The sequence below is a fragment of the Cytobacillus dafuensis genome, from assembly GCF_007995155.1.
Taxonomy (GTDB): domain Bacteria; phylum Bacillota; class Bacilli; order Bacillales; family Cytobacillaceae; genus Cytobacillus; species Cytobacillus dafuensis.
The window spans coordinates 1,439,148-1,496,818 of sequence record NZ_CP042593.1 but is presented as its reverse complement, the minus strand read 5'-3'; the positions used below and the strand labels follow the sequence as shown (position 1 = coordinate 1,496,818).

15 protein-coding genes (2 of these 15 cut by a window edge) are annotated in these 57,671 nt (G+C 37.5%); 4 read left to right on the top strand and 11 right to left on the bottom strand.

The window, feature by feature from the left end:
* The 9 genes in view from FSZ17_RS07100 to fabG are tightly spaced (at most 49 nt apart) and all read right to left on the bottom strand, a layout consistent with a single transcriptional unit that may run on beyond the window.
* Positions 1 to 13,850: the 5' portion of a non-ribosomal peptide synthase/polyketide synthase gene (locus tag FSZ17_RS07100; protein WP_146846414.1), read on the bottom strand. The gene continues 8,293 nt to the left of window position 1, outside the view; 13,850 of the gene's 22,143 nt are visible here — the first part of the coding sequence; the start codon lies at positions 13,848 to 13,850; its stop codon lies off the left edge, out of view.
* 24 nt (positions 13,851 to 13,874) lie between these two features.
* The gene (locus tag FSZ17_RS07095) at positions 13,875 to 28,493 is read right to left on the bottom strand and encodes a non-ribosomal peptide synthetase (protein ID WP_185150677.1); all 14,619 of its coding nucleotides are present in this window, start codon (positions 28,491 to 28,493) and stop codon (positions 13,875 to 13,877) included.
* Between the two features lie 10 nt (positions 28,494 to 28,503).
* On the bottom strand, positions 28,504 to 39,270 hold the full coding sequence (locus tag FSZ17_RS07090; RefSeq protein ID WP_146846410.1) for a non-ribosomal peptide synthetase: 10,767 nt from the start codon (positions 39,268 to 39,270) through the stop codon (positions 28,504 to 28,506).
* Positions 39,271 to 39,276: 6 nt separating this feature from the next.
* Positions 39,277 to 45,819, bottom strand: a complete 6,543-nt coding sequence (locus tag FSZ17_RS07085; protein WP_057776644.1) for a non-ribosomal peptide synthetase — start codon at positions 45,817 to 45,819, stop codon at positions 39,277 to 39,279.
* Between the two features lie 49 nt (positions 45,820 to 45,868).
* On the bottom strand, positions 45,869 to 46,315 hold the full coding sequence (fabZ, locus tag FSZ17_RS07080) for a 3-hydroxyacyl-ACP dehydratase FabZ (RefSeq protein ID WP_057776645.1): 447 nt from the start codon (positions 46,313 to 46,315) through the stop codon (positions 45,869 to 45,871).
* A 38-nt stretch (positions 46,316 to 46,353) separates the two neighbouring features.
* Positions 46,354 to 47,544: a beta-ketoacyl-[acyl-carrier-protein] synthase family protein gene (locus FSZ17_RS07075; RefSeq protein ID WP_057776646.1), complete on the bottom strand. Its 1,191-nt coding sequence runs from the start codon at positions 47,542 to 47,544 to the stop codon at positions 46,354 to 46,356.
* Positions 47,537 to 48,760, bottom strand: a complete 1,224-nt coding sequence (locus tag FSZ17_RS07070; protein WP_057776647.1) for a beta-ketoacyl-[acyl-carrier-protein] synthase family protein — start codon at positions 48,758 to 48,760, stop codon at positions 47,537 to 47,539. The genes FSZ17_RS07075 and FSZ17_RS07070 overlap by 8 nt, the downstream gene beginning before the upstream one ends.
* Positions 48,757 to 49,032, bottom strand: a complete 276-nt coding sequence (locus tag FSZ17_RS07065; protein ID WP_057776648.1) for an acyl carrier protein — start codon at positions 49,030 to 49,032, stop codon at positions 48,757 to 48,759. The genes FSZ17_RS07070 and FSZ17_RS07065 overlap by 4 nt, the downstream gene beginning before the upstream one ends.
* A 33-nt stretch (positions 49,033 to 49,065) precedes the next feature.
* The gene (gene fabG, locus FSZ17_RS07060) at positions 49,066 to 49,809 is read right to left on the bottom strand and encodes a 3-oxoacyl-ACP reductase FabG (protein WP_057776649.1); all 744 of its coding nucleotides are present in this window, start codon (positions 49,807 to 49,809) and stop codon (positions 49,066 to 49,068) included.
* Between the two features lie 616 nt (positions 49,810 to 50,425).
* On the opposite strand from fabG, the gene FSZ17_RS07055 reads away from it, so the two are divergent.
* The 4 genes from FSZ17_RS07055 to FSZ17_RS07040 all read left to right on the top strand — a co-directional run bounded on the left by FSZ17_RS07055 (position 50,426) and on the right by FSZ17_RS07040 (position 53,341).
* Positions 50,426 to 51,688: a helix-turn-helix transcriptional regulator gene (locus tag FSZ17_RS07055; protein ID WP_057776650.1), complete on the top strand. Its 1,263-nt coding sequence runs from the start codon at positions 50,426 to 50,428 to the stop codon at positions 51,686 to 51,688.
* Between the two features lie 11 nt (positions 51,689 to 51,699).
* Positions 51,700 to 52,110, top strand: coding sequence for a hypothetical protein (locus tag FSZ17_RS07050; RefSeq protein WP_146846408.1), 411 nt, complete (start codon positions 51,700 to 51,702; stop codon positions 52,108 to 52,110).
* Between the two features lie 310 nt (positions 52,111 to 52,420).
* Positions 52,421 to 52,699, top strand: a complete 279-nt coding sequence (locus tag FSZ17_RS07045; RefSeq protein WP_057776651.1) for an autorepressor SdpR family transcription factor — start codon at positions 52,421 to 52,423, stop codon at positions 52,697 to 52,699.
* Positions 52,700 to 53,341: a DUF1648 domain-containing protein gene (locus FSZ17_RS07040; RefSeq protein ID WP_057776652.1), complete on the top strand. Its 642-nt coding sequence runs from the start codon at positions 52,700 to 52,702 to the stop codon at positions 53,339 to 53,341. It begins immediately after the preceding gene.
* A gap of 1,215 nt (positions 53,342 to 54,556) precedes the next feature.
* Here FSZ17_RS07040 and FSZ17_RS07035 read toward each other — a convergent pair.
* Entirely contained in the window at positions 54,557 to 56,314 is a 1,758-nt protein-coding gene (locus FSZ17_RS07035) for a hypothetical protein (protein ID WP_057776653.1), read from the bottom strand.
* A gap of 106 nt (positions 56,315 to 56,420) precedes the next feature.
* Positions 56,421 to 57,671 carry the 3' portion of a DUF2326 domain-containing protein gene (locus FSZ17_RS07030; protein WP_057776654.1) on the bottom strand. The gene runs 528 nt beyond the window's last position, so the window shows 1,251 of its 1,779 coding nt (coding positions 529-1,779); the start codon falls outside the window, past its right edge — the gene reads right to left on this strand; its stop codon occupies positions 56,421 to 56,423.

Here is a 57,671-nt window from a genome sequence, read left to right as displayed (position 1 = left end):
TGATATACATTATTAGTCTGTTTTTCAAGATGTTCCGATAATTCTCGAATGGTTGGAACCTCAAATATCTTACTTAGAGACAATTCCTTCCCTAGCGTTTTCTTCACCTTCCCAACAAGCATAATCGCTTTTAAAGAGTGACCTCCTAGGGCAAAAAAGTTATCATCAACCCCAATATTCTTTATTCCCAATACCTCGCGCCAAATGGTTTCCATTTGCTTTTCCGTTTCAGTTTCTGGATATATATATACATCTATAAGGTTCTTAGGCTTTGGCAAAACCTTTCGGTCAAGTTTCCCATTGGCTGTTAAAGGTAACTGCTCAAGCTCTATCATGTGAGTTGGCACCATATATCCGGGTAATTTTCTTGCTAGCTCTACTTTTAGTTCTTTGAAAGAGGCGGCCTTTTTCACATCGTTCCACACTACATAAGCACAGAGATACGCGTCCCCTAAAGAATCTGTATGAAGCGTTACTGCCGCTTCACGTATCGTATCAAACTCTTCGATACATGCCTCGACTTCCTGGAGCTCTATCCTATATCCTCGCATTTTCACTTGTTGGTCGATACGTCCTGCATATTCAATCTGGCCATCCGGTAACCAGCGTGCCAGGTCACCCGTTTTATACATGATTTCTCCTGACACAAATGAGTCTTCCACAAACTTACTTGCTGTAAGCTCTGGACGGTTTAGGTATCCTCGTGATACCCCACTTCCAGCAATACACAATTCTCCTAGAACCCCAATTGGCTGAAGACGATTATGTGGTCCTACGATATAACAACGTGTATTACGGATTGGTTGACCGATCGTAACCTCATGGTCGGACGTTACATTCCTGATACTGGAATATACGGTGGTTTCTGTTGGTCCATATGCATTGTAGACTGTTAGATTTGTGTAAGCTTGTAGACTTTGTAATAGAGTAGATGGCAGGGCTTCTCCACCCACGATCATTACCTTGACTGTCTCTAAGCACTCTTCCCCCTCCGGATACATCAAAAGACCTTTTATTCTTGATGGTGTAGCCTGAATAGCTGTAACTTCGTTGTCCATTATTAAGCTGCTTAATAAGGCTGGGTCCTGTTGTTCTTCTTCACTTGCCATAATGACACATGCGCCTTTTGCCAATGGGAGAAAGGTTTCTGTGACAAAAATATCAAACGATACCGTTGTTAATGCCAACACTTTATCTCCAGAAGCCATTTTCACACATTCTGACATTCCTTCGATAAAATTGTGCACCGAACGGTGCTCTACCATAACTCCCTTTGGCTTTCCAGTGGAACCAGACGTATAGATGATATACGCTAACTCCGTAGCCAGCACATCTACTTCCAGATTAGAACCATCTTCATTTTGGTCAGCTAAATCTGATAATAAGCAAAGCTTTTCGTCAAATGATGACAAACGGCCTTCAAGAACATCCGTCATAATATATTTGGTGTTACTGTCGTGAACCATGTAGGCAATACGGTCTTCAGGGTAATCTGGATCAATGGGTACATACGCAGCCCCCGTTTTTAATACTGCGAGTAGAGAGATGATAAGATCCTCTGAACGTTTGACCATAACCCCGATTCGGTCGCCTTTTTCTACGTTCATGTTTCGAAGGGCACGGGCCATTCGATTTGCCCGTTCATTGATTTCTTGATAAGTGAATTCCTTATCTTTTGAAACAACCGCAATTTCAATAGGTGTGAGAGTTGTCTGTTCTTCAATCACTTGATGAACGGTACGTTCCCTCCCAAAATGATGAATAGGGTTAAATTCAAATATTGTTGATCGTTCCGAAGTTGGTAGCATTTCTATAGAAGAAAGTTTTCTTTCTAAATTTTTTATTAAATTCTGCAGTAATACTTGAAAATGTTGATTGATACCTTTTACTTCCAACGCATTATACATTTCCGCATTATAGCGGAATAAGGTCTGAATCTGTTTTCCAGGAACTACAATGGCATTAAAATCATAGCTGGTTTGTTCAAATACACCTTCATTTTTAATGCGTAAGCCCGCCTGTTCTCCAATTTCAGACATTGCTTCATCATCGAAAGGATAATTTTCTACTATGAAAAGGTGGTCAATCAGTCCTTGTCCCAGTTTACTTTCTGCTTGAATTTCAGCCAGTGATAAAAAGCTATGCTCTTGGGAAGAAACTGCCCATGACTGACCTTCCTTCACCAAATCCACAAACGTTTTATCTTTTGCAGCCTGGAAACGAACTGGGATTGTGTTAATAAACAGACCTACGGTCTTTTCAATTCCCTTCACTGCTGGTGGTCTTCCTGAAACAACTGTTCCAAATATCACATCCTCTTGTTGACTATAACGCGATAACAACACTCCCCATGCAGCCTGTAAAACTGTACTTATCGTACTGTTCAAATGCCGAGCTACTTGTTCAACCTGTTTTGTTAACGTTGTAGACAGGGTATAGCTCATTTCTTCCTGTTTGTAAGTCGAGGCAACGGTCATTTGTTTTTTTGGCAGACTAGCCTGCTCGACATACCCTGCTACCTTCTCTCTCCAATATTCCTTCGCCACTTCTCGGTCTTGATTGGTCAGCCATTCGATGTATCTTCCATATGATTCCACTGGGCCAAGCTCCGCTCGACGCCCCTCTTTCCTCGCTGCATAGAGGGTCAAGAATTCTTGAAGAAGGATGCCTAAGCACCACCCATCCATCAAGATATGGTGATGGCTCCAAATCAACACAAATTCTTCTTTGTCGGTTTCAAGTACCGTTAGACGCATCAATGGACCCTTTTTCAAATCAAAGCCTGCCTCTTTATCGGCTTCTTTCCTTGCCTCAATGGCTGCCTGCCTCTCATCCGGTGTGATATCTAAAAGTGAAAACTCCTTCACGTCTAACGGTAGTTCCTTTACTACAATCTGTAGAGGATGTTCCCCTTCAGTTGTGAATACCGTTCGGAGAATATCATGTCGGACCGCCAGGTCCTGAAAACTCTGCCATAAATACTCCCTTTCGAGCTTGCCATTAACCACAAAACTCAATTGTTCAAAGTATGCAGGCGAATTCGGATTCATTAGACTTTCAAATAATATCCCTTCCTGCATTGGGCTTAGAGGGCGAATTTCCTCAATCGATTCCGCTGAGTGAACCTGTTGAATATCCTTCCATACCTCAAGTGGAAGAGTGGACAACCCAACGTCTGAAGGTGTCTTCACACTCTGTTCCTGTGCGATACAAAAATCCACAAGCTGATTGAGGTTTCTTTTAAACCCTTCTGCGAACGTTTCTATGGTCGACTTCTTGAATTCAAAACGATTGAAGCTCACCCTAAATTGAAGGCTTCCTTCTAGAGTCATCCCATTCATTTCCAATGTATGAACCCGATGATTAGCCATACCAAGCGAAGTACCACTTGATATGTCCGACATTGTGATTGCTTGCTTGTCATTTTGTAAACCTTCGCCAAAATCACCTAGATAATTAAACCCAATCTCTGGATGATAGGTTTGTAATTTCTCATGGAGTGAACTTAGATAGGCTAAGAGTCCAAAGCCAATTCCTTTATTCGGAATCCGACGCAGCTGTTCTTTGATAGCCTGCAGCTTTTCCCCCACCTCAATTGAACCTGAAGATGTTAGGGCGACAGGGAACATGGACGTAAACCACCCTACTGTACGAGAAATATCGATGCCTTCACCAATAAATTCTCGACCATGTCCTTCGAGATCCACAACTAAATTCTCAACACCTGTCCATTCTTGGACGGCGCCATGAAGGGCAGTTAACAGGAGATCGTTGATCTCCGTCCGAAATGCTCTGTTTGCTTCTTTTACTAATCTGGCTGTTTCCTCTCTTGTGAACTGAATGATCACATGATCTTCATCCGCAATCCGATTTTCTGATGCATCTCCGTCCTTTGGCAATGGAGTGACTGGAATACTCATGACATCCTTCCAATAGGCTAGCTCCTTCTTTATTGCGCGACTTTGTACATACTGTGTTAACTCACTTGACCACTTTTGGAAGGAGTCCGTTTTCATCGGTAATTGGATGGGTTCATACCTCTTAGCCTGTTGATATCCCTCCCAAAGATCTTCTAACAGGATGCGCCAAGATACACCGTCGACCGCAAGGTGATGGATCGCAACGAAAAAGTAATCACTTTTTTTCGTCTGAAATAATCCCCCAATTACAAGTGGACCTTCAGCGAGATTCAACCTAGTCTGAAGACGTGTACACTCTTCCTCTATCCTTGAAGCTAATGAATCACCGATATCACTTATTTGGATGGTTTCCCAATGATACAAATTCCCTTCCGTAGTGGAACGGTTCCATTGGAGAATTCGCCCATCTTCTTCACGATAAGTCATCCGCAACGCATCATGATGGTGTAAAAGAGACTCGAATGAGGATTGAAGTGCCACTGGATCTAAGTCCTCCGGACTTTCTAATAGAACTGCTTGGTTCCAATGATGGGCTTCTTCAAATCTCTGGTCAAAAAACCATCGCTGGATAGGCGATAAGCAGACTTCTCCTGTCACTTCTTCTTGACTGATCTGCCCGCCTGTCACTTGTAGAACATAAGGGGCTAGCTCGGCGACCGTCGGATATCGGAAAAGGTCTTTTAACTCCAGCTTCCACCCTTTCTCATGAAGGCGAGCCGCCACTTGTATACCCTTGATAGAATCTCCTCCAAGATCAAAGAAATGATCGTGGCGTCCAACCTTTCCAGCTTTAAGAACTTCTTTCCATACAAGTGCGAGCCGCTGTTCAGCTTCTCCTTGAGGGGCTTCATACCCGACTCCCAAGTGAATCAAACCTTTTGGTTCAGGCAGTGCCCTTTTATCTACCTTTCCATTAGGAGTCAAAGGTAGTTGATCTAACAGAACATAAGAAGCGGGAATCATATAATCTGGAAGAGTACGAGACAAATGGTTCCGAATCGCAGAGATCGTTACATCCTCTCGACTCACTAAATAACCACATAAATACGCCATTCCATCCGAATCTTTATGTGCAAGAACAACAGCATCTTCAACTCCTTCCATCTGAAGAAGCTGAGCTTCGATTTCACCAAGCTCAATCCGATGTCCCCGAATTTTCACCTGATCATCTATACGTCCTAAATATTCGATGCTGCCGTCAGGCAGCCAACGAGCTAGATCCCCAGATCGGTATAGTCGAGAACCTGCTTCATGCGGATGTTCGATAAACTTTTCCGCTGTTAGCTCAGGTTGGTTTAAGTACCCTCGTGCCAATCCCTCTCCAGCTATGCAAAGCTCTCCGGGTACTCCAATCGGTTGTAGTTCATGATTCTTCCCTAGAATGTAAACTTGGGTATTGGCAATCGGTCTACCAATCGGTAGATTCGTAGATTGATGATCAATCGCACCACTTGTCGCAACTACCGTATTTTCTGTAGGCCCATAATTATTAATGAGCCGGAATCGAACGGGTTGATACGTTTTTAGCTTGTCCCCACCTGTCAACAATACACGTAAAGACTGGTTGTCCAAGGCTAAAAACGGTTCACACAGTGGAGTCGGTAAGAAACTGATAGTAATTTGATTTTGTTCAAAGAACTTGTTGAGTTCGTGTATGTCTGTACGCAATTCCTCTGGCACAATATAGAGTGCAGCTCCCTTTAGTAGAGGAGGTAATATTTCCCACACAGATGCATCAAATCCAAATCCTGCAATTTTTGTACTTCGATCCCATTCCGTCAATTCAAACTGATCGTTATGCCACTGACATAAATTGGAGAGTGAGCGATGCTCAATCATTACCCCTTTGGGGTGGCCAGTTGTCCCAGATGTATAAATGACATAGGCCAATCCATTTGGCTCGCAGGAGGTTGGAAGGTTTTCGACAGACTCTCTTTCCCAGCTTCGCTCCTCAAGAATTACTTTTTCTCGTTCCCCATTGACCTTATCGGTTAAATGATGATGAGTGATGACGATCTCCGCTTGACTGTCCTCAATCATATATTGGATTCTTTCCGATGGATAATTTGGATCAATCGGCACATATGCTCCACCAGCCTTTAATACTGCTAGTACAGCTAAAATCATCTCCACAGAAGGTTCCACGAGAATAGCCACTATCTGCTCGGAACTAAGCCCTTTTGCCTGAAGATGACGTGCAAGCTGATTGGCTTCTTGATTCAGCCTTTCATAGGACCATTTCGTTTCTCGATACACCACAGCGGTGTTCCCTGGTTTTTTTTTCGATTGCTCCTCAAACATTTCAACAACAGTTCGATCAAGCTCAAATTCGGCATTCGTATCATTAAAATTTAACTGCATCGTTCTTTCATGGGATGGAAGCGTTAGGTCTGCAAGATGTCTCTCAGGACAATTTATCACTTCCTCAAGTAAATGTAGGAAATGACTTGCCATTCGTTCAATCATCTCTCTTCCAAAATGAGATGACCGGTATTCCCAACGCATTAAGGTATCCTCTTGTACATCAAGAATTTCTACAGTTATATCAAATTTAGCTGTACCATGTCGGAGTTCATAAGAATTAGCACTAATGTTCCCAAATGATAGAACAGACTGATCTATATTTTGATGTACCAAAACGGTATCAAACAAAGGATGTCGGCTAGGGTCCCTCAGAATTCCTAGTTTATCTATGAGATCCTCAAACGGATAATCTTGATGTTCGAGCGCTGAGAGCGTCTGTTTTTTCACTTCCTGTAAAAAAGTATCAAAACGCTTTGTACCTTCAGGTTGATTACGCATCGGCAACATATTGACGAAAACACCAATGGTATTTTGAATTTCTTCACGGGATCTCCCTGCTACTGGAGAACCGATTACAATATCTTCTTGTCCGCTATATTTAGAAAGCAATATATTGTACACAGCTAGAAAAATCATATATATACTACTCTCTGTCTTTTTAGCTATTTCATTTACTTTCCTCATAAGCGATGGTTGAATTTTGCATGATAGTTGTGACCCTATATAATTTGGGACGACCTTTCTTTGTTGATTTGGTACTAATTCTAAAACGGGAATGTTGTCTTTAAATACATTCATCCAAAATTCTTGTTGCTTTAGGTAGAAGTCAGAGTTTAGTTGTTCTTGTTGCCATACTGTATAATCTTTGTATTGAATCCGGTTGTTAGAAAGCTCATTCCCGTTATAAAAGGCCATTATTTCTTCTGCTAGGATCTGGATTGATGTTCCATCAGATAGAATATGATGCATATCAAATAATAGAAGCTGATGGTCATGACTTATTGTTATGAGTGCTGTTCGAAATAATGGACCCTGTGTTAGATCAAACGGACGTATAAACGATTTAATGATATCTGACAGTACATCTTTTGATGCATCCACACATTCTACTCTTACATTCACAGATTCATGAATGAGTTGAATTGGGTTTCCATCTGCCATTCCAAACGTAGTACGTAAGATTTCATGTCGGTCTGTCACTTTTTCAAGTGCCTTCTGTAATTTCATTACATCGATATAACCATGAATAGTCCAAGCACTTGGCATATTGTAGCTTGTCCCAATTTCCGGAAATTGACTAAGGACAAATAATCTTCTTTGTGATGAAGAAAGTGGATAAGTATCACGTCTACCTACTGGTTCCAATTCCATGTATACATTACTTGTCTGATTGTCTAACCGTTTTGAGAATTCTCGAATAGTTGGATTTTCAAAAATTGTACTAAGTGACAATTCCTTTTTTAGAACTCTCTTCACTTTCGCAATAAGCATTGTTGCTTTTAAAGAGTGACCTCCTAGGGCAAAAAAGTTATCATCAACCCCAATATTCTTTATTCCCAATACCTCGCGCCAAATGGTTTCCATTTGCTTTTCCGTTTCAGTTTCTGGATATATATATACATCTATAAGGTTCTTAGGCTTTGGCAAAACCTTTCGGTCAAGTTTCCCATTGGCTGTTAAAGGTAACTGCTCAAGCTCTATCATGTGAGTTGGCACCATATATCCGGGTAATTTTCTTGCTAGCTCCACTTTTAGTTCTTTGAAAGAGGCGGCCTTTTTCACATCGTTCCACACTACATAAGCACAGAGATACGCGTCCCCTAAAGAATCTGTATGAAGCGTTACTGCCGCTTCACGTATCGTATCAAACTCTTCGATACATGCCTCGACTTCCTGGAGCTCTATTCTATATCCTCGCATTTTCACTTGTTGGTCGATACGTCCTGCATATTCAATCTGGCCATCCGGTAACCAGCGTGCCAGGTCACCCGTTTTATACATGATTTCTCCTGACACAAATGGGTCTTCCACAAACTTACTTGCTGTAAGCTCTGGACGGTTTAGGTATCCTCGTGATACCCCACTTCCGGCAATACACAATTCTCCTAGAACCCCAATTGGCTGAAAACGATTATGTGGTCCTACGATATAACAACGTGTATTACGGATTGGTTGACCGATCGTAACCTCATGGTCGGACGTTACATTCCTGATACTGGAATATACGGTGGTTTCTGTTGGTCCATATGCATTGTAGACTGTTAGATTCGTGTAAGCTTGTAGACTTTGTAATAGAGTAGGTGGTAGAGCTTCTCCACCCACGATCATTACCTTGACTGTCTCTAAGCACTCTTCTCCCTCTGGATACATCAAAAGCCCTTTTATTCTTGATGGTGTAGCCTGAATGGTTGTAACCTCGTTGTCCATTATTAGGCTGCTTAATAAGGCTGGGTCCTGTTGTTCTTCCTCACTTGCCATAATGACACATGCGCCTTTTGCCAATGGGAGAAAGGTTTCTGTGACAAAAATATCAAACGATACCGTTGTTAATGCCAACACTTTATCTCCAGAAGCCATTTTCACACATTCTGACATTCCTTCGATAAAATTGTGCACCGAACGGTGCTCTACCATAACTCCCTTTGGCTTTCCAGTGGAACCAGACGTATAGATGATATACGCTAACTCCGTAGCCAGCACATCTACTTCCAGATTGGAACCATCTTCACTTTGGTCAGCTAAGTCTGATAATAAGCAAAGCTTTTCGTCAAATGATGACAAACGGCCTTCACGAACATCCGTCATAATATATTTGGTGTTACTGTCGTGAACCATGTAGGCAATACGATCTTCAGGGTAATCTGGATCGATTGGTACATACGCAGCCCCCGTTTTTAATACAGCGAGTAGAGCGATGATAAGATCCTCTGAACGTTTGACCATAACCCCGATTCGGTCGCCTTTTTCTACGTTCATGTTTTGAAGGGCACGGGCCATTCGATTTGCACGTTCATTGATTTCTTGATAGGTGTATTCCCTCCCACTTGAAATAACCGCGATTTGTGCAGGGGTATGTGTAACTTGTTCTTCAAATCGTTGGTGAACGGTACGTTCGACTCCCGCTACTGTCTTTGGATTTAAATCATGAAGAAGGGTATATCGTTCAGCCTCTGAGATCATTTCAATAGAAGACAATGGCTGATCAGTATCCTTTACGATTTCTTCCAAAATATTGACAAAGTGTGAAGACATTATCTTCATTTCATCTTTTGAAAATAACGCTGTGCTATATTGAAACCAAGCGGAGAGTCCCATCTCATTCTCCGAAACTTCTAAAGTCAGGTCTACTTTTGCGGAGCGATCCTCTAAAGAATAAGAAGTGATGTCCACGTTCTCCAATTCTAGCTTCGCTGTACCTGCATCATGCATAATAAACATGTGGTCGAAGACCGGGTTACGACTCAAGTCTCTTGTGATGGACACCTTCTCCACCAACTGCTCAAACGGATATGATTGATGCTCAAAGGCTAGGAGCGCACGCTCCCTTACTTTTTGTAATAAAGAGCGAATGCTTTCTTCCTCACTTAGACTGTTTCTCATTGGAATCGTATTTACAAACATTCCAACCATATTCTGAAGGTCTGCATGTGGTCGGCTAGCTACTGGAGATCCCACAATAATATCTTCTTGTCCCGAATACCTCGAAAGAAGAAGCTGATAAGCAGATAACAATACCATATACAAGGTTGTCCCTGTTTTGGTTGCTAGTTCAGAAAGCTGTTGTGCCAATGATGTTGGAACATGAAAATCTACCCGATCCCCTTCGAAGCTTTGAAACTTTGGTCGTTCTCTTCTTGAAATATCTAACACTGGGAGCTCTCCTGACATTTCCTTCAACCAGAACGTTTCAGCTTCCAAGAATTCTTTTGTCTTCATTCGCTCTGTTTGCCAGGCTGCCACATCTTTGTATTGAAGGCGTAGCGGCGGTAGAACTTCTCCTTTATACAACAAACTAATTTCCTTCAACATGGTCTTCAATGAGGCCTCGTCCGAAATACTATGATGCATATCCAAAATCAACACATGACATTCTGGCCCTGTCTTGACAAGACCTGCCCGCAATAGAGGGGCATTAGATAGATTGAAAGGACGCGAAAAGCGATTCACGCTCTGAGAAGCCTTCGGTTCCTTTTCTTCCCATTGCTCTAATGAAAAAGGGACATGCGGATGAACCCGCTGAATAAATCCTTCCTCAGTAGTTTCAAAAGAAGTTCGTAACGCTTCATGTCTATTGATCACCTGTTGAATTGCCTGTTCAAGCCTCTTTGGATCGACAGGACCCTCTAATTGAACCGCACCCGTAATGTTATAATTGTTTCCTATGTTTTCAAGCTGATTTAAAATCAACAATCGTTTTTGTGCTGATGATGCAGGATAATATTCCTGTTCTTCCACTTTCTGAATCTCATGGAACACCCTTTTTTCCGATGGATTTAGTTTTTCTATTTCTTGACACATAAGTTGGATGGTTGGTTTCTCAAATACCATTTTTAATGGAAGTTCTATATCCAAGTTCTTATGAATCATATTGACCAATTGAGTTGCACGAAGAGAATGTCCCCCTAATTCAAAAAAATGATCGTGGATTCCAACTCGTTCAACTCCGAGAACCTCTTTCCATATTTTCGCCAATTCACCCTCTAAGCTCGTTTGTGGTTCTACATACGCGAAGTTACTGCTTACCTCTGGCTTAGGTAATGCCTTCCGGTCAATTTTTCCATTTCCTGTTAGTGGAAGGGATGCCAGAAAGACAAAGTGAGCAGGAATCATATAATCCGGTAGAAAGCTAGATAAATATGTTCTTAAGACAGTGGACGAAAGTTCCCTATCAGATACCACATATGCACATAAGTAAGTCATATCTGTATGATCCTTGAAGCTAACAACCACTGCCTCTTTAATATTCGGATGGACCAATAATTGATTTTCAATTTCTCCAAGTTCAATTCTATGCCCGCGAACTTTAACTTGATGATCTATTCGACCAAGGTATTCCATTTCCCCATTATTAAGTTTGCGAACAATATCCCCAGAACGATAAATGATTTCAGAATGATTATATGGATTTAGCATAAATCGTTCTTTAGTTAATGCTTCCTTATTAATATATCCTCTAGTAACACCTTCTCCTCCTATGTATAATTCACCAATTGTGCCTGTTGGAACGAGCTGTTGATGTTCGTTCATTATATACGCATTTAATGAAGGTAGTGGTTTACCAATGTTACTTGTATTTTCCTCTATTTCATGTTTAGTAATTTCTTTATATGTAACATGGACCGTTGTTTCGGTAATTCCATACATATTAATTAAATGAATATTTGGAAATTTCAACTTCCATGGATATAACATTGCTGGCTTAAGTGCTTCTCCACCAAAAATAACATATCTTAAATTTAAGTTGGTTACACCATTGAAACTGACTTCCTCAATAAGATGAGAAAATGCTGAGGGTGTTTGGTTTAGCACTGTCACATTTTCTGATTGGAGCAGGGATAAAAATTTCTTCGGATTTTGGGCTATATCTTTTGGTACGATCACACACGTTCCTCCGTATAAAAGCGCCCCATACATTTCCCAAACCGAAAAATCAAAGCTGAAGGAATGGAAAATAGTCCATATATCCTTATCACTAAATTGGTATGGCATTTTTTCATTTAGGATTAAGGATGTAACATTTTTATGCTCAACCATAACTCCTTTTGGTTTTCCAGTTGTTCCTGAAGTATATATAATATAAGCTAGACTATTTGCTTCTCCCCTGTAATAGACTTCAGAACTTACCGATGTTGTACTTTCATAAATTCCATTGTCTATTTTGATTACTTGTCCAGTAAAATCACTAGGCGATGCCCAATCACTTGGTGATATAAGGAATCTAGCAGAGCAATCCTGTAGAATATACTGAATCCTCTCAACCGGTGAAGCAGGATCTACCGGAACATACGCACAGCCAGATTTTAAAATAGCTAACATCGCAACTAGTGTTTCAAGGCTTTTATTGGCAATCAATACAATTGATTCCTGCCGTCTTACACCTTTTTTCCTTAAATACTCAGCTATTGTACTCGCTCTTGAATTAAGCTCATCGTATGTTAAATACTCACTACCAAAAACAGCTGCTTTTTTATCTGGATTCTTACTAACCTGTAGTTCAAATAATTCATGAATTGTTTTGTCAGTAGGATAGCTACTATTAATATTATTTTTTAACTGTTCTGACTTTTCATCCTCGGTTAATACTTCATACTTGAATAGGTCTTTATTCGGATTTTGAACGATATCAATTGCAAGTTTTTGAAAATGTCGGAAAATCTGTTCTATATATTGCCGATTGTATATTTCGCTATTATATATAATGTTTAGGGTTGTTTTTTCACCTGGTACAATATTCATATGAAAATCGTAATTTGTCTGTTCAAATATCTTCATTTCACTGATAGATAAACCTGTATATTGTCCAGCCAACAATAATTGTTTATCTAATGGATAGTTTTCAAAGGCAATGACATGATCTAATAAATCATTTTTCAATTCACTTTTAGATAACACTTCATATAAAGGATAGTAATGAAACTTATTCTCTTCTTGTATATCCTCATGAACCTGGAGTAATAAGTCTTTAAAAGTTTGGCCTGCTTCCCCCTTTATACGGACGGGGACTGTATTAATAAATAAACCTATAGCTTGTTCAATGCCACTTAATTGAGGCGGGCGCCCGGAAACTACAGTTCCGAACACCACATCATCTGTATTATTGTACTTTTGCAGCAAAAGTCCCCAAATTGACCTTAGAACTGCATTAAACGTTACATTATAAGACTTTGCTAATGCACTGAGAGATTCTGTTAGGGACTCATTAAATGTTTCAATAAATGAAGAATGAAGGAATTTTTTTCCATCCGCTTTTCTTTTAAAGACGGGTATAAAACCCGCCTTTTGATCATAGCCCTCTAAAGCACGTTCCCAATGAAGCGAAGCTTGCTCAAAATTTTGCTTTTTTAACCAAACAATATAATCACTATATGAAAAGCTATTTGGCAAATCTATAGGCTTGTTGTTTAGTAGCCCTGCATATATTTCTAACCACTCATTAAGCGCTACACCTAGACCCCATCCATCCAGAACAATGTGATGAAAACTTACTATAACTGCATAACTAGTTTCCGTTTGTTTAAATACTTTTACTCGAATCAAAGAATCTTTATCGAGTATAAATCCCCTTGCTAAATCTTTTTCCTTGTACTCTTCTATTATTCTATCTATCTTCTTTTCATCGTAGGCAGATAGATCCTCAAATTGAAATGCAGCTTTTCTCTCTTTTAAAACAACTTGAAGAGGTTTTTTCAATTTTGAATATCGAATAATAGTCCTGAAAGCATCATGTCTATTTACTAGTCTTTGAAAACTAGTTTCAAAGTAAGGTATATTCAGGTTACCTTCTAGCTTAAATTCTACTTGTTCCAGGTAAGCCTTTGACTCATTATCAATGATATGGTTAAATACCATCCCTTCCTGAAGAGGAGTTAACTCATATACATTTTGAATATTAATTTTTTCCTTCATTATGATCCCCTTCCACTGATAACATTATCCAATAGATTCTGGAAACTTCTTTTTATTCATTGATAAAATCGCATTAACCTGCTTTACATTTTCTTGAATGTTCGGATCCTCTAACATCTCACTATGCTTTCCATATCCTTGAAATTCTTTATATTCGCCTTTTGTAGCAATTCCCCACCCTAAGCTTGTGGTATCTCTAGAACGGACTGCAAAGATATCTGCATAAATAGATCCTTCGTTTACCGTATCATTTAGATAGATTCGATAATTCTTAATCCTTTTATTCACCGCTTGACGAAATGCTGGTACACTTAAGTATTCACGGTACTTTTCTTGAACAGCAATGAGTTGTTCTTCTGTCTCTCTTATAATCTGTTCATTGGTAACTGACCCAATGGCTTCATTTCGTTCTGCATCCATGATAATTAGCTTAGCTACCATATCTCCATTTACTTCTAAAGCCTTGACAACTTCGAATGCAAGATTTCCTCCTGCAGAATATCCAAGTAACGTATATGGCCCTTCCGGTTGAATTTCTTTAATGATTGTTACGTATTGTGCAATTCGGTTATCTGCTTCAATGAAGTCAAAACCATATACAGCCCGTTCATTTAGATATTGAGCTAAGCCTTTATATTCAAAACCAAATCCAGCGACAGGAGGGAAACAGAAAATTGGATCTTCCCCATCTTGTAATTTGATCACTGGACTATCGCCCACTAACCCTTTTAATTGTAAATTTTCTATCTGATTTGACAAACTCTCTAGAGTTGTATATTGGAATATCCAATGCAAAGGTACCTCTATTCCTATTGTTTTAAGAATATGTGTAGCTAACGAAGCCGCCTTAAGCGATTGTCCTCCTAATTCGAAAAAGTCGTCTTGAAGCCCAATTTTCTCAATTCCTAATATTGATTTCCAAATATCCGCCAAAACTTTTTCCATACTACTTTTTGGAGCATCATACTCCTTGTGGTAATAAAGCTCTTTGGGATTTGGCAATGACTTTCGATCAATTTTCCCATTACTACTTAGTGGCCATTTTTCTAACCAAATGTAATGCGCTGGAAGCATATAGATCGGCAAAGATGCTAATAAGTGCTGCCGAAGTTCACTGTCTTGTATGCTCTTGTCTCCAAGTAGATAAGCTACTATTCCACTATTTTCTTCTCCATCCTTAATTACAGTAGCTAATGCTTCCTTTACTCCATGATGTGTAGTAAGTTGTGCTTCCACTTCCCCAAGCTCAATTCGGTAGCCTCTTACCTTCACTTGATAATCCTTTCTTCCAAGAAACTCCATGTTTCCATCTGAAATCATTCGACCGAGATCTCCTGTACGATACATCCGAGCCGTTTCTTCCTTTTGGAAAGGATCTTTCATAAAGGATGCATTTGTTTTTTCATCATCTCCAATATAGCCACGTGCCACTCCTATTCCACCAATGTATAGTTCTCCTGTTACACCCTTTGGTACAGGGCACTGATTGGCATCAAGGATATAAAAGGTATTATTGCCAATTGGCTTTCCATATGGGATACTTTTTTGTCCATCATGCACTGTTTCAATTGGGTAATAATTAGACCAAACTGTCCCTTCGGTTGCCCCTCCTAGTCCAATCATCTTAGCATTTGGCAAGTATACCTCAGCTCGTTTCTTTAGATTTACTGGAATCCAGTCCCCACTTAAGAAGATGAGACGTAAATCCTCCTGTAAGTACGAGATCTCACTTTCATCTAGACTTCGAATAACATGGTTCAGAGTGGTAGGCACAGAATCCCAAAACGTGATTCTCTCCTTCCTTAGCATTTCCTGTAAACGAAGCGGGTTCTGTACATCCTCTTTTTGAGCGATTACGACTGTCCCTCCAGCTGCTAGTATTCCGAACAAGTCATAGACAGAAAGGTCGAAGCACATCGACGTCAACCACAAAAGTCGATCTTTAGGTCCTACCCGATAGGTCGAGTTCACCCAATGAATCAAGTTTACAGCTGATTTATGTTCAATCATGACTCCTTTAGGCTTTCCAGTCGATCCGGAAGTGTAGATGATATACGCCAGATTTGACGAATCCTTAGAATTAGTTGGTTTGGTGACATGGCTATTGATTGCTTCCTCCAATTTGATAACCTTTGTCCCGGGAAGCAGATATTCTTCTTGTTGTCTAGATTCTCCATCCAGTACAACATGGGTAATATGTGACTGTTCCTGGATATAACGAATACGCTCCTTAGGATAATCCGGTTCCATTGGAACATAGGCAGCTCCTGTCTTTAATATTCCAAGCAATCCTGCCACGGCTTCCGCATGTCTCCCAGCTATAATGCCTACATGGTCACCTGGCTGTATACCTACCTGTACAAGGCATGAAGCCACTGCGTTTGCCTGTTTCGACAGTTCCCGATAAGTAATACAACGTTCTCCATATATAAGAGCTGTTTCAAATGGACTCTTAATAGCTTGTTCCTCCACCATTTGATCTAGTGTCCGTTCGATTGGAAATGTCATGTCAGTCGCATTGAAATCTACTAATATTTCCTTTTCCTCTTCTTTCGACAAATATTTAATGTCTTGGATTAAGAAATTAGGATGTTCAGTGACACTCTTCAAAATAGCAATAAGATGTTTAGCCATTTTTTGGATGGTTCCAGATGTAAACAATTGGGTACTGTATTCCCACTCAAACATTAAATTCTTTCCATCATCAATGACCTCTAACGTAATATCAAATTTTGAAGTAGGGTTAGCTACAGTTATAGGGCTCAGCAGTGAATTTTCTGAAGCAGCTGTTTCTGCATGTCTTAGAACAAATACGGTATCAAAAATCGCATTTCTGCTGACATCTCGTTTAATATTTAACTTCTCTACTAACTTCTCAAAGGGATATTCTTGATTTTCAAAAGCATCTAAGATTACCTCTTTTGCATCTTGAAGAAATTCTGAAAATGAATATGTCCCTTTTGGATTAACTCTTAACGCAAGAGTATTAGCAAACATTCCAATTAATCCTTGAACTTCCTCTTGTATTCTTCCCGAAATCGGCGATCCAATAATAATATCCTCTTGTTGTGAATACTTTGATAACAAAACAGAGTATGCTGAAAGTAACAACATATATATAGACGTATTAGTTGCTAACGCTAAATCCTTTACTCTGCTATATAAAGCTTCATCAATTGAAACTCTAAATCTATCTCCGATAAATTCGTTTATTGCTGGCCTTGTAAAATCAGTTGGTAATTCAAGGGTTGGTAATTCATCATCGAACTGGTTCAGCCAGTATGCCTCCTGTATGGCCAATCTATCAGACTCAAGTTCTCTTTTTTGCCAAACTGCATAGTCTTTGTATTGAATGGGGAGTGAAGCGAGACCCTCTCCATAGTATAGTTTTATGAAATCATTCATTAATATATCTATAGACACGCCATCACTAATAATATGGTGCATATCCACCATTAAAATATCTGTTCCTTCTTCTAAGCGTAATAGATTGACTCTCATCAGAGGTGAAGAATATAAGTCAAAAGGCTTTACAAACTTTTGCATTTCTTCATTTAGATTCACTGCTTTCATGTAATAAATTTTGACCTCTATATCAGCTTCATCTGCAATTATTTGTAGAAGTTCCCCAGCCTTCAGTTCAAATGATGTTCTTAATGATTCATGTCTCTCAACAAGACACTTTAGCACTTCTTTCAGTTTTTTCTCATCTATCCTTTCATTACTTGTAAAGATAGCCGGAATGTTGTAACTGATGTTCGATTTATCAAATTGGTTAATAATAAAAAGACGTTCCTGTGCTGAAGAGGCAGGATAATGAGTCATCTCATCTGCAAGTGTTATCCTATTATGTTTTTTACTATCTATTGTCTTGAGAAAAGAGGCCATTTCAGCAATTGTCGGGTTTTCAAAAACTGCTCTGATAGGAAAATCAAGATTAAATTCTTTACTTACCTTCGCAGCCAAACTTGCCGCTTTTAAAGAATGACCACCCTTGTAAAAGAAGTTATGATCAACTCCAATTACTTTTGAATCTAATACCTCTTTCCAGATTCTTAACAAGCGTTCTTCAGTTTGATTTCTTGGCTTTTCACTCTTTATTGATTCAATAGAAATACTCTTCTCAACTAACGCATTGCGGTCAACTTTTCCGTTTCTTGTAAGTGGAAGCTGATCAATCTGCATAAAAAATGCTGGGATCATATATTCTGGTAGTCTTTTAGCTAATTCAACACGGACTTTCTTTTCCTTTATCTTTTCACTGCTCACCGAGTAAGCACATAGATAAGCCATTCCATCCGAATCTTTATGCGCAAGAACAACAGCGTCTTCAACTTCTTTTAGTTTAAGTAGCTGAGCCTCGATTTCTCCAACCTCAATGCGATGTCCCCGAATTTTCACCTGATCGTCTATACGGCCTAAATATTCGATGCTGCCGTCAGGCAGCCAACGAGCTAGATCCCCAGATCGGTATAGTCGAGAACCTGCTTCATGCGGATGTTCGATAAACTTTTCCGCTGTTAGCTCAGGTTGGTTTAAGTACCCTCGTGCCAATCCATCTCCAGCTATGCAAAGCTCTCCGGGTACTCCAATCGGTTGTAGTTCATGATTCTTCCCTAGAATGTAAACTTGGGTATTGGCAATCGGTCTACCAATCGGTAGATTCGTAGATTGATGATCAATCGCACCACTTGTCGCAACTACTGTATTTTCTGTAGGCCCATAATTATTAATGAGCTGGAATCGAACAGGTTGATACGTTTTTAGCCTGTCCCCTCCTGTCAACAATATACGTAAAGACTGGTTGTCCAAGGCTAGAAACGGTTCACACAGTGGAGTCGGTAAGAAACTGATAGTAATTTGATTTTGTTCAAAGAACTTGTTAAGTTCGTGTATGTCTGTACGAAATTCCTCCGGCACAACATAGAGTGCAGCTCCCTTTAGTAAAGGAGGGAATATTTCCCACACAGATGCATCAAATCCAAATCCTGCAATTTTTGTACTTCGATCCAATTCCGTCAATTCAAACTGATCGTTATGCCACTGACATAAATTGGAGAGTGAGCGATGCTCAATCATTACCCCTTTGGGGTGGCCAGTTGTCCCAGATGTATAAATGACATAGGCCAATCCATTTGGCTCGCAGGAGGTTGGAAGGTTTTCGACAGACTCCCTTACCCAGCTTCGCTCCTCAAGAATTACTTTCTCTCGTTCCCCATTGACCTTATCGGATAAATGATGATGAGTGATGACGATCTCCGCTTGACTGTCCTTAATCATATATTGGATTCTTTCCGATGGATAATTTGGATCAATCGGCACATATGCTCCACCAGCCTTTAATACTGCTAGTACAGCTAAAATCATCTCCACAGAAGGTTCCGCGAGAATAGCCACTATCTGCTCGGAACTAAGACCTTTTGCCTGAAGATGACGCGCAAGCTGATTGGCTTCTTGATTTAGCCTTTCATAAGTCCATTTCATTTCACTTGCCACCACTGCTACATTAAACGGTGCCCTATCTACTTGTTCTTCGAACAACTTTACGAAAGTTTGTTCCAAATTATAGTCCTTTTCAGTGTCGTTAAAGGATTGTAAGCAGGACTGTTCATAAGCTGAAGTAAGTTGTACCTCCGAAATATTGGTTTCTGGAGATTCAATTACTTGCTCTATTACTCTCACAAAATGTCCCTTCAGATAATTTATTAAGGCTGTCTCATAAACTTCTGGATTATATCGAAACGCGTAATGTATCTGTTCTCCCGGAACGACAATAACATTAAAATCAAAGCTTGTTTGTTCAAATACGCCTTCATTTTTAATACGTAAGTCCGCCCGTGCTCCTTTTTCAGACATCGCCTCTTCATCAAAAGGATAATTTTCTACCACAAAGATATGATCAATCAGTCCTTGTCCAAGTTCACTTTCTGCTTGTATTTCAGCTAGTGATAAAAAGCTATGTTCTTGGGAAGAAACTACCCATGACTGACCTTCCTTCACCAAGTCCACGAATGTTTTATCTTTTGCAGCTTGGAAACGAACTGGGATTGTGTTAATAAATAGACCTACGGTCTTTTCAATTCCCTTCACTGCTGGTGGTCTTCCTGAAACAACTGTTCCAAATATCACATCCTCTTGTTGACAATAACGCGATAACAACACTCCCCATGCAGCCTGTAAAACTGTACTTATCGTACTATTCAAATGCCGAGCTACTTGTTCAACCTGTTTTGATAACGTTGTAGACATGGTATAACTCAATTCTTCCTGTTTGTAAGTCGAGGCAGAGGTCATTTGTTTTTTTGGAAGACTAGCCTGCTCGACATACCCCGCTACCTTCTCTCTCCAATATTCCTTTGCCTCTTCTCGGTCCTGATTGGTCAGCCATTCAATATATCTTCCATATGATTCCACTGGGCCAAGCTCCGCTCGACGCCCCTCTTTCCTCGCTGCATAGAGGGTCAAGAATTCTTGAAGAAGGATGCCTAAGCACCATCCATCCATCAAGATATGGTGATGGCTCCAAATCAACACAAATTCTTCTTTGTCGGTTTCAAGTACCGTTAGACGCATCAATGGACCCTTTTTCAGATCAAAACCTTTCTCTTTATCAGCTTCTTTCCTTGCCTCAATGGCTGCCTGCCTCTCATCCGGTGTGATATCTAAAAGTGAAAACTCCTTCACGTCTAACAGTAGTTCCTTTACTACAATCTGTAGAGGATGTTCCCCTTCAGTTGTGAATACCGTTCGGAGAATATCATGTCGGACCGCCAGGTCCTGAAAACTCTGCCATAAATACTCCCTTTCGAGTTTGCCATTAACCACAAAACTCAATTGTTCAAAGTATGCAGGCGAATTCGGATTCATTAAACTCTCAAATAATATCCCTTCCTGCATTGGGCTTAGAGGGCGAATTTCCTCAATCGATTCCGCTGAGTGAACCTTTTGAATATCCTTCCATACCTCAATTGGAAGAGTGGACAACCCAACGTCTGAAGGTGTCTTCACACTCTGTTCCTGTGCGATACAATAATCCACAAGCTGATTGAGGTTTCTTTTAAACCCTTCTGCGAACGTTTCAATGGTCGACTTCTTGAATTCAAAACGATTGAAGCTCACCCTAAATTGAAGGCTTCCTTCTAGAGTCATCCCATTGATTTCCAATGTATGAACCCGATGATTAGCCATACCAAGCGAAGTACCACTTGATATGTCCGACATTGTCATTGCTTGCTTGTCATTTTGTAAACCTTCGCCAAAATCACCTAGATAATTAAACCCAATCTCTGGATGATAGGTTTGTAATTTCTCATCAAGAGAACTTAGATAGGCTAAAAGTCCATAGCCAATTCCTTTATTCGGAATCCGACGCAGCTGTTCTTTGATAGCCTGTAGCTTTCCCCCTATCTCGATTGAACCTGAAGATGTTAGGGCGACAGGGAACATGGACGTAAACCACCCTACTGTACGAGAAATATCGATGCCTTCACCAATAAATTCTCGACCATGTCCTTCGAGATCCACTACTAGATTCTCATCACCTGTCCATTCTTGGACGGCTCCATGAAGGGCAGTTAACAGGAGATCGTTGATCTCCGTCCGATATGCTCTGTTTGCTTCTTTTACTAATCTGGCTGTATCCTCTCTTGTGAACTGAATGATCACTTGATCTTCATCCGCAATCCGATTTTCTGATGCATTTCCGTCCTTTGGCAATGGAGTGACTGGAATACTCACGACATCCTTCCAATAGGCTAGCTCCTTCTTAATTGCTCGACCTTGTGCATACTGTGTTAACTCACTTGACCACTTTTGGAAGGAGTCCGTTTTCATCGGTAATTGGATCGGTTCAGACCTCTTAGCCTGTTGATATCCTTCCCAAAGATCTTCTAACAGGATGCGCCAAGATACACCGTCGACCGCAAGGTGATGGATCGCAACGAAAAAGTAATCATTTTTTTTCGTCTGAAATAATCCCCCAGCTACAAGTGGACCTTCAGCGAGATTCAACCTAGACTGAAGACGTGTACACTCTTTCTCTATCTTTGAAGCCAATGAATCACCGATATCACTTATTTGGATGGTTTCCCAATGATACAGATTCTCTTCCGTAGTGATTCGGTTCCATTGGAGAATTTGCCCTTCTTCTTCACGATATGTCATCCGCAACGCATCATGATGGTGTAAGAGAGACTCAAATGAGGATTGAAGTGCCACTGGATCTAAGTCCTCCGGACTTTCTAATAGAACTGCTTGGTTCCAATGATGGGCTTCTTCAAATCTCTGGTCAAAAAACCATCGCTGGATAGGCGATAAGCTGACTTCTCCTGTCACCTCATCTTGACTGATCTGCCCGCCTGTCACTTGTTGAACATAAGGGGCTAGCTCGGCGACAGTCGGATATCGGAAAAGGTCTTTTAATTGGAGCTTCCATCCTTTCTCGTGAAGGCGAGCCGCCACTTGTATACCCTTGATAGAATCTCCTCCAAGATCAAAGAAATGATCGTGGCGTCCAACCTTTCCAGCTTTAAGCACTTCCTTCCATACACGTGCGAGCCGCTGTTCAGCTTCTCCCTGAGGGGCTTCATACTCGACTCCCAAGTGAATCAAACCTTCTGGTTCAGGCAATGCCCTTTTATCTACCTTTCCATTAGGAGTCAAAGGTAGTTGATCTAATAGAACATATGAGGCAGGAATCATATAATCTGGAAGAGTACGAGACAAATGGTTTCGAATCGCAGAGATCGTTACATCCTCTCGACTCACTAAATAACCACATAAATACGCCGTTCCATCCGCATCATTTCTTGTTAGAACGACAGCATCTTCAACTCCTTCCATCTGAAGAAGCTGGGCTTCGATTTCTCCAAGCTCAATCCGATGTCCCCGAATTTTCACCTGATCATCTATACGTCCTAAATATTCGATACTGCCGTCAGGCAGCCAACGAGCTAGATCTCCTGATCGGTATAGTCGAGAACCTGCTTCATTCTGATGTACGATAAACTTTTCCGCTGTTAGTTCAGGCTGGTTTAAATACCCTCGTGCCAATCCATCTCCAGCTATGCAAAGCTCTCCAGGTACTCCAAAAGGTGTCAAATTCCCCCACTTGTCTAAGATATATATTGCCAAAGTAGGAATCGGCTGACCTATTGGACTTGTCTCCCCTTGAATATCTTGCCAGGTGATTTCTTTATATGTTACATGGACAGTCGTTTCTGTTATTCCATACATATTAATGAGACGGACATCAGGATACTTTTTATACCATCCCTTCAATACCGATGGGCTTAAGGCTTCTCCTCCAAAAATAATGTATCTTAACGACAAATTAACAGATGAACTCTGTTCTTGTTTTATAAGTGAACTAAATGCAGATGGAGTTTGATTTAAAATTGTAACTTTTTCTTTTTCTAATACATGTAAAAATAACTCAGGATTCTGAGCAGTTTCTTTAGAAACTATTACACTAGTTCCTCCGTACAATAACGCCCCAAATATCTCCCAAACAGAAAAATCAAAGCTATAGGAATGGAATACGGTCCATACGTCATTTTCATCAAAATCAAACAAAAAGCTATCATTCTTAAGAAGGCGTACTACGTTTCGATGCTCAATCATTACTCCTTTTGGTTTACCTGTAGTACCTGACGTATAAATGATATAAGCTAGGTTCTCAGCTTTAGCCTCTATAGGCAAATTCGGTGTAGGTCTATCCATTTCGAGATTCACCTTATCTACACGAACCAATTCTCCTTTAAAGGCTAATCCCTTAGGAAGTTCTGCTTCCGATAAGATGATCTGTGCTTCGCAATCATCTATAATGAATTGAATACGTTCCTTCGGATAAGAGGGATCTATTGGAACATACGCTCCTCCTGCCTTTAAAACTGCCAATATACTAATAATCATATTTGGTGAACGATCCATTAAAATGATGGCAAGCTTCTCAGGACCAATTCCTGTCTTTTTTAATTTGCTGCCTAACTGATTGACGCAATTGTTTAATTCTCTATATGTCATAAAGTGTCCAGCAAACGAAATTGCTCTATTTTCAGGGAAATTCTCTACTTGTTTTTCAAAAATAGTATGGATGGTTTCATGCTTAGGATAATCGGTATCCATTTTATTGAATTGTTGTTTGATTTGCTCTTGTTCCTCAATAGTCACTACATCAAATTGACTGATGGGACTATCGGGCTGTTCAACTACCTTTTTAAGGATCTCTATAAAATGAGTACTAATTTGGTTTATCATCTCCTCTGAGAACAGAGACGTTTTATACTCCCAACTAAATGAAATGCCTTTAGTTTCTTCTACAGTTTCTAATGTTAAATCGAATTTTGACGTTTGTTGTGGCAATTCAAAAGATGTAACGATTGTATTGTCTAAAATGAATTGTGTCTGCTCCATGTTTTGGTGAACCAAAACTACATCAAATAATGGGTGATGGCTTGTATCTCTACGAAGTTCAAGTTTTTCAATTAAATCCTCAAATGGATAGTCTTGATGTTCCAATGCATCCAATGTTTTCTTTTTCACATCCTGTAAAAAGGAACGGAAACTTTTTGCTCCAGAAGGATAATTCCTCATTGGTAACATGTTCACAAAGACACCAATAATAGCTTGAATTTCTTCACGTGATCTACCTGACACTGGTGAGCCAATTACAATATCTTCTTGTCCACTATATTTGGAAAGTAAAATATTATATGCAGCCATTAAAATCATGTACACGCTGCTTTCGGTTTCTTGCACCAAATTCTTTAACTTTTTAACCAGTTCGGGATCGAATTTACCTGATAGGCGGTTCCCTTCAAAGCTTTGGATTGCTGGCCTCTTTCCTTTAAGAGGTAAATCCAATGGTACTGGTTCATTTTTGAATTGATTTAACCAATAATTCTGTTGTTTTAAATATAAATCTGCATTTTTTTCACTTTGTTGCCATACTGCAAAATCTTTATATTGAATAGAAAGCGGTTCGAACTCTTGTCCTTTATACCTTGATAAAACTTCTTTCACTAGTATATTCATTGAAATCCCGTCTGATAAAATATGATGTATGTCAAAGAGAAGTAAATGACGATTTTCGTTGAGAGTTACTAATGATACACGGAACAATGGTCCCTCATTCAAATTGAATGGTTGAACAAAATTTGAAGCAATTTGAGATATCGCTTCTCCTATGGCATTGACTTGTTCAACTTCAACTTCAATCGTATCTTTTATAATCTGAACAGGCTTTCCATCATGTATATCAAAAACAGTCCTTAGTGTCTCATGACGACGTACAACTTGATGAATCGAAGCCCTGAGTTGTTTGATATCAATTGCTCCATCAATTATGAGAGCATTCGGCATGTTGTAGCTCGTTCCAATTTCCTCAAATTGATTAAGCACGAATAATCGTTGCTGTGATGAAGAAAGCGGATAGCTAGAACTGATAACAGCCTGCTGGATATCTTCCTTTTTCTGTTCGATCGTCTCTAGTTCTAGCTTCTCAGCCAGCTTGCGAATCGTAGAATTCTCAAAGAACTCACTTAACGGAATTGTTTTCCCAATAATCTTTTTTAATCTTGCTACTAACATCGTAGCTTTTAATGAATGCCCACCTAAATCAAAGAAATCATCGTGTACCCCTATATCTTTAATACCTAAAATTTCTTTCCAAATCTCTGCTATCAGTTGCTCTGTACCAGCTTGAGGAGTTTCATAACGATTGTTTAATAATACCTTTGGTTCTGGAAGTGATTTACGATCTAATTTTCCATTAGGGGTAAGAGGCATCTTAGACAAAGTTACAATGTGTGCTGGTACCATGTATCCTGGTACATTTGTTCCAAGAAACTCTTTAAGCTCACTCTGTATGACGGAAGAGTCCTTTATCCAATCACGTTTTAGAACAACATACGCACAGAGATAACCCTCATTTGAAACATCTTTTCGAAGGGTAACAACGGCTTCACTTACTTTTACATGTTCTAATAGAAAAGCTTCAATCTCTTGGAGCTCAATTCTGTATCCCCTAACCTTAACTTGATGATCCAGTCTGCCTAAATACTCAATTTGGCCATTGGATAGCCATCGAGCCAAGTCTCCTGTACGATACATTTTTGTACCTTTGTTAAATGGATTATTAACAAACTTTTCATTCGTTAAATCATGTCGATTTAAATACCCTCTTGCTAATCCATCACCCGCAATACAAAGCTCTCCAATAACACCTACTGGCATTAGTCGATTGTATGCATCAACAATATAAAGCTGAACATTATCTATAGGTTTACCGATTGGAACTCGACCATCAATGCACTTTGTACTACAGTCATAATAAGAAACATCAACGGTTGCCTCAGTCGGTCCATATAAGTTAATTAATTTTGTATCGTTTGCTGTGAAAAGCAACTCATTGAATTTGTGAACTTGATTCAATAACAATGCTTCGCCGCTGGCAAAGAAATATTTCACTAAGGAAAGTTGTTTAACTGTCTCTTTTTTGTCCTCGACATACTTCAGAAATACCTGAAGCATGGATGGAACGAAATGTAGGATTGTCACATCGTTTTGATATATGGTATTCACTAAAACCTCAGGATCCTTTTCACCCCCTGGAGCAAGTAGACATAGGGACGAACCGGTAATTGTCCACCAAAATAACTCCCAAACAGATACATCAAAAGTAAAAGGGGTCTTTTGTAAAATCACGTCATCCTCAGTAATCGGATATTCTCTTTGCATCCAATAGAGACGGTTCATTACTGAATTATGTTGGACCATGACTCCTTTTGGCTTTCCAGTTGACCCGGAAGTGTAAATAACATAGATTAAATCCTCAGGCGAATTACGGGAATCAATATTTTTAACATCACCCGTATATAAGTTTTGATTATCTAAAAGTAGAGTGGTCCCTTCAAATCCCGAGTTTAATGGCTTAATATCCGACTTTGTTAATAAATAGCGAGTATTTGTATCTTCTAACAAATAGCTAGTCCGCTCGTTTGGAAAGGAAGGATCTATCGGCAAATAGGCACCACCAGCTTTAAGAATTCCGTATATCCCTATCACCATCTCAAGGGATCGATTAAGTCTGATACCTACGGTTTCTCCCGCTCTTAATCCGTTTTCCTGCAGTACGGATGCCAATTGATTCGATTTTTCATTTAATTGCTTATATGTAAGATACTCATTTCCAAACCTCAATGCGATCTTGTCGGGAATACGTGTAGCCTGCTCCTGTAAAATTTCATGAATCATAATATCTTTTCTCAATTTAACATTGTTGCCCGTACTAAATTCCAAGATTTTTTGTTTTTCTGACTTAGTAAGTATTTCAATATCATTGATTGCTACCCCTGGGAAATCAGTCACTTGCTTCAACAGATTATGGAAATGAACTGAAATATTTTTCATCAATTCCTGTTCATAAACAGTAGCATTAAAGCTGAGTCTTACATTATAATGTTCTCCTGGAATGACTAATAATTGAAAATCATAGTTTGTATGCTCAATGATGTCCATCTTACTTACCGATAATTTATGCTCTCTTTCATCATGAAGGTTAGTATTAAGAGGATAATTTTCAAACATCACCAAATGATTGAGAAGCTCTTTTCCAAGGTCACTCTGAGCTTGAATATCTGCTAATGGTACAAAGGAGTGCTCCTGTGAAGCAAGAGCATCCTTTTGTACCTTTACTAGTAATTCTTCAAAGGTAGATTCTTTGGAAACTGTAATTCTCACAGGTGCCGTCTGTATAAATAAACCAATCATTTGCTCAACACCCGGAATTTCTGATGGTCTGCCTGATAATACAGAACCAAAAACGACATCCTTAGTTTTGTTGTATTTTGTTAACAATATCCCCCATACTACTTGGATGTAACTATTAAGTGTAACTTTTAGCTGTCTTGCATGCGACTCCATTTTGGCTAGCAGGTTATCGTCTAAGGGAATGTCAATCCATTTTAAATCGTAATCATCATCAGCATGGCTCTCCGTTTTCTTCGGTAATGAGGCTTGTACCTCATAGCCGCTTAAATAGCTCTTCCAGTATTTTAGAGATTCTTTCCTATCACGTTTTTCCAACCAGTTAATATAATTACTGTAAGGCTGTATGGGTGGTAAATTAGCCGGGTCACGAGTCATCATTCCTTCATATATGGACATGAATTCTTCCCACAAAAGTCCTAATGACCAGCCATCCAGCAAGATATGATGAAAGCTCCAAATCACAGTAAAAGAAGAAGTTCCTGTTTCAAATACTGCAATTCTCATTAGTAAATCTTTATCCAGCTCAAATAATCGCTTTTTATCTTCCTCTAAATAACTAGTTAAAGCCTGCTCCTGTTCTTCTGGATTTAGTTGATGAATATTTTCATAGTGAATGTTGGCTTGTCTTTGATTTAATACAACCTGAAGAGGTCGGGGGACCTCTTCGTGAATAAAGATTGAACGCAAAATATCATGGCGGGCAATCAAGCGGTTAAAGCTTTCCTCAAACACTCGAATATCAATACTTTTCTTAATCTCTAGACGAACCTGCTCAAAGTAAGCTTTGCTTTTCTTTGAATACAAAGCGTAAAATAGCATACCCTCCTGCATCGGGGACAAAGGGTAGATCTTTTTGATTTCTGGCGCTGCCATCATAACCCTCCTAGGATTTGAATTTTGCTGCAATCAGGTCTTGTAAATTTTCTAGTTCATCAAATGTTAAATTATGATTATCACCGTAGTCTGAAGGAGTATATTCACTTTCTTTCTTCATCGTACATAGATGAATTAAATCAATCAGATGTGACTTGAACAACCTTGCCAATCTTTCCATTGTCTTGTTGGAAAAATGTAATTTGTTATATTCAAACTGAAACTGTAATGCTCCATTTACTACTTTCCCAAGGATTTCAATATCATGTGGTCGAACTGATTCAGGGTTAATCGATTCTCCTATAGGTAATGAGGATAGAGTAAAAGGCTTCTTCAATTCGTTTCCATATTCCCCCAGAAAGTTAAAACTAATTTGTGGCTCCGACTTTGCTGCAAACTGAATTTGTTCTCCAAAAGGTGATAAATATTTTAATATCCCAAAACCTATACCTTTATTAGGAATTCCTCTCATCATCTCTTTTACTTGTTTGATTAGATGACTTTTTTCCTCTGAAAATGTGACATCTAATAAAACAGGAAAGATTGAAGTAAACCAACCGATTGTACGAGAAATGTTGATGTTACTCGTTATTGCTTCTCTTCCGTGTCCTTCAAGATTAACTAGGAACTTACTATTTCCAGTCCAGGATTTTAGGCTTAATGCCAGTGCAGTTAGTAAAATATCATTTTTCTCTGTATGAAATGCATGGTGAACATCATTTAGTAAACTGATGGTTTCTTCCTTAGAAAATTCAACAGATACAATACGGCTATGCTTAGAAAGATTAGTTGTTTCAGTAAATTCTTTCTCAATCTTCGGAATATTATGTTTAAAAATACCCTCCCAATACTCGATTTCTTTTAACAAACTAGTATCTTTAGAGTATGAAGAAAGGAATGCAGACCAAGATTGATAGGATGCTGTTTTCTTAGGCATACATAAATCCTTCGTTTGAATCATATTTTGGTAGCCGCTTATAAAATCTTCTATTAATATCCTCCATGAGACACCGTCAATTACTAGATGATGTACGATGAATAACAAAAAGTCACCTTCACTGGTCTTGAATAATCCTAAAGACACGAGTGGTCCATTTTGTAAGTTCAACCCTTTGTATAGACTGTTAGCTTTTTTGCTGATCTCGTACTGGTAATCCTTTAGATTTGTATAATCATAAATGTCAAAATGGAATAGTTCTTCATCCATAAAGGTGGTTCCTCGATTCACCTGTGTAATGGAATTGCCATGCAGATACGACATCCGTAGAGCATCATGATGCTCCACTAGCTTTCTCATCACAGCTCTTACTGTAGGTTCATCAAATTTACCTTTATGGTGCAACATAATTGCTTGATTCCAATAATGCTCCATCGACAGTTTTTCAAAAAACCATTTTTGAATCGGAGTTAACTGTACCTCTCCTTCTATCGCTCCTTGAAATTCTTCATTTATTACCTTTTGGATGAAGGGAGCGATACTCTCAATCGTTGGATATTTAAAAAGATCCTTTACCTCCATTTTTAGTTGTATTGAATGAAGTCTAGCAGATATCTGGAGGGCTTTAATGGAGTCTCCTCCCAAATCAAAGAAGCTCTCATTCATCCCTAGGTTTGGTACTCCAAGAACTTCCTTGAAAATCTCTACCATTATCTCCTCCATCTCATTACGCGGCAAAGTAACATCATTTCTTTTGTCATAATCTGGATTAGGTAAAGATTGTGTGTCAACCTTTCCATTAACAGTTAATGGGAGCTCGTTTAATTCTATGAAAAAGGACGGAATCATATAAGACGGCAGTCTCTTTTTTAACTCATCTCTTAGTTCACTAGGCTCTATTTGGTCCTCAGCAACATAATATGCACATAGACACTTTTGTTTATTGATATCCTCATTAACTTTTACAACTCCATTCCTCACAGAAGAATGTTTTAGTAAAGCAGCTTCAATTTCCTTAAGCTCGATTCGATAACCCCTAATTTTTACCTGATTGTCTATTCTTCCGATATATTCTATATTTCCATCTGGTAGCCATCTTCCAATATCACCAGTATGATAAATTCGATCCTCACCGAATGGATTTTGAGTAAACTTCTTACTTGTTAGCTCTTGTTTGTTTAGATATCCTCTTGCGACCCCAGCACCTCCAACACATATTTCACCTGCTACTCCGATTGGTTGTAAATTGTTAAAGGAATCCACTATAAATACACTTGAATTGCTTATCGGCCTACCGATAGGTATATTCCTAGTGAAATCATTATGAATCGGATAGTACGTAGAAAACGTAGTGTTTTCAGTAGGTCCATATGCATTTATAACATTCAGCTTTTTATTCTTACGGGCAAGAGAGATATGCTTTGGTGATAAAGCTTCTCCACCTACTATTAAGTACCTTAAAGGAGCAAACATATCATCATTATGCTCGGCATATTGATTAAATAATGAAGATGTAAGCCACATAATTGTAATGTTGTTTTGTTTTATATAGTCTGAGAGACGATTAATCTCAAACAACAATCTTCGTTCACATAAATGTACCGTCAGACCATTTAATAAAGCTCCCCAAATTTCAAAAGTTGTAGCATCAAAACTACTTGCACCAGTTAATAGAATTTGATCTGTCTCTTCAAACCCAACATAATTTGGATGTAATACTAAACTATTGACATTTCGATGGGTTACCATAACTCCTTTAGGATTTCCAGTCGTCCCAGAGGTGTACATAATATAAGCAAGGTTACTAGGCGAATTAGAAACTTCAAGATTTTCACCAGACCAATCAAAAAACGGAAAGGTGTCTACACTAATGAACTCTCCTTGGAAATCTAGGTTCTCCTCGTACGATTTATCCACAATAATAAATCGGGTCTTGCTATCTTCAAGCAAATACTTCAATCGATCTGCTGGATACTCTAAATTTAAAGGAAGGTAAGAAGCCCCTGCCTTTAATACTCCTAAGATTGAAACAATCATGTCTTCAGTCTGTTCCATCAATATTCCGATTGATTCATCTTCCTGAACACCTTTATCCTTAAGAAAATGCGCTAATCTATTCGCTTTATCATTTAGTTCCTTGTATGTCATTGGTTGTCCTTGGGATATAACTGCTATTTTGTCTGGTTGCGTATTAACCTGTATTTCAAAAGCTTCCTGAATAGTAAGCTCGGGATAAAAATGTGATGCAGGACCTTTTGAGAGCTGCAGAATTTCCTTTTCTTCATCCTCTGAAAGGATTTCTAAATCACAAATTTGTCGGTTATGTTCTTTGCATACGGCCTTCACAATATTAATAAAGCTTTTCGAGAATCGGATAATCGTATCCTCATTAAACAAATCAGTACAATACTGAAGGTTAAGCTGAATAACTCCTTCTTCTTCTACTGCCTCCAGCATCAAGTCAAATTTTGAAGTAGATTCCTTCACTTGATAAGGACTAAAAACCTGATTAGTAAGAACCATCTTAGACAATGAACTGTTTTGAAGAGCAAAAACCACATCAAATAGTGGATTTCTTCCTATGTCCCTCTCTAATTTTAGTTTTCCAATTAATTCCTCAAACGGATAATCCTGATTTGTAAAAGATTCTAAAGTTATCTTTTTCACTTCATGTAAGAAATCTCTAAAACTCTTTTTACCTGTAGCGCACATCCTTAGTGGAAGCATATTAACAAACATACCAACTAAGTTATGGACATCTGGATGATTCCTTCCAGAAACAGGTGTGCCAACTACAATATCTTCCTGACCTGTATATCGTGATAATGTTACTTGGAAGCATGAAAGCAAAATCATGTATAGAGTAGCATCCGTTTCATTTACAAGCTGATTCAATTGTCGAGTGAATTCTTGATCAATATTGAAATGATACCTACTACCTTTAAAGCTTTTTACCTTTGGTCTTTGATAATCAAGAGGCAACTCTAAGAGCGGAGCATCCTTCTCAAACTTCTCAAGCCAGAACATTTCTTGATCTTTTAATCTTTGCTTATTTAGCTGTGTTTTTTGCCAGACAGCAAAATCCTTATATTGAAGATCTAGCTTGTCTAAACGCCTACCTTGGTAAAGCTGAAGAAGCTCAGCCTCTATAATTTCTAGCGATAATCCATCCGATATAATATGATGCATGTCTAGAATGACAAAATGCTTATTTTTATCTACTACTTCAACCACAGTCATTCTTATTAAAGGTGGGGTAGTCAGGTTAAACGCCTGGATTGATGCCTCAATAAAAACATCAAGATTTTCTTGATTCGCTTTTAAAACTGTTATCTCACTATAAACCTGCTCATGGATTCTTTGAACTGGCTCTCCATGCTGTATTTCAAATGAGGTTCTAAGAATCTCGTGTCGATCAATTAGAGTAGTAAAGGCTTTTTGAAGCATAAATATATTAAATTCTCCAGTGACCTCTAAAACCGTAGGCATATTATAGCTAACGCTTACGCCTTCCATCTCATTTAGTAAGAACAGTCGTTTTTGAGCTGATGTCATAGGATAGGTATCTGCTTTTTTTGATGGAACTATTGGAACATAATCAACCTTTTTTTGCTTTTCAATCATCTGCGACATTCCATACACCGTTGGATGTAAGAACAGATCTTTTATTGTCATTTCAATGTTATATAGCTTATTAATTTCATTAATCAGCTTAATTGCTTTTAAAGATTGTCCACCAAGAGAAAAGAAATGATCATGAACACCAACTTTCTGGACTCCAAGTACTTTACTCCATAGTTTTGTTAATTGCTTTTCCCACTGTGTTTGTGGTTCTACATAACTATCGTTTCTATGTTCTGGCTTAGGCATTGATTTTCGATCCAATTTCCCATTGGCTGTTAATGGGAGCTGTTCGAGCACCATAAAATGAGTTGGTACCATGTATCCTGGGAGTCTCTTTGCCAATTCTACTTTAAGATCTTTAAAAGAAATGGTCTTTTCCGGATCGTTCCATACAACATATCCACAGAGATACGTGTCCCCTAAAGAATCTCTATGAAGTGCAACTGCTGCTTCACGAATCGTGTTACATTCTTCCATACATACTTCAATTTCTTGAAGCTCTATTCTGTAACCTCGCATTTTCACTTGTTGGTCGATACGTCCTGCATATTCAATCTGGCCATCCGGTAACCAGCGTGCCAGGTCACCCGTTTTATACATGGTTTCACCAGTCATAAATGGGTCTTCCACAAACTTACTTGCCGTAAGCTCTGGACGGTTTAAGTATCCTCGCGATACCCCGCTTCCGGCAATACACAATTCTCCTAGAACCCCAATTGGCTGAAAACGGTTATGTGGTCCTACGATATAACAACGCGTATTACGGATTGGTTGACCAATCGTAACCTCATGATCAGACGTTACATTTTTAATCGTGGACCAGACGGAAGTTTCTGATGGTCCATATGCATTGTAGATTGTTAGATTCGTGTAAGCTTGTAGACTTTGTAATAGAGTAGGTGGCAGGGCTTCTCCACCCACGATCATTACCTTGACTGTCTCTAAGCACTCTTCTCCCTCTGGATACATCAAAAGCCCTTTTATTCTTGATGGTGTAGCCTGAATGGTTGTAACCTCGTTGTCCATTATTAGGCTGCTTAATAAGGCTGGGTCCTGTTGTTCTTCCTCACTTGCCATAATGACACATGCGCCTTTTGCCAATGGGAGAAAGGTTTCTGTGACAAAAATATCAAACGATACCGTTGTTAATGCCAACACTTTATCTCCAGAAGCCATTTTCACACATTCTGACATTCCTTCGATAAAATTGTGCACCGAACGGTGCTCTACCATAACTCCCTTTGGCTTTCCAGTGGAACCAGACGTATAGATGATATACGCTAACTCCGTAGCCAGCACATCTACTTCCAGATTGGAACCATCTTCACTTTGGTCAGCTAAGTCTGATAATAAGCAAAGCTTTTCGTCAAATGATGACAAACGGCCTTCACGAACATCCGTCATAATATATTTGGTGTTACTGTCGTGAACCATGTAGGCAATACGATCTTCAGGGTAATCTGGATCGATTGGTACATACGCAGCCCCCGTTTTTAATACAGCGAGTAGAGCGATGATAAGATCCTCTGAACGTTTGACCATAACCCCGATTCGGTCGCCTTTTTCTACGTTCATGTTTTGAAGGGCACGGGCCATTCGATTTGCACGTTCATTGATTTCTTGATAGGTGTATTCCCTCCCACTTGAAATAACCGCGATTTGTGCAGGGGTATGTGTAACTTGTTCTTCAAATCGTTGGTGAACGGTACGTTCGACTCCCGCTACTGTCTTTGGATTTAAATCATGAAGAAGGGTATATCGTTCAGCCTCTGAGATCATTTCAATAGAAGACAATGGCTGATCAGTATCCTTTACGATTTCTTCCAAAATATTGACAAAGTGTGAAGACATTATCTTCATTTCATCTTTTGAAAATAACGCTGTGCTATATTGAAACCAAGCGGAGAGTCCCATCTCATTCTCCGAAACTTCTAAAGTCAGGTCTACTTTTGCGGAGCGATCCTCTAAAGAATAAGAAGTGATGTCCACGTTCTCCAATTCTAGCTTCGCTGTACCTGCATCATGCATAATAAACATGTGGTCGAAGACCGGGTTACGACTCAAGTCTCTTGTGATGGACACCTTCTCCACCAACTGCTCAAACGGATATGATTGATGCTCAAAGGCTAGGAGCGCACGCTCCCTTACTTTTTGTAATAAAGAGCGAATGCTTTCTTCCTCACTTAGACTGTTTCTCATTGGAATCGTATTTACAAACATTCCAACCATATTCTGAAGGTCTGCATGTGGTCGGCTAGCTACTGGAGATCCCACAATAATATCTTCTTGTCCCGAATACCTCGAAAGAAGAAGCTGATAAGCAGATAACAATACCATATACAAGGTTGTCCCTGTTTTGGTTGCTAGTTCAGAAAGCTGTTGTGCCAATGATGTTGGAACATGAAAATCTACCCGATCCCCTTCGAAGCTTTGAAACTTTGGTCGTTCTCTTCTTGAAATATCTAACACTGGGAGCTCTCCTGACATTTCCTTCAACCAGAACGTTTCAGCTTCCAAGAATTCTTTTGTCTTCATTCGCTCTGTTTGCCAGGCTGCCACATCTTTGTATTGAAGGCGTAGCGGCGGTAGAACTTCTCCTTTATACAACAAACTAATTTCCTTCAACATGGTCTTCAATGAGGCCTCGTCCGAAATACTATGATGCATATCCAAAATCAACACATGACATTCTGGCCCTGTCTTGACAAGACCTGCCCGCAATAGAGGGGCATTAGATAGATTGAAAGGACGCGAAAAGCGATTCACGCTCTGAGAAGCCTTCGGTTCCTTTTCTTCCCATTGCTCTAATGAAAAAGGGACATGCGGATGAACCCGCTGAATAAATCCTTCCTCAGTAGTTTCAAAAGAAGTCCGTAACGCTTCATGTCTATTGATTACCTGTTGGATTGCCTGTTCAAGCCTCTTTGGATCGACAGGACCCTCTAATTGAACCGCACCCGTAATGTTATAATTGTTTCCTATGTTTTCAAGCTGATTTAAAATCAACAATCGTTTTTGTGCTGATGATGCAGGATAATATTCCTGTTCTTCAACTTTCTGAATCTCATGGAACTCCCTTTTTTCCGATGGATTTAGTTTTTCTATTTCTTGACACATAAGTTGGATGGTTGGTTTCTCAAATACCATTTTTAATGGAAGTTCTAAATCCAAGTTCTTATGAATCATATTGACCAATTGAGTTGCACGAAGAGAATGTCCCCCTAATTCAAAAAAATGATCGTGGATTCCAACTCGTTCAACTCCGAGAACCTCTTTCCATATTTTCGCCAATTCAATCTCTAAGCTCGTTTGTGGTTCTACATACGCGAAGTTACTGCTTATCTCTGGCTTAGGTAATTCCTTTCGGTCAATTTTTCCATTTCCCGTTAGTGGAAGGGATGCCAGAAAGACAAAGTGAGCAGGAATCATATAATCCGGTAGAAAGCTAGATAAATATGTTCTTAAGGCAGTGGACGAAAGTTCCCTATCAGATACCACATATGCACATAAGTAAGTCATATCTGTATGATCCTTGAGATTAATTACAACCGCCTCTTTGATTTCAGAATGGCTTAATAATTGATTCTCGATTTCTCCAAGTTCAATTCTATGCCCGCGAACTTTAACTTGATGATCTATTCGACCTAGGTATTCCAAATCTCCACTCGGTAGCATGCGTACCAAGTCTCCTGTTTTATACATCAATTCTCCTGGTCTAAATAGGTTTTCTAAAAATCGTTCTTTCGTTAAAGTCTCTTGAAATAAATACCCTTTTGAAACACCCTTACCTCCTACGTAGAGTTCACCAGGAACCCCTATAGGCAATAGTTCCTTTTGATCATTAAGGATATAAACTGTGTTAGTAGGAATAGGTTTCCCAATATTACTAATATTTTGAGCGATATCGTATTCATTCATTTCTTTATAAGTAACATGAACAGTTGTTTCAGTGATTCCATACATGTTAACCAAACAAATTTCTGGAAATCTTTGCTTCCATTCATGAAGAATCAATGGTTTCAATGCTTCTCCACCAAAGATAACGTATCGAAGATTGAGCGTCATGTTTGTCTTCTTATAAACCTCCTCAATCAGATGAAAAAATGCTGAAGGAGTTTGGTTTAACACTGTCACCTTTTCTTTTTGAAGCAGAGATAAAAACGCCTTTGGATTTTGAGCAATTTCTTTCGGTACAATGACACAGGTTCCTCCGTATAATAAAGCCCCGTACATCTCCCATACTGAAAAATCAAAACTAAAAGAATGAAATAGTGTCCAAATGTCCCCACTGTCAAATTGAAATTGAATGTCACTATTATGAAGTAGCCTTATCACATTTTTATGATCAACCATGACTCCCTTCGGTCTTCCAGTTGTACCAGAGGTGTAGATAATATATGCTGTATCAGTTGGCTCATTAACATTCTTTAAATTTGTGCTAGGGATGTTTTGAAGCTGGATATCCTTGAAACTAATAAAGATTCCTGAGTACTCTTTTATTTCATCATTTTGACCTAGCATAAACTTTGCCTTGCTATCACTTAACATATAGTGAATCCGATCAAATGGAAGAGTCGGGTCCACTGGGAGATATGTACCTCCTGCTTTTAATGTCGCTAAAATACCAATAATCATTTCAGGAGTACGGTCTGCCATTATTGCTACAATATCCCCACGATGTAACCCCTTTTGCCTTAGCACAGCCGCTAATCTATTAGACTTACTATTCAACTCCTCGTAAGTTACATGTTGTACTCCATATTTCAATGCAGTCTTAGAAGGATACTTTTCTGAACAAATTTCAAAAATTTCATGAATCGTATACTCACTTGGATATTGAGCCATTTCAGCATTCCCATGTTTTAAAATGATGGCTTTCTCATCATTGGAGAGAGGAGAAAGCCCCCTCAATTTTTCATTAGGAGATTCGCATACTTTTTTGGCTAATTCAACAAGGTGTTGTTTGATACCTTGTATAAAGCCAACATCAAAGACGGCAGAATTAAACGAAATTCTCACTCTAAGACTATCCTCAGGAAACACGATTACATTTAAATCGTAATGAGTCTGATCATAAAATTGAATATTCTCCACTACAAAACTGCTATTATTACGCTTTTCAAAACTCTTTTGATTCAAGGGATAGTTTTCAAATGCTAATACATGGTCAATCAAAGGCTGATTAGAATTCAGCTTATTTTCAATAAGATATAATGGATAATACTCATATGGTTTACTCTGCAATCCTAAGTTTTGGACAGATTCAATCAACGATGAAAATGTTAGATCTTTGTTGATTTTCATTCGAACTGGAACTGTATTAATATACATCCCCACTGCCTTCTCAATCCCCGGAAGGTCAGCTGGCCTGCCTGATACTACCGAACCAAACATAATGTCTTCTGATTGGGAATACCAATGTACTAGTAGTCCCCAAAGAGATTGCACAACAGTATTCAAAGTAACTTTTTGTCTCTTTGCTAAATCTCTAAGAGAGCTCGTTATTTCTTGACCAAAATCAAAAACAAAGTCTTCTGCCTCATAGGATGATGATGTTTTTTTATTTGATAATTTTGGAATGGTAATAGGTTCTTCATACTCACGAATATATTGATTCCAGTATATACTCGCATCACTCATATTTTGATTTTCTGCCCATGAAATATATGAGCTGTATGGGTACACTGGGTCAATTGAAATTTCTTTTTCCAGAGGAATGGAATGGTACACTTCCATCAATTCCTCAAGAACAATTGCTACTGACCACCCGTCCAAAATGATGTGGTGAAATGTGAAAAGAAGCTTATACTCATCATCAGCAACTTTCAATACTGTAATACGAAAAAGCTGGTCTTTTGTTAAATCAAATCCTTTTTCAACCTCTAGCTCACGATAATGTTCAAGAAATAATTCTTTATTAACAATGTCCCTGCTTGTAATATCCTCAAAATGTATTTTTGCCTTTCTGGTTTTCAAAACAACTTGTAGTGGCTTTGCTAACTTTTTTGATCGAAAAACTGTTCTAAACACATCATGGCGATCAATTATTCTTTGATAAGCCTCTTTCAGATGGTCTATATGAAACCTTCCTTTAATTGAAAGTACTAACTGCTCAATATAAGCGTTCGAAGACGCATCCATCAAATGATGGAATAAAATGCCTTCTTGTAAAGGTGTTAATGGATAAATGTTTTGAATTCCTATTTTTTGGCTCATAATTAGTTACTCCTCATCAACAAGTCCTATAGCAACTTCTTTGATAAATTCTTCGAGTTCATCAATATCGAAATCTTTAAAAGTAAGGTCACTTGGTGTTATTTCAGGTTCTACATTTATACAGTAATCAATTAGGTTTAATAGATGCTGTTTATAATGGTCAATGAACCATTCCATTGTTGAATCCAAGTACTCATTATTGCTGTATTCTAACAACAAAACGAATTGATTCTGTTTTACATAACTATTAAAATTCAATGAATACACTTTTCTAGCATTAGGGCTTACCATGTCACCTATGGACAAATCAGATAAAGTGATAGCTTCCCCGTCAAGCTCGTGATCAAATTGTCCTAGATAGTTAAAGCTAATTTCTGGTTGAATATCGATTTTAGAATTTTTTTCATAAGGTGCAACAGAATCATATTCTAATAATCCGTAACCAATTCCACCATTTGGTACCTTCATTAGCTGTTCCTTTACTTGTTTAATCTGATAACCAAGCCCCTTATTTGGGTCGGTTTTAAGAAGCAACGGGTACATTGATGTAAACCAACCAATGGTTCTATCAATTTTCATGTCTTCGAAAATAGCTTCACGTCCATGTCCCTCTAAGGTTACTAATACGTTAGAATGCGATATCCAATCATATATGGATAAGCTTAGCGCCGTTAACAGGATTGTCTCCACATCGGTATTAAATGCTTGACCTGCCTGTTTCACAAGGTTCTCTGTATTCCTATCATCAAGACGGAATCCAATGGTATTGGCAGAATCATTTTTAATCGTACTTTCATGGACTTCTTTTGGTAATGGTATTGTTTTATAACTCTTTAATTCATTCCAATAAGGGAGTTCTGCTTCTAGCTCCTTACTCTTCCTATATTCATTGAGCTGATTGGTCCATACTTGGAATGAATCCATTTTTGGCGGGAATATAATGTCTTTCTCAGACACTATATTTTTGTACCCATTAACAAAATCCTCAAACAAAATCCTCCATGATACTCCATCTATAATAAGGTGGTGGAAAACAATAAGAAGATAGGCACCCTCTGTCGTGTTAAACTGAGCTAACTTCATGTATGGCGGGTGGCTGAGATTAATTTTCCTTTGTAGCTTCTCTGCCTCTTTCGTAATAAGCATCTCTGAATCAATTTCAGTAGTGAAATCATAAACTGCAATTTTTGGAGCCTTTACTGACAACCCATGATTAAACAATTTTATGCCATCATTTGTTGCACGAATACCAATTCGAAGAGCATCATGGTGCTCTAAAAGGCGATCAAAAACTTGTTGGACCTTTTTCGTATCTAAACCATTCTTTGCTTTTATTAAAAAAGCTTGATTAAAATGGAAATTATCTTCAAACTCTTGTTCAAAAAACCAACTCTGAACTGGTGATAAATGCACATCCCCTTCAACTGTTCCTTGATCAACGTCTCTTATATTCTTCTTAACATGAGCACTTATGGCTGAGATTGTAGGGTACTTAAAAAGATCGTTAATTTCCATTTTTAAATGATATTTATCGAGACGCGCCGCAGCTTGAATTGCCTTAATGGAGTCTCCTCCTAAGGCAAAGAAATTGTCATGTGTCCCGATTTTTTCTATCCCTAAAAGTTCCTCCCAAATTGAAACAAGAATTTCCTCTGTTTTATTTTTCGGTGGCACATATTGTTGCCCTAAATCAATTGAAGAATCTGGTTCAGGCAATGCTTTTCTATCCAGTTTTCCGTTTGATGTTACTGGTAATTTATCTAAAACAATAAAATAAGATGGAATCATATATTCAGGAATTTTTTCCGCCAGATAACCTCTTAATTCAGAAGGTTGGATCCTTATATCAGATAAAATGTATGCACATAAGGCATTTTCTCCAAGCTTATTTTCTTTAGTTATTACATAGGCTTCTTTAATCGCATCATGCTTTGATAATACTGATTGAATTTCTCCTAACTCAATTCGATAACCTCTGATTTTCACCTGAAAGTCTAATCTTCCTAAAAATTCAATATTTCCATCTTCGTACCATCTTGCCTTGTCTCCTGTTTTATAGATTTTTGCTGACGGAGAATCGACAAATGGATTTGTAAGAAAACGAGCATTATTTAATTGTGGAGAATTGATATAACCCTCAGATAAGCACTCCCCCGCTATATACAGTTCCCCAGGCACACCAATTGGACATGGCTGAAGGTCTTTGTTGAGTATATAATATTGGGCATTTTGAATAGGCTTACCATAAGGGATGCTTTTCCAATCAGACTTTAACTTGTCCACCGGATAAAAGTTTGACCATACAGTAGCTTCAGTTGCCCCTCCTAAGCTTATTAACTTTGCAGATGGAAATGCACCCTCAATACTCTGTGGAGTAGCCAATGGAATCCAGTCCCCACTCAGGAAAACATATCTGAGTTTACTATTTTCTGCCCTGGCATTATGAAGAAATGGAACAATTTGTCCAAATGCAGCTGGTGCAGAATCCCACAACGTAATAGGTTCAGTTGTAAGCCACTCTAATAATTTCACTGGATTACGTAATTCCTCATCCGGTACAATTCTAATAGAGCCTCCAGCTGCAAGCATTCCAAAAATATCGTAAACAGATAAATCAAAGCTAAGTGAAGTAAGGAATAGTACTCGATCTGCAGGGCCAATACTGAACTCACGGTTTACCCAATCAATAAGATTTACTACTGACCTATGCGTAACCCTTACACCATTAGGAACTCCTGTAGATCCAGAAGTAAAAATAACATAGGCGTTATCTTCTGAATTTACCCTAATTGAGGGGATTTCACCTGAGTTTTTATTTTGTGGCAACTGGTAAGGATCAATTAACAAGGCTAAATGCTTGTGCCCTTCTAGTAAGTCCACTGCTCTTCTTCTCTGTTTCTCATTGATAATCAGTGCTTTGATTTTCAAGCTATTTGTGATGTGCTCGAATCGCATTTTTGGGAGGCTAGGATCTAAAGGCACGTATGCTGATCCTGCTTTTAGAATCCCCAAAACTCCTACTACCATTTCGAATCCTCGATTTAGGAAAACACCAACGTAATCACCATGTCCTATCCCTTCTTGAGTTAGGGTTGCTGCTACATCATTTGCCATTTTGTTGAGTTCGTAATAAGTCATTTTTTTATTTTCAAAAAGCAATGCTATCGCATTTGGTGTTTTCTGTACCTTTTCCTCAAAAAGTTGGTGGATTGTCTTTTGCTTAGGAAATGCTCTTGCAGTGTTGTTGAAATGATATAGTACATCTACTCTCTCTTTTTCACTTAGGATATTTATATTCGACAATAATTTGCTAGGGTGATTTATAATTTCATTTAAAAGTGTTCTGTAGTGATCAATAAATCTTCTTATCGTACTTGGCTTAAATAAATCACTGCAATACTCGACATTAAAAGCAATGTTATCATCTGTTTCAATTGCTTCGAGTGTTAAATCGAATTTTGCAGAATCTGAAAAAATAGGAATCTCTTTAATGTCCAATCCATCAATGTCTAAAGCACCTGACTCCATATTCTGCATAACAAACACCATATCAAACAGTGGGTTCCTGCTAGGATCTTTAATTAAAGACAAATCATTTAGTAATTCTTCCGTATGATAACTTTGATGTTTTAATGCATTTACTATTTGCTTCTTTGTCTCATTCAGAAAGCTGATAAACGACTTCTTTGATTCTGGAAAACTTCTAAGTGGTAAAGTGTTTACAAACATTCCCACGACATTTTCTATGTCTGGGTGATACCTTCCAGCTACAGGAGTACCCACAATGATGTCTTCTTGACCTGAATATTTAAATAAAAGAACTTGGAAGGCTGCAAGAAGAACCATATATAAGGTTGTATCCTTTTCGTTTGCAAGCTTTCTCAAATCTTCCAACAATGATCCATTCACGGCAAAGGGCATAACTGCTCCCTTAAAATTTTGGATTTTCGCCCTGCTATAATCCGTAGGGAATTCTAAAATAGGAAGATCTCCTTCTAATAGACTTCTCCAGTACTCTTTATGTTCTGTATAAGATTTTGATTCTTTTTGTCTTTCCTGCCACACTGCAAAATCCTTATATTGTACTGACAAAGAAGGCACATCTTTCCCTTCGTATAAAGAGGTAAATTCATGAAGTAAAATGTTGATAGATATCCGATCCACCACAATGTGGTGAGTATCAAGGAGTAATATATGTTCATTCTCGCTCACTTCACTAATGGCCATTCTTATTAATGGATCGGACTCAAGGTTAAAGGGTCGTATGAATTGACTACCTAATTGTTTTTCTTCCACAGAATGTATTGTCTCCAAATTTACTTTCAAAGAAGGACGAACAATTTGCTTTATATCACCCTGCTTAGTAGTAAAGTTTGTTCGTAATGATTCATGTCGATTAACAAGCATTTGGAACGCCATCTGAGCCTGTTCTTTATTAAATTTACCAGAGATTTTTAATGCTACCGATACATTATAAGTAGTCCCAATGTCTTGGTAATACTGCATAAAGTATATTTTCTTTTGCATAGGGGTAATTGGAAAATTTTCCATTTCATTTATAGGTGATATAACTGACAAACCATCTTTTTTTTCTGCTGATTTCTGAATATATTCTGCTAATTTCTTCACCGTTGGCAAGGAAAATAATTCTTCAAAAGTAATTTCAATTTGAAATTTTTTTATAATTAAACCGAGAAGCTGACTAGCCTTTAGAGAGTTTCCTCCCATTTCAAAAAAATGATCATATATACTAATTTGGTCTAAGCCTAGGGTTTTTTTGAAGTATGTAACAAGCTCAAACTCAATTTCATTTTGAGGAAAATAAATGTAACGGGCTTCTCTTTCCTCATTCAAAATCAGATTGACTTTTGATTGTAAGGAAGAAAACTTTCCATCCTCATATTCCTGAGATAAAATATATCTTTGAACCTTACCACTAGTAGTTCTTGGTATCTTCTTTATAGGAAGAACGCTGGCAATATTTATCGCCAATTCTCGATTAAGATGTATCCTTAACTGGGAAGCGATTGGTGCGAAATCTTCTATAGATCCCCTATGTATAACAAAAACGATTACTTCCTCACTTTGCAATTCCTTATTAAAAGCACCACAAACCACAACTTTTCCTAAGTCTATCCCTTCAATACCCTCTGCAACCCTCTCAATGTCATGAGGATAATAGTTTTGTCCATTAATAAAAATAATATCCTTTTCCCTGCCCGTAATGATTAATTCACCGTTTTTCAAAAAGCCCAAATCCCCTGTTACTAACCACCCATCATATGTGATGGCATTTTCTGTTGCTTTAGGATTGTTATAGTATCCTTTTGTAACATTCTTACCCTTGATATGGACTTGACCTACTTTATTTTCACCAAGGTCATTACACTCTTCATCACATATCCGAATCATGGTCCCTTTTATCGCTTTACCTAAGCTAACGAAAATGGCTGTATTTCCTATTTGAGAGGAAAGCTCTTTAATATTCTCTTTTACCTTTAATGAAGAACGATCTATATAAATAGGATAAAAACCGTCATTTTCTACTGGAAATGTCACTCCAACTGCAGCTTCTGCCATGCCATACGAAGGAACCATCACATCTTGTTTTAACCCATAGGGTTGAAATTCTTCCAAAAATTGTTTCGAAATATCATACGAGATTGGCTCTGCTCCATTAATAATTTTTCGAACACTTGATAAATCCAATCCAGCTTTGTTTTCTGGCTTTAACCGATCAATTACAAATTTATATCCAAAGTTCGGAGAGGAAAGAACTGAAGCTCGATACTGATGAACTTTGTCAAGCCAGATTTGAGGGGAGCGGATGAACAGATTGGTTGGCATCAGGTAATGATGAATTTTTGCAGCTACTGGAGCCAAGTGAAATCCAATCAAACCAAGATCATGAGTTAAAGGCATCCAACTAAAAAATGTGTCACCTGCCCACCGATAAGGATCCGCATCTACAATGCCTTCAAGATTGGTTAACACGTTTTCATGTGTTAGCATAACCCCTTTAGGGTCTCCAGTAGAGCCTGAGGAAAACTGAATAAATGCAATTTCATCAGGATTTGCATAATGCTGTATTCCATTACTCGTAAAACAGTCTGCTTCCTCGTAATTTATCCTCTTGTCCTTAATTGTATTGCTGTCAGCATCAAATGACGGGACACTTGACAAACTATTCAGTATTCTAGAAGACTTTTGGTCTACGAATAAATAGGGATCATTTAACTGTTTCCAAACTTTAATTAATTTGGATTTATGCTCACTCGTATTTCCCGCTGTTAGAGGAATTGGAATAAAGCCACCCATAATACATGACCAAAACATATGAATAAATACACTTACTTCGTTTGTTTGTAACACTACCTCAGCCCCGGGCTTTAAACCCTTTTTTTGAAGGTAACCTAAGATTTGCAAAGATTTCTGATAGAGTTCAGAATATGTAATTTCATGATCTTGTTTGTTACTAATAAACGTAATCCCCCGTTTCCCTTCATCTAGGTTACGTTCTAGCAAATGAAGCAAGTTTTTCGTTTCCACTTCTTTCACCCTTTCCACTACAATCAATATGCCAATCTATGATTTTGTTTTATCGTTTGATCGCAAATGTCAAATCAGCCTTAGCAACAATTTTCCCTTCTACCATTGCTGTAGCTTTTATCATTCCGGCGGATTCATACATTTTAATCACCTCACAGGTGAATATGACTTGGTCACCTGGAGTTATGGTATCGAGAAAGCGTGACTTTACATTTGTTAATAGAAATATTTCTCCATTCTCTTCTTTTTCTGACGATTCTTGCCCAATTTTAAAAAGTAATATACTTGCCTGAGCTATAGCCTCAATTATCAGCACACCTGGAAAAATGGACTTTTCTGGGAAGTGACCTGGAAACATCCACTCATTCCCCGAAATATTTTTTAAACAAATAATTTTTTCCCTTGGATAAACCTCCTGAATTCTATCAATAAAAATAAAGGGATATTTTTGAGGTAATAGTGCTTTAATTTCATCAAAAAAATATTCTTTTTTCATTTCAATTCTCCCCCAATGTAAAAGAAAGAGTGCAGAAGTCATACACTCTTTACAACGACCGCACTTGAAGATCCGAATAAATCTTGCTCTGTTAATAGGATGCAATCACCCTTTGAAGTTTCCCAGTGATTTGTTTCATTTAGATGTAATACCGGTAGTTTATTTCTGCTTAGGACTCCTATCGCAGCAGCCATTTGAAAAACGCCATTCGCTCCACTAAGTTCACCAAGTACACTTTTTATACTACTGACAGGTACGGAATTTTCCGAAAACATATTATAAATAGAAACTTCTTCTGAAGAATCTAGCGTTCGAAGTCCATTTGCACCAGAAAGAATCAATTTAACATCCCCTGGTGTATTCCCGCTTTTTTTAAGTGCTTTTTTCATTGCTTTGTCTAATCCAGTCCCACGTTCAGATACACTCATCTTCGAAAAGGCACTAGACCAGGAACTAACCTCTGCTAGAATCGAAGCGTTCCTCTGTATTGCATCCGAATAACGTTCCATAACTAAGACAGCAGCTCCTTCTCCAGGTACTACTCCCTCACTAGTTTCATCGTATGGTCTTCCCATGTTCTGATCCAATTCTTCTGTTACAAGCCCAGATTTTTTGTAATACCAAGCGATAGATTCATTAATCTCCTCTGTTCCCCCCACTAATACATACTTGGCTTGATTTTTTTGCAATAGTTTTAGACCATAACCGATTGCATCCAATCCTGCACACTGACCTGATGAAATAGTTGTATTAGAAGCCTTTGATTTTATTTTTAAAGCCAAATGTGAGGCTGGAGAATTAACTAGCGTATTTGGGGCTTGCATTGGGCTCACATATTTAGGACCCTTTGTTTGAGCAGTATAATCATATTCCCAAGTCATATACATGCCAGAAAAATTACTTCCAATCACTACTCCCAGATCTTCTGATTCTAGTTCTTCCATAGGCAATCCCGCATTGTCTAACGCTAAAATTGAGGCTCCAAGCAAATACTGTGTACTCGGTTGCAAATATTGAAGGCCTCTTTTCCCAAGTAAACTCTGCTGGTCCCAGTCATTGATTTTATGTGTCCAAAAGGAATATTCTTTTCCAAACTTATCTTCTATTTTCGTGATTGTACGAGATGATATACCACTCTCTAAAGAATCCCAAAAAGAATCTATATTCATACCAAGTGGAGAAACTATTCCCATTCCTGTAATAACGATCGATTCCTGATTCTTATGCATGCTTGACAGCCCCCATAATAATAGTCGATATGTTTCCTCCAAACGCAAACGAGTTGCTTAATGTATACTCCACGTTTTTCGAGATGGCCACATTAGGGACCACATTTTGAATACAATCGGGGTCATGCTCTTCAAAGTTCATAGTAGGTGGAATTATATTATGGTAAATTGATAGTGCACATGTAACTGCCTCAATAGCACTAGCAGCCCCCATCGTATGGCCTAGCATTGCCTTAATTGAACTAACCGGTATATTATCCCAGTTTTCTCCAAATACCTCTTTAATGGCAATTGACTCAGTAGTATCATTTGCCTTTGTCCCAGTTCCGTGGGCACTTATATAAGAGATGGCATCTTTTGATACTCCCGCATCTTTCAAGGTTTTACTGATGGCCGATATAGCACCCAACCCATTTGGATGTGGTGCCGTAGGATGATGTGCATCGCACGATAAGCCACATCCGAGTAGTTCTGCATATATTGTTGCTCCTCTCGAAATTGCTCGCTCACGTTCTTCCAGCACAATGACAGCAGAACCCTCACTAACCATCATTCCTTTTCGATTCTTATCAAAAGGCTGGCATATTTCAGGAGCAATAGCACCTAATCTATGAAAAGTAGTAAAGCAAGCCCTAGATAGTCCATCTGATCCTCCTACTAAAACAACCTCGGCATCCCCATCTTCAATTAAATCTCGTCCATACGTAATGGCATAATTACCAGCAGCACATGCAGTGGGAATCGTTATACACGGCCCTTCTGCATTTATTTCGTTTGCGACCGCTCCTGATATATAAGAATTTGGGAAATTACGAATTAAATTAGGTGCCACTATCTCTGGTTCATTATTCAAATAAGCATCAGTAGCAAATTCTAAAACGCCAGTATTACCCATAGTAGTACCGATGCACACGCCAATCTCCTCAGCTGGATATGACGCCTGATTCAAACCCGCGTCCTCAAATGCCATTTTAGCGGCAGCAACGGCTAGTTGTGTTGTTCTTCCTGCTTCTCTATAATCTGAATTAGTGAAATAATCTTCTGGTCTAAAATTTTTTATTTCTCCACCACGATTTACATTAAATTTGGATGTATCAAATGCTGTAATTTCTTTTGTCCCAATAGTTCCAGTAATCAAGGCATGCCAAAAATTCTGGTGTCCTACCCCTATTGGAGAAAGGACACCTAATCCAGTGATTACAATCCGCTTTTTCATTTTTCAACTCCACTCACAGAAGCATTAACATCCAGTTGTTCTTCCATCAATCCCTTAACAATTCGCTCTACATCATTGAGTGTTTGAAATTCACTTAAATACTGTTCAGAAATATCAATTTTGTATTTCTGCTCAATTTGAGCCACAATTTCAATTGACATCATGGAATCCACTCCAAGGTCTAAAATAAAATCTTCGTCATCTCTAAAATCTTCTATCTCAATTAAATCCGCAACAATTCTTCTTAGTTCTTGCTTTAAGTTTGTTTCCATGTAAAATTCCTCCTAGTTTAATAGAAATATTTTTTATACACTTAGACCGCCATCTATTACTAAGGTGTGACCAGTAATATAACTAGCATTCTTTGATAATAAAAATGTAATAGCTTCTGCCACTTCCTCTGCAGTAGCCGGTCTTCCTAATGGTATCTCCTTTAGGATCTGCTCCTGCCTTTTTTCATCAAGTGCCTCCCACATATCTGTAACAACAAAGCCTGGTGCAACAGCATTTACATTAACCCCATATTTTGCTACTTCCTTTGAAAGTGACTGTACGAATCCGATCTGTCCCGCCTTCGTAGCAGAATAGTTAGTTTGACCCGGAACTCCAAATAATCCACTCACAGAACTTACACATACAATACTTCCATTCTTTTGTTTGACAAACCCAAAAGCAGCAGCTCTTGCATAGTTAAATGTGCCTTTTAGATTAGTAGCAATTACGTCATCCCAATCACTCTCTGACATTGACCACAAGAGCTTATCTCTATTAATACCCGCATTAATGACCAAACCGTCTAACCCACCCAATAATTCTTTCGCTTTTTTGACAGTTTCCTGTGCCTTTTCAAAATCTTCAGCATCTACGGATATTCTAAACAATCTCTGTGAATCTACGTTCACCTGATTACATAGTTGCTCGGCTAAGTCATGATTGTTTTTGTACGTGAATACTACATTAGCACCAGCCTCTATAAGGGATAAAGTAACAGCTCGTCCAATGCCGCGGCTTCCTCCTGTAACTAGTATTTTTTTCTCGGTCAACAACATGTTTAACCTCTCCTTATGAGACAACAAATTTCATTGTGTAAAAAACTGTTGATAAAATAAAAAAATTGTAAATTTTCACACATTTCAATACACAATGCGACAAAACATTGATAATATTAAAAATAAATATTTACAAAATATGAAATAAATAGGGTGATAATACCATTTCCATTAAGAAACAAGCCCTAAAACAATTGAAAACTTTCCTACTTGATGATCTGCGGAGGTGTTTAATGGTATTTTTAACACGTATATAGACATTTAGTGGGTAAGGAATATGACCTACAAGGTGACAGCATATCTAGGATCTTCCATATGTAATACTAATAAATTTTTTGTTACGCTTTTTTAAAATTTGCCAAGCAACATAAGTAGAAACAGAGCTAAGAGCATATATAGAGAATAAATACGAAAGATTTTTATACATTTAACACCTCCTTGCATCTAAAATAAAGAAAACAATTGGTAGGGCCTACTTCACTGTTTGATAACTTGTTTATAGTAATAATCTACCACAGTATTTATTTGTATCCTATTGAGAAAATTACATAAATTTACAAGGAAAAACACATGTTTTGTTCACAAACTTTCTCAAGTCGAAAAAGGAGGAATTATAATGATTGGTAGCCGAATTAAATATTATAGAATTAATGCAAATTTAACCCAAGAAGAGCTTTGCAAAGGAGTATGTTCCCCATCATATTTAAGTAAAGTAGAAAATAATAATATGGAACCTAGCGAAGACATTCTTCGGTTGTTGTGTGAAAGAATGAAGATTTCCTTAAACACTATAAGAAATTTTGATGAGAATGAAATAGGCAAAAAAATAGAAAACTGGTATGAATTACTTAAAGTAAATACAGATAAGGAAATTTTGAATAAGGAATATGAAGAACTTAATAGTCTATTTATCTCTCAAAAAGACTCGTATCAAGCTTTAAAATTTAAAATCTTCAATATTAAGTATTTTATTAAAACAGAAGAATTTGCAAAAATTGATACACTTTTACATGCTTTAACAAAATACCAATCTACTATGTCAAGTGATTTACTATTCTTTTATTATTACTTTTCTGGTATGGGGTATTATGTACAAAGTAATTTTTGTGAAGCAGAGGAACAACTTTTGCAGTCTTTAGAGAAGATTCAAAGTTTCACCAAACATTCAGACACCTATGATTATGAAATAAGTGATATCTTTTACTATCTTTCTTTATGTTATGGAAAACTTCACCAAACGCATAGAACAAAAGAATTCGCTTTAAAAAGCCTGCGTATTGCTGATAAAATATTAGATCATTTAAAACAAATTAAGCTTTATGTAATTTTGGGGATAAATGAAGGCAGGACAAAGAGTTACAGTAAAGCAATTGAGTATTACGAAAAAGCGATTAAAATAGCAAAAGCAATTAATCACGATAGTTATACAGGAATTATCAATCATAACTTAGGGTACCTCTATAGCTTACAAGATAAATCCCTAGACGCAATTGTCTATTACCACAAAAGTTTACATTATATCCCAGAGTACCGTGTTAATAGACTTATAATAACTTACTTTTGCCTTGCCCGAGAATATAAAAAGATTAAACAACACAAAGAAATGAAGGAGGTGATAAAGAAAGCAAGAAGTATACTTTCAAAAGATGAAGAATATAAACACCATTTTAACATGCTTGAATTACAAATAAATGACTCAATCTTTGAAAACAGGCAGTATATTAAAGAGGTAATAGACTTTTTCACTAAAAAAAACCAATGGATTTATGTTATGGAATACGCGGAAATACTCGCAATAAGTCTAGAATCAAACTTTCAGTATAAAGAAGCTGTCAAGCTATATAAAATTGCCCATACAGCACAAAAAAATTTACTATAAGGAGAACTAAAATGAAAAACAATATTTATAATTCGATTGTATTATTATTTGCTTCATTATTACTATTTGTAGGTATAAGCACCCCTGCAAATGATAATTCCACAGTCGGTAACGATAATTTACTAGCGTTTGAATCATTTAAGGATGAAAATATCGGTGGATCACTTCTCTATGAGATTGCCCTAAACGGTCATGAGATTTTCCCTGACGGTCATGAGATAGCCCTGAACGGTCATGAAATTTTCCCTGACGGTCATGAGATTTTCCCTGACGGTCATGAGATAGCCCTGAACGGTCATGAAATTTTCCCTGACGGTCATGAGATTTTCCCTGACGGTCATGAGATTTTCCCTGACGGTCATGAGATTTTCCCTGACGGTCATGAGATATTTCCGGATAGTGAAATTTTCACTGTTGTATAGGATTGCTTGTATTATGGATATATAGACGATCGAATTCTATTTGATCGTCTTTTTATTATTTTGGTGAATATTTATAAAGCGTACAGGATCCATACCGACATAATATTACTTCACCCCACAGCACCTATAGAACGGAAAGAGCCTTGTATTATCGACAATTTTTAAACTTAATCAAAAAGTGCCTCTTTATTTCATGGGACTTATTGACAAAAAGAAAATGCCATAATAAACTATATTTAAGTATTTACTTAATTAATTAAGGATATACTTTTTAAAGGATCATTTTCTTTTATAAGGAGGTACAAAAATTGTGTCCTTAGGTGATATTTTTAAAGCTCTTTCTGATGACAATAGAAGAAAAATTTTAGATTTATTAAAAGAAGGGGATATGACATCTGGCGAAATTGCAAATCATTTCAACATGAGTAAACCCGGAATCTCACAGCACCTGAGCATTTTAAAAAATTCAGAACTTGTGATTTCCCACAAACAGGGACAGTATGTTTATTATTCACTTAATACGACTGTTTTACAAGATATCATGAAGTGGGCTATTCATATGAAAAGCAATAAAGGAGGAGAAGAATAAATGATAAGAAAATTTTTTGTTTGGTTGACCGTAGCTCTTGCTCTTGGATTAAGCTTTTATTTTTATAAGGATTTGCCGAGTGAAATACCTAGTAAATTTGCCAACCTTAAAGGGTCACCTACTGATTATGCTTCAAAAGACTTGATACTGTTTGTAATACCATTCTCAATGATTATTAGTAGCCTTGCACTTTCAGTTATTACCATATGGGGAAAGCAGTCGGAAGTCTTTAAACGATTAGGAAAGATTTTAGACAGTATTTCTTTAGCTCTGAACATTGTCCTATTAATTCTCCATTGTGCCATCATTTATATTGGTTTAGGAAACCAGTTAAATATTTTACTTTTATTGCCAATAATCGTTGGAATTGTTTTTATTATTACTGGGAACTTACTACCTCGTCTTCAATTAAAAGAAGGTACTAAAGAAAATTCACTAAAGCAAGCAACTTATGATTTGTGGCATCAAGTATCTAGAACTGTTTCCTATGCATTATTCTTTGGAGGATTTGTTATGATATTCTCAATTCTCCTTCCTAAAAATTTAATACTATCAAGCTTTTTTATTATATTGGTTTTAACAATTCTCTCAGCTTTCTTCTTTTCCTACATCAGATATACTCGTTATGCAAATACAAACTAAGTTATCTTCAATAATGTGATAGAGGAAGGAATCAACTGGTTCCTTCCTTATTAATTTTTCCAAGCCTACTTTTACTAATAAAGCTGTAAAATTGTTCATTTAGGTCATGGTCTAATTTTACAAAATTAAACTAAAATAAATAACAAAAGATTGTATTGTACAATCTCAACACAAAAGAAAAGAGTTGCATCCACAACTTCTTTCTCAAACAATAACTTAAAATCTTACATTAATCTCCATTTTTTTCAGCTGCATGCACTCTCGCAGATTGTGCCATATTATGATATTCTCCACAATTATCTGCAGTAAAAGACCCGACAAAAGAGTATTTGGCTTTAGTGAAACCTCGCAAAACGGTGCTGGTCCTCCTTCTTCAATTTTTTGGCAAACAACAAGTAAGGGTTGTCGATTCAACATAATACAGCCATAAGTTCATCTCCAATCTTTTATAACTACTATCATAAAATGAATTAGAGAATTAAAATGTAATGGATAAGCAACTAATTGAAAAGAATTGAATAAAAAGTACAACCTATATCTTGGTAAGATACAAGTCTTATCTATATTTGGAGTCAATTTCCTATACTACTTTTGGTAAGTTAATAATGGATTATTCTTCAATTGATAATTCGTTTGTACGCCTTGCCATTTTTTATTCCTGGCTGTTTAATGACAGGGGTACGCACACGATATTTTTATATGAATCCTATTAAAGATAAAAAAAAACGCTTCTTACAATGTGTAAGAAACATTGATTTCACTGCATGGCAAGCAGTTTCATGATACCGGTGGTCGGGGTTGAAATAACGGTCAAAGTATTGTTTTAATAAGGTTTTACAGTGGCAATGTGTAAAATTTGTGTAAAATGATTTGGATGTGTAATGCAGGTGCATATTTTCACCTGCTTCTTCTGTTACAACACTTCTCATGTGTTGAATACATTTCACAGACATTTTCAGTGGCGACTATAACTACTTAATAATTGAAGCGGTATTAACCGCTTTTTTACATTATCCCTACCCAGTGCCGAATGAATAAGTAAATGCAGTCATTCTTTTGGTATTGCTTAATCTCTCTGTATTAAAAATTTTCGAATTACAATTGTACGTCAATGTCCAAAAGAGGATCTACTGTCTTAATTAATTTGGTTTTCTTAAACTCAAATATAAAAACCTATATTTTAAGGAAACTAAAAAAACAGCCAAAAGGCTGTTTTTATTGTTTATCAATATAATCCACACATCCTTGACAAAATGAAGAATTGCCTTCAACCTCAGGGTTGTAATATTGGTCACAACGGTCACATTTTTGTATTTCATTAAAATGTCCACAATTTACGCAAGTACCAATCTCACATATAGAGTCATCTATACAAATGTATTGCTCAGAACATTCTTCACATTCACTATCTGCAACAGGATACTTCCCACCATTCTTAGCTGCTTCGTACTTTGCACTTTCCACTTTTTTAACTAAGTTAGGAAATAAATTAGCGATTTGCGACTCTACTTCATTAATAAATTCACTTATCAATCCCTCAGAAAACTTATTATATTTAGTTGGAAGATAGTAACTTTGGTCATCCGCTAGTTCTGCTTCACCATTTGTATAAGTTAGATTACAGGTTTCGACTAACTCGCCATTACTAAGTAATTTAAGAGTTAAAACACTTTCTCCACCACTCTCTTCATCGATTTCTAGATTTGAAGTAATAACCAATTTATTTTCTGTTAGTTTACTTTGGATACTTAACAATTCATTATCTGTGCCTTCACCATAAGAGAAGGTACTAGGTTCCGTCTCTAAATCATCCCTAAAATATATACTATCTCTAATCGACTCAATATAGCCTGATACATTTTCTGCAAATATTTCACAAATCGATGAACTATCTAAAATTCTAATACCTGCTTCTGACTCCATTCTTTCAAATTCCAACATTTCTAATTCAGCTTTTCGTTCTTCCTCAATCTCTTGTATAATTTCTTTCTCTTCATCAGAAAAACTAGTATCATTGAATTTTTTTTCTGCACTAGATAGTGATGTGGCAACTGCTTTAATACTTTTCTTTATTGTTTTATAGGCATTAAGATCAAGAAGTTTATTATGGGCAACATGGTTTCTATTTTTACCGAAATCAGACCACTCATCTATAAAGCCTTCAGGAAAGTACTTTCCAAACAAGCTATCCCACAAGTCTATTTCAACCTCACACTCTTTTCTTAATTTTTCAATAACCTTTTTATACTCAGCCGCAACAGTACTAATATCACCTGTTTCTTTTAAAGACTCCAATAAATTTGTTACAACATGATCATTTTCAGGAGCAAATTTATTTATCTTAAGTGTCATTATTTCAAGTAAATCATCAGTATCTATTGATAAAAGGCGATCACTTACATTAGCATATGATTGAGCAACACGTTTATATGAAGAAAATCTGGCTTTATATTTATCTTTTATTTTTCTCGTAGTGTATTTGTCCCACCAATTGACTCCGAAGTTTCTAATCATTACTATGTTAATAAACTGCCTCAATTGGTTTTCTAATTCATGAATATCTGCATAAAGTTCTTTGGCAAAACTACTTGACTGTTCATCTTTTAACCAAATACATTCTTCCCAATCTTTTCTTAAACTGTTTTTAATAATGAACTTTAGTTCAGACAAATCTTTATCAAATTCTTGATTTATAAATTGAGGGACGATGGATACAAAAAGATGTTTTGAATTATTGTATGTATATATTTCTGTTTCAATAAAATACAATCTACTATTTTCTGACTCTAGTTTAATTTTCTCACCAAACTGTGTAGTGTCATAAACATCACAAGATTTTATAATATCTTGGTTATGGGCTAAATCACGAACAAAGTTATCAATATAATTTACAGGAATATCCTCAGTTGGATTTACCATTACAAACTTAATCACATTTACACCCGCTTTTTCTATTTTATATAGCGTTTCCATTATACCAATTACATTCCTTTATTTACAATAATCCACAACCCTCTAATATACAAAAAAGAATAACCCCTTCTTTTTTGGAAAGAGTTATTCTTATTTTCTTACATACCTACTCATATAATTTAAAACCAAAAAATCTTTTAGTGTTGTCCTTTGTTCGTTCTAACTTAGCAATAATGTATCCATTATTTTCGAAGAAATCCAAATCATCTTTTAATAATTCATCTTTATTCAGAGTTACGAAGTACTGTCCTTTTTTAAGTTCTTTAATCTTTTTGTCAATATACTTCAAAATTTTTGCCTTTACTGAAGGGTTTGGTTTTGAATATGAGCCGTCATGTATTAAAAAGTTAATATTATGTCCGCCTTCTTTTTCTAAAGAAGAGATAAACCATGTTAAATCAAACATATTTAATTTCATATAATTGATACCGTGTGAACGATCGTCAGGCAAACTGCATTCTATTTTTACTCTGCCTGTTATAGAGTTCTTTCTATCATTGACATTATTCTCAAATTCAACATTGAAAACTCCAGCCGTATCATAAGCTAATTCAGACAAAGTTTGAAATAACTTTTCCAATCCCTCAATATGTTGTTCATATGAATTAAATTCATCCGTTTTCTTTTGTGTTAATGTTAACCTTTCGCTCTTTAACACATTAATATCATTTGTAATTGATTTTAATCTATCATGATTACCCAATTGAATATTTATCTCAGCTATTTTAGTATTTAATTCTTCTCTATCTGCAATCATTGTATTTATATCTTCTATTAGACTGCTATTCTTGAGTATCTTATAATCACTCTTCAAAGTTTTTTCAAGGTTTTCTTTCATCTTATTTAGATCTTTTAATTTCTCATCTATATTCTTAATTTTACCTTCAAAATAGCTCCCTCTATTTTCAACCATAAAATCATAAAATTTCTTTACTTTCTCGTAATTATGAGTGATTTCATTTGGAAACCATCCCAATAGCTGTTCATAGAAAGGTTCTATATCACTAAGTGCTTGAATTTCTTTTGCTTTTTTCTGTAGGTTCTCGATGTTTTGTTGATATTGGTTTTTGACATGAGCCAGTTTAAAAATATCACTTTGGATATTATTTAATTCTGCTTTATTTCTACTATAGTCTGTTGCTTTTAAATTATATTGCTTGTTGATATCAATTGAATTTATATCTTTTTCAAGTTTCTTAATTGTACTCCTGTACTTAGATCTTTCTGATTTCAATTCAGCTATAGTTTTTCCTATCGTAGCAGAAAGTAGCTTCTGTTCATCTTTTAAATCACTTATTTTCTTAGTTATCTTTTTTATTTCGGTTTCTGAGTTGTACGGTAGATTACATAAAAATGC

What these genes read in the sequence shown, in the direction of transcription:
- FSZ17_RS07090 (WP_146846410.1), bottom strand. Translation starts at nt 39,270, where the DNA reads ATGAGCCAAAAAATAGGAATTCAAAACATTTATCCATTAACACCTTTA.
- FSZ17_RS07040 (WP_057776652.1), top strand. Translation starts at nt 52,700, where the DNA reads ATGATAAGAAAATTTTTTGTTTGGTTGACCGTAGCTCTTGCTCTTGGA.
- FSZ17_RS07050 (WP_146846408.1), top strand. Translation starts at nt 51,700, where the DNA reads ATGAAAAACAATATTTATAATTCGATTGTATTATTATTTGCTTCATTA.
- FSZ17_RS07095 (WP_185150677.1), bottom strand. Translation starts at nt 28,493, where the DNA reads ATGGCAGCGCCAGAAATCAAAAAGATCTACCCTTTGTCCCCGATGCAG.
- FSZ17_RS07035 (WP_057776653.1), bottom strand. Translation starts at nt 56,314, where the DNA reads ATGGAAACGCTATATAAAATAGAAAAAGCGGGTGTAAATGTGATTAAG.
- FSZ17_RS07070 (WP_057776647.1), bottom strand. Translation starts at nt 48,760, where the DNA reads ATGAAAAAGCGGATTGTAATCACTGGATTAGGTGTCCTTTCTCCAATA.
- fabZ (WP_057776645.1), bottom strand. Translation starts at nt 46,315, where the DNA reads ATGAAAAAAGAATATTTTTTTGATGAAATTAAAGCACTATTACCTCAA.
- FSZ17_RS07075 (WP_057776646.1), bottom strand. Translation starts at nt 47,544, where the DNA reads ATGCATAAGAATCAGGAATCGATCGTTATTACAGGAATGGGAATAGTT.
- fabG (WP_057776649.1), bottom strand. Translation starts at nt 49,809, where the DNA reads ATGTTGTTGACCGAGAAAAAAATACTAGTTACAGGAGGAAGCCGCGGC.
- FSZ17_RS07055 (WP_057776650.1), top strand. Translation starts at nt 50,426, where the DNA reads ATGATTGGTAGCCGAATTAAATATTATAGAATTAATGCAAATTTAACC.
- FSZ17_RS07065 (WP_057776648.1), bottom strand. Translation starts at nt 49,032, where the DNA reads ATGGAAACAAACTTAAAGCAAGAACTAAGAAGAATTGTTGCGGATTTA.